The sequence below is a fragment of the Streptosporangium sp. LJ11 genome, assembly GCF_051918945.1.
Taxonomy (GTDB): domain Bacteria; phylum Actinomycetota; class Actinomycetes; order Streptosporangiales; family Streptosporangiaceae; genus Streptosporangium.
On sequence record NZ_JBPXMB010000008.1, the window covers coordinates 168,792 to 224,262 of the forward strand.

The 55,471-nt window shown below is 70.6% G+C and carries 51 protein-coding genes and 1 pseudogene (2 of these 52 only partly in view); 30 read left to right on the top strand and 22 right to left on the bottom strand.

What is annotated here, in order from left to right; genetic code table 11:
* Both ACTOQ3_RS14245 and ACTOQ3_RS14250 read left to right on the top strand, forming a co-directional pair.
* Positions 1–689, top strand: the 3' portion of a protein-coding gene (locus tag ACTOQ3_RS14245; protein WP_440083850.1) for a GAF domain-containing sensor histidine kinase. Its footprint begins 451 nt before the window's first position; only the last 689 of its 1,140 coding nucleotides appear in the window; the start codon falls outside the window, past its left edge; its stop codon occupies positions 687–689.
* Between the two features lie 91 nt (positions 690–780).
* Positions 781–1,455, top strand: a complete 675-nt coding sequence (locus ACTOQ3_RS14250) for a response regulator (RefSeq protein WP_440083851.1) — start codon at positions 781–783, stop codon at positions 1,453–1,455.
* 79 nt (positions 1,456–1,534) lie between these two features.
* On the opposite strand, the gene ACTOQ3_RS14255 is transcribed toward ACTOQ3_RS14250, so the two are convergent.
* On the bottom strand, positions 1,535–2,248 hold the full coding sequence (locus ACTOQ3_RS14255) for a hypothetical protein (protein WP_440083852.1): 714 nt from the start codon (positions 2,246–2,248) through the stop codon (positions 1,535–1,537).
* 109 nt (positions 2,249–2,357) lie between these two features.
* Between ACTOQ3_RS14255 and ACTOQ3_RS14260 the strand changes: the two genes are divergently transcribed.
* Positions 2,358–5,069, top strand: a complete 2,712-nt coding sequence (locus ACTOQ3_RS14260; protein WP_440083853.1) for a protein kinase domain-containing protein — start codon at positions 2,358–2,360, stop codon at positions 5,067–5,069.
* A gap of 24 nt (positions 5,070–5,093) precedes the next feature.
* On the opposite strand, the gene ACTOQ3_RS14265 is transcribed toward ACTOQ3_RS14260, so the two are convergent.
* Positions 5,094–5,813, bottom strand: a complete 720-nt coding sequence (locus ACTOQ3_RS14265; protein ID WP_440083854.1) for a hypothetical protein — start codon at positions 5,811–5,813, stop codon at positions 5,094–5,096.
* A gap of 66 nt (positions 5,814–5,879) precedes the next feature.
* Here ACTOQ3_RS14265 and ACTOQ3_RS14270 point away from each other — a divergent pair, with 66 nt between their 5' ends.
* From ACTOQ3_RS14270 to ACTOQ3_RS14285, 4 genes are all read left to right on the top strand, one after another.
* Positions 5,880–6,674, top strand: coding sequence for an ABC transporter ATP-binding protein (locus ACTOQ3_RS14270; protein WP_440067878.1), 795 nt, complete (start codon positions 5,880–5,882; stop codon positions 6,672–6,674).
* Between the two features lie 131 nt (positions 6,675–6,805).
* A complete protein-coding gene (locus ACTOQ3_RS14275) occupies positions 6,806–7,879 on the top strand; it encodes an SPFH domain-containing protein (protein ID WP_440083855.1) in 1,074 nt (357 codons plus the stop codon).
* Between the two features lie 80 nt (positions 7,880–7,959).
* The gene (locus tag ACTOQ3_RS14280; RefSeq protein ID WP_440083856.1) at positions 7,960–8,715 is read left to right on the top strand and encodes a sulfite exporter TauE/SafE family protein; all 756 of its coding nucleotides are present in this window, start codon (positions 7,960–7,962) and stop codon (positions 8,713–8,715) included.
* Between the two features lie 30 nt (positions 8,716–8,745).
* Positions 8,746–8,973: a hypothetical protein gene (locus ACTOQ3_RS14285; protein ID WP_440083857.1), complete on the top strand. Its 228-nt coding sequence runs from the start codon at positions 8,746–8,748 to the stop codon at positions 8,971–8,973.
* 193 nt (positions 8,974–9,166) lie between these two features.
* Here the strand turns inward: ACTOQ3_RS14285 and ACTOQ3_RS14290 are convergent, their stop codons facing one another.
* The 5 genes from ACTOQ3_RS14290 to ACTOQ3_RS14310 form a co-directional block, all read right to left on the bottom strand.
* Entirely contained in the window at positions 9,167–10,081 is a 915-nt protein-coding gene (locus tag ACTOQ3_RS14290) for a Rieske 2Fe-2S domain-containing protein (protein ID WP_440083858.1), read from the bottom strand.
* 41 nt (positions 10,082–10,122) lie between these two features.
* Entirely contained in the window at positions 10,123–10,677 is a 555-nt protein-coding gene (locus ACTOQ3_RS14295; RefSeq protein ID WP_440083987.1) for an HD domain-containing protein, read from the bottom strand.
* A gap of 101 nt (positions 10,678–10,778) precedes the next feature.
* A complete protein-coding gene (locus tag ACTOQ3_RS14300) occupies positions 10,779–12,959 on the bottom strand; it encodes a molybdopterin-dependent oxidoreductase (RefSeq protein ID WP_440083859.1) in 2,181 nt (726 codons plus the stop codon).
* 174 nt (positions 12,960–13,133) lie between these two features.
* Entirely contained in the window at positions 13,134–13,862 is a 729-nt protein-coding gene (locus ACTOQ3_RS14305; RefSeq protein WP_440083860.1) for a hypothetical protein, read from the bottom strand.
* Positions 13,846–14,106, bottom strand: a complete 261-nt coding sequence (locus ACTOQ3_RS14310) for a hypothetical protein (RefSeq protein WP_440083861.1) — start codon at positions 14,104–14,106, stop codon at positions 13,846–13,848. The genes ACTOQ3_RS14305 and ACTOQ3_RS14310 overlap by 17 nt, the downstream gene beginning before the upstream one ends.
* 469 nt (positions 14,107–14,575) lie before the next feature.
* Here ACTOQ3_RS14310 and ACTOQ3_RS14315 point away from each other — a divergent pair, with 469 nt between their 5' ends.
* From ACTOQ3_RS14315 to ACTOQ3_RS14325, 3 genes are all read left to right on the top strand, one after another.
* On the top strand, positions 14,576–15,436 hold the full coding sequence (locus ACTOQ3_RS14315) for a helix-turn-helix domain-containing protein (RefSeq protein ID WP_440083862.1): 861 nt from the start codon (positions 14,576–14,578) through the stop codon (positions 15,434–15,436).
* Between the two features lie 64 nt (positions 15,437–15,500).
* The gene (locus ACTOQ3_RS14320; protein ID WP_440083988.1) at positions 15,501–15,710 is read left to right on the top strand and encodes a DUF397 domain-containing protein; all 210 of its coding nucleotides are present in this window, start codon (positions 15,501–15,503) and stop codon (positions 15,708–15,710) included.
* Between the two features lie 271 nt (positions 15,711–15,981).
* Positions 15,982–16,164 carry a DUF397 domain-containing protein gene (locus ACTOQ3_RS14325; protein WP_440083989.1) on the top strand — a complete coding sequence of 61 codons (183 nt, stop codon included), beginning with the start codon at positions 15,982–15,984 and terminating at the stop codon, positions 16,162–16,164.
* Between the two features lie 143 nt (positions 16,165–16,307).
* On the opposite strand, the gene ACTOQ3_RS14330 is transcribed toward ACTOQ3_RS14325, so the two are convergent.
* The gene (locus ACTOQ3_RS14330; RefSeq protein WP_440083863.1) at positions 16,308–17,762 is read right to left on the bottom strand and encodes a catalase; all 1,455 of its coding nucleotides are present in this window, start codon (positions 17,760–17,762) and stop codon (positions 16,308–16,310) included.
* Between the two features lie 227 nt (positions 17,763–17,989).
* Between ACTOQ3_RS14330 and ACTOQ3_RS14335 the strand changes: the two genes are divergently transcribed.
* From ACTOQ3_RS14335 to ACTOQ3_RS14345, 3 genes are all read left to right on the top strand, one after another.
* On the top strand, positions 17,990–19,093 hold the full coding sequence (locus ACTOQ3_RS14335) for a CapA family protein (RefSeq protein ID WP_440083864.1): 1,104 nt from the start codon (positions 17,990–17,992) through the stop codon (positions 19,091–19,093).
* Between the two features lie 52 nt (positions 19,094–19,145).
* Entirely contained in the window at positions 19,146–20,912 is a 1,767-nt protein-coding gene (locus ACTOQ3_RS14340) for an SDR family oxidoreductase (RefSeq protein ID WP_440083865.1), read from the top strand.
* Positions 20,913–21,030: 118 nt separating this feature from the next.
* Entirely contained in the window at positions 21,031–21,591 is a 561-nt protein-coding gene (locus ACTOQ3_RS14345) for a TetR family transcriptional regulator (protein WP_440083990.1), read from the top strand.
* 108 nt (positions 21,592–21,699) lie between these two features.
* Here ACTOQ3_RS14345 and ACTOQ3_RS14350 read toward each other — a convergent pair whose 3' ends face one another.
* The gene (locus ACTOQ3_RS14350) at positions 21,700–22,437 is read right to left on the bottom strand and encodes a hypothetical protein (RefSeq protein ID WP_440083866.1); all 738 of its coding nucleotides are present in this window, start codon (positions 22,435–22,437) and stop codon (positions 21,700–21,702) included.
* A 202-nt stretch (positions 22,438–22,639) separates the two neighbouring features.
* Between ACTOQ3_RS14350 and ACTOQ3_RS14355 the strand changes: the two genes are divergently transcribed.
* Complete coding sequence (locus tag ACTOQ3_RS14355; RefSeq protein WP_440083867.1) at positions 22,640–23,146, top strand: hypothetical protein; 507 nt, start codon at positions 22,640–22,642, stop codon at positions 23,144–23,146.
* A gap of 178 nt (positions 23,147–23,324) precedes the next feature.
* On the opposite strand, the gene ACTOQ3_RS14360 is transcribed toward ACTOQ3_RS14355, so the two are convergent.
* The 7 genes and pseudogenes from ACTOQ3_RS14360 to ACTOQ3_RS14390 form a co-directional block, all read right to left on the bottom strand.
* On the bottom strand, positions 23,325–24,416 hold the full coding sequence (locus ACTOQ3_RS14360; RefSeq protein WP_440083868.1) for a hypothetical protein: 1,092 nt from the start codon (positions 24,414–24,416) through the stop codon (positions 23,325–23,327).
* A 201-nt stretch (positions 24,417–24,617) separates the two neighbouring features.
* The gene (gene clpB / locus ACTOQ3_RS14365) at positions 24,618–27,200 is read right to left on the bottom strand and encodes an ATP-dependent chaperone ClpB (protein WP_440083869.1); all 2,583 of its coding nucleotides are present in this window, start codon (positions 27,198–27,200) and stop codon (positions 24,618–24,620) included.
* A 230-nt stretch (positions 27,201–27,430) separates the two neighbouring features.
* Positions 27,431–27,683: pseudogene (locus tag ACTOQ3_RS14370) on the bottom strand (heat shock protein transcriptional repressor HspR); the annotation flags it as partial.
* 2 nt (positions 27,684–27,685) lie between these two features.
* Positions 27,686–28,888, bottom strand: coding sequence for a molecular chaperone DnaJ (gene dnaJ / locus ACTOQ3_RS14375; RefSeq protein ID WP_440083870.1), 1,203 nt, complete (start codon positions 28,886–28,888; stop codon positions 27,686–27,688).
* Positions 28,889–28,922: 34 nt separating this feature from the next.
* On the bottom strand, positions 28,923–29,537 hold the full coding sequence (gene grpE, locus ACTOQ3_RS14380; protein WP_440083871.1) for a nucleotide exchange factor GrpE: 615 nt from the start codon (positions 29,535–29,537) through the stop codon (positions 28,923–28,925).
* Between the two features lie 28 nt (positions 29,538–29,565).
* A complete protein-coding gene (gene dnaK / locus ACTOQ3_RS14385; protein ID WP_440083872.1) occupies positions 29,566–31,440 on the bottom strand; it encodes a molecular chaperone DnaK in 1,875 nt (624 codons plus the stop codon).
* Between the two features lie 263 nt (positions 31,441–31,703).
* A complete protein-coding gene (locus ACTOQ3_RS14390) occupies positions 31,704–32,192 on the bottom strand; it encodes a hypothetical protein (protein WP_440083873.1) in 489 nt (162 codons plus the stop codon).
* Between the two features lie 196 nt (positions 32,193–32,388).
* Between ACTOQ3_RS14390 and proC the strand changes: the two genes are divergently transcribed.
* The 8 genes from proC (at position 32,389) to ACTOQ3_RS14430 (ending at position 39,905) form a co-directional block, all read left to right on the top strand.
* A complete protein-coding gene (gene proC, locus ACTOQ3_RS14395; protein WP_440083874.1) occupies positions 32,389–33,183 on the top strand; it encodes a pyrroline-5-carboxylate reductase in 795 nt (264 codons plus the stop codon).
* Between the two features lie 176 nt (positions 33,184–33,359).
* On the top strand, positions 33,360–34,601 hold the full coding sequence (locus ACTOQ3_RS14400; RefSeq protein ID WP_440083875.1) for an MFS transporter: 1,242 nt from the start codon (positions 33,360–33,362) through the stop codon (positions 34,599–34,601).
* 260 nt (positions 34,602–34,861) lie between these two features.
* Positions 34,862–36,025 (top strand): acetoin utilization protein AcuC, encoded by a 1,164-nt coding sequence (locus tag ACTOQ3_RS14405; protein WP_440083876.1) that lies wholly within the window; start codon positions 34,862–34,864, stop codon positions 36,023–36,025.
* 48 nt (positions 36,026–36,073) lie between these two features.
* A complete protein-coding gene (locus ACTOQ3_RS14410) occupies positions 36,074–36,853 on the top strand; it encodes a phosphatase (protein ID WP_362834643.1) in 780 nt (259 codons plus the stop codon).
* Positions 36,854–37,175: 322 nt separating this feature from the next.
* Complete coding sequence (locus ACTOQ3_RS14415) at positions 37,176–37,379, top strand: helix-turn-helix domain-containing protein (protein ID WP_012887307.1); 204 nt, start codon at positions 37,176–37,178, stop codon at positions 37,377–37,379.
* A 305-nt stretch (positions 37,380–37,684) separates the two neighbouring features.
* Positions 37,685–37,783 carry a 30S ribosomal protein bS22 gene (locus ACTOQ3_RS14420; RefSeq protein WP_018654693.1) on the top strand — a complete coding sequence of 33 codons (99 nt, stop codon included), beginning with the start codon at positions 37,685–37,687 and terminating at the stop codon, positions 37,781–37,783.
* Positions 37,784–37,803: 20 nt separating this feature from the next.
* Positions 37,804–38,829 (top strand): NAD-dependent epimerase/dehydratase family protein, encoded by a 1,026-nt coding sequence (locus ACTOQ3_RS14425; RefSeq protein ID WP_440083877.1) that lies wholly within the window; start codon positions 37,804–37,806, stop codon positions 38,827–38,829.
* Positions 38,826–39,905 carry a lysophospholipid acyltransferase family protein gene (locus ACTOQ3_RS14430; protein WP_440083878.1) on the top strand — a complete coding sequence of 360 codons (1,080 nt, stop codon included), beginning with the start codon at positions 38,826–38,828 and terminating at the stop codon, positions 39,903–39,905. The genes ACTOQ3_RS14425 and ACTOQ3_RS14430 overlap by 4 nt, the downstream gene beginning before the upstream one ends.
* Before the next feature lie 60 nt (positions 39,906–39,965).
* Here ACTOQ3_RS14430 and ACTOQ3_RS14435 read toward each other — a convergent pair whose 3' ends face one another.
* The 3 genes from ACTOQ3_RS14435 to ACTOQ3_RS14445 form a co-directional block, all read right to left on the bottom strand.
* Complete coding sequence (locus ACTOQ3_RS14435) at positions 39,966–40,865, bottom strand: HAD family hydrolase (RefSeq protein WP_440083879.1); 900 nt, start codon at positions 40,863–40,865, stop codon at positions 39,966–39,968.
* A 194-nt stretch (positions 40,866–41,059) separates the two neighbouring features.
* Positions 41,060–41,743: a DUF5667 domain-containing protein gene (locus ACTOQ3_RS14440; RefSeq protein WP_440083880.1), complete on the bottom strand. Its 684-nt coding sequence runs from the start codon at positions 41,741–41,743 to the stop codon at positions 41,060–41,062.
* 167 nt (positions 41,744–41,910) lie between these two features.
* Positions 41,911–42,555 (bottom strand): sigma-70 family RNA polymerase sigma factor, encoded by a 645-nt coding sequence (locus tag ACTOQ3_RS14445; protein ID WP_362690109.1) that lies wholly within the window; start codon positions 42,553–42,555, stop codon positions 41,911–41,913.
* Positions 42,556–43,018: 463 nt separating this feature from the next.
* On the opposite strand from ACTOQ3_RS14445, the gene ACTOQ3_RS14450 reads away from it, so the two are divergent.
* Positions 43,019–44,614, top strand: a complete 1,596-nt coding sequence (locus ACTOQ3_RS14450) for an antibiotic biosynthesis monooxygenase (RefSeq protein WP_440083881.1) — start codon at positions 43,019–43,021, stop codon at positions 44,612–44,614.
* Between the two features lie 142 nt (positions 44,615–44,756).
* Here the strand turns inward: ACTOQ3_RS14450 and ACTOQ3_RS14455 are convergent, their stop codons facing one another.
* A complete protein-coding gene (locus tag ACTOQ3_RS14455) occupies positions 44,757–45,005 on the bottom strand; it encodes a glutaredoxin family protein (protein ID WP_362690115.1) in 249 nt (82 codons plus the stop codon).
* Between the two features lie 293 nt (positions 45,006–45,298).
* Here ACTOQ3_RS14455 and ACTOQ3_RS14460 point away from each other — a divergent pair, with 293 nt between their 5' ends.
* The 7 genes from ACTOQ3_RS14460 (at position 45,299) to hemL (ending at position 53,669) form a co-directional block, all read left to right on the top strand.
* Positions 45,299–46,006, top strand: coding sequence for a redox-sensing transcriptional repressor Rex (locus ACTOQ3_RS14460; protein ID WP_362690118.1), 708 nt, complete (start codon positions 45,299–45,301; stop codon positions 46,004–46,006).
* A gap of 352 nt (positions 46,007–46,358) precedes the next feature.
* The gene (locus ACTOQ3_RS14465) at positions 46,359–47,699 is read left to right on the top strand and encodes a glutamyl-tRNA reductase (RefSeq protein ID WP_440083882.1); all 1,341 of its coding nucleotides are present in this window, start codon (positions 46,359–46,361) and stop codon (positions 47,697–47,699) included.
* Positions 47,700–47,743: 44 nt separating this feature from the next.
* Positions 47,744–48,616: a hydroxymethylbilane synthase gene (hemC, locus tag ACTOQ3_RS14470; RefSeq protein ID WP_440083883.1), complete on the top strand. Its 873-nt coding sequence runs from the start codon at positions 47,744–47,746 to the stop codon at positions 48,614–48,616.
* Positions 48,613–50,193 (top strand): uroporphyrinogen-III synthase, encoded by a 1,581-nt coding sequence (locus tag ACTOQ3_RS14475; protein WP_440083884.1) that lies wholly within the window; start codon positions 48,613–48,615, stop codon positions 50,191–50,193. Before hemC ends, ACTOQ3_RS14475 begins: the two co-directional genes overlap by 4 nt.
* 285 nt (positions 50,194–50,478) lie before the next feature.
* Positions 50,479–51,465, top strand: coding sequence for a porphobilinogen synthase (gene hemB, locus ACTOQ3_RS14480; RefSeq protein ID WP_440083885.1), 987 nt, complete (start codon positions 50,479–50,481; stop codon positions 51,463–51,465).
* Positions 51,466–51,658: 193 nt separating this feature from the next.
* On the top strand, positions 51,659–52,300 hold the full coding sequence (locus ACTOQ3_RS14485) for a bifunctional DNA primase/polymerase (RefSeq protein WP_440083886.1): 642 nt from the start codon (positions 51,659–51,661) through the stop codon (positions 52,298–52,300).
* Positions 52,301–52,370: 70 nt separating this feature from the next.
* Positions 52,371–53,669 (top strand): glutamate-1-semialdehyde 2,1-aminomutase, encoded by a 1,299-nt coding sequence (gene hemL, locus ACTOQ3_RS14490; RefSeq protein ID WP_440083887.1) that lies wholly within the window; start codon positions 52,371–52,373, stop codon positions 53,667–53,669.
* A gap of 399 nt (positions 53,670–54,068) precedes the next feature.
* Here hemL and ACTOQ3_RS14495 read toward each other — a convergent pair whose 3' ends face one another.
* Positions 54,069–54,665, bottom strand: coding sequence for a Uma2 family endonuclease (locus ACTOQ3_RS14495; protein ID WP_440083888.1), 597 nt, complete (start codon positions 54,663–54,665; stop codon positions 54,069–54,071).
* Between the two features lie 42 nt (positions 54,666–54,707).
* Positions 54,708–55,471, bottom strand: the 3' portion of a protein-coding gene (locus ACTOQ3_RS14500) for an EamA family transporter (protein ID WP_440083889.1). Its footprint extends 154 nt past the window's final position; 764 of the gene's 918 nt are visible here — the last part of the coding sequence; the start codon falls outside the window, past its right edge — the gene reads right to left on this strand; the stop codon is at positions 54,708–54,710.

The following is a 55,471-nucleotide window of genomic DNA, read 5'->3' on the forward strand; positions in this document are numbered from 1 at the left end:
CCGACCAGCGGCTGCTCACCATGTTCGCCGCGCACGCCGCGATCGCCCTCACCAACGCCCGCCTGTACGAGCGGGGCCGGGAGCTCACGCTGGTCGAGGAGCGCACCCGGATGGCCAGGGAACTGCACGACGCGGTGACCCAGAAGCTGTTCTCGCTGCGCCTCACCGCGCAGGCCGCGGCGTCGCTGGTCGTCGACGATCCCGTACGGGCGCTGCGGGAGCTCGACCGGGTGGAGCGGCTGGCTGGGGAGGCGCTGGCCGAGCTGCGCGCGGTGATCGTGGAGCTCCGCCCGGCCGAGCTCGACCGGCACGGCCTGGCCGAGACGCTCCGCAAGCACGTCCGCCTGCTCGACCGGCTCCACCCGGCCGCGTTCTCGTTCGAGGAGTCCCCGGTGTGCGAGCTCGAACCGGTGATCGAGGTGGCCGTCCTCCGGGTGGCCCAGGAGGCGCTGCACAACGCCTCCAGGCACTCGGCGGCGCGTACCGTCGAGGTCCGGCTGGGCTGTGAGGGCGGGCGCGTGTTCCTGGAGGTGAGTGACGACGGGGCCGGGTTCGACGTGACCGCCGCGGCGGGCCGGGGGCTGGGCATCGCCTCGATGGGCGACAGGGCGGAATCCGTCGGCGGGAGCGTGCGGGTGAGGTCGGAGCCCGGGCGGGGCACGCTCGTCCGGATGGAGGTGCCCGGGTGATCCGTGGTGCGAGGAGAGGTGATCGCATGACCCGTGGGCCGAAGGGGTGTCCGTGCGGTCCGCCGTCCGCGGTCCGGACGGAGGTGCCCGGATGATCCGCGTCCTGATCGCCGACGACCACCCGGTCGTCCGGCAGGGCCTTCGTACCTTCCTGGCCCTGCAGGAGGACCTCGACGTGGTCGGCGAGGCCGCCGACGGCGCCGAGGCGGTCGCCCTGGTCGGGTCTCTCGCCCCTGACGTGCTGCTGCTCGACCTGAAGATGCCGGTTCTCGACGGGCTCGGCGCGCTGCTCCTGCTGGAGGAACGAGGACTGTCGCCGAGGGTGCTCGTGCTGACCTCGGTCAGCGACAGGGGCGACGTGGCCCCGGCGATGCGGGCGGGCGCGGCGGGTTTCCTCTACAAGGACGTCGAACCGGCCGCGCTCGTGCACGCGATCCGGGCGGTGCACGGTGGCCAGGTGCTGCTCGCTCCCGAGGCCGCCGAGGCGATGCTGTCGGGTCCCGGACCCGTCCCGTCCGCGCGGGAGGACGGGCGCGCGGGCGGTCGTGAGGGCGACCGAGAGGGCAGGCATGTGGCGGCGCTGACCGACCGGGAGCGCGAGGTGCTCGCGCTGATCGCGTCGGGCCGCTCCAACCGGGAGATCGCCAGGCAGCTCGCGGTGGCGGAGAAGACGGTGAAGACCCACGTCTCCAACGTGCTGATGAAGCTGGGCGTGCAGGACAGGACCCAGGCCGCCCTCTACGCGGTACGGAACGGCCTGGCCTGACGGCGCCCGGCCTGACGGCGCCGGACCGGACGGTGTCCGGTCCGGCGGTTCCCGGTACGGGCGAGAGACCTCTGCGGCGTCAGGTGTCCTTCTTCTCCTCGCGCCGGTCCGGCGGCGGCGGGGGCGGGGGCGGCGGAGGTGGTGGAGGTGGCGGGTTGTAACCTCCCCCTCCGCCCTTGGGTTTGGGCGGCGTGGGGTGGACGATCTTGGTTTTGACCGTCTTGAGGTAGTACCAGTGGGGGAAGGCCAGCCGCTTCCATTCCGAGCGGTTGAGGTCCTCGCCTCCGGTCGGGACGTTCCAGGTGTCGGCGCCGAGCCTGGCGACCGCGGTGCCCTTGGTCCGCTTCTTCGGCTTGACCCAGATGCGTACCGTCTCCGACTCGCCCTTCTCGAGAATCCACGGCGTCACGCACCAGAAGCCGTCGTCGTAGAAATCGCAGTCCGTGCCCTTGGGGCCCTTGTAGTAAACGGTGTCGTTGATGCCTTTCGGCAGGACGGTCCCGCCGACGTAGAAGTAGTCGGCCTTGCTCGGCCCCCGGTTGGTGACCTTGACCTCGTACATGAACTCGCGGCCGTTCCTGACCCGTTTCGGTGCCTTCACCGAGACCTTGAACGCCGACCAGGGCCGGTCCTGCCGCACCCCGGACGGGGCCAGAACGCCCGCGGGGGCCGCGGGCAGGACCGCTGAGGGAGCCAGGGACGGCGCGTTCACGGTGGCGGCCGAGGCGGCGGGGACGATCGCGAGCGGAGCGATGAGGCTGAGACCTAGAAGCGTGCCGAAGCTTCGGCGCATGGGCGTCTCCGCACGAGCTCGGGGTGAGCGCAGTCACCATTTGTTTCATGAATTATGGCGTAAGCGGGATGCGCCGGAATAGTGAATGATCTACCTGAACATTAGTTGTTTGCGTATCTTTGGTTACTCGGGGGACGCCAGCGACTCATGGCTGGACGACGGGGAGGCTCACGTGCCGGACACGAACCCGCTGCGCAGGGAGGACCCCGAGTCACTGGGCGACTACCGGCTGCTCGGCCGCCTCGGCGAGGGGGCGCAGGGCGTGGTCTACGCGGGCCGGGGACCCGACGGGGCGATGGTCGCGATCAAGCTGCTCCACCCCCGGTTGAGCGACACCGGCATGGACGGCGACCGCTTCCTCCGCGAGGTCTCCGCCGCCCGCCGGGTGGCGCCGTTCTGCACGGCCCAGGTGCTGGGCGCCCACGTGGACGGCGACCGCCCCTACATCGTGAGCGAGCTGGTCGAGGGCGTGTCCCTGCAGCGGGTCGTGCAGTCCGGGGGACCCCGGCGCGGCAACGTGCTCCACCGGCTCGCGGTCGGCACCGTGACCGCGCTGGCCGCCATCCACCGGGCGGGCATCGTGCACCGCGACTTCAAGCCCAGCAACGTGCTGCTCGGCCCCGACGGACCCCGCGTGATCGACTTCGGTATCGCCAGGGCCCTGGACTCGGCGATGACCGTGACGAGCGGCGTGGTCGGCACCCCCGCCTACATGTCGCCGGAACAGGTCTCGGGGCAACGCGTCGAGCCCTCGTCCGACATGTTCAGCTGGGCGCTGACGATGACCTTCGCCGCGACCGGGCGGCCCGCGTTCGGCCAGGACAGCGTGCCCGCGGTCATCTACAGGGTGATGAACGAGAGCCCGGACCTGTCCGCGCTCCCCGACACCCTGCGGCCGATCGTCGCCTCCTGCCTCAGCAAGCACGCCGCGGAGAGGCCCAGCGCCTCGGAGGTGCTGTTCGCGCTCCTGGAGACCCAGTCCGACGAGGCCTTCGCCGTACCGCCCGTGTCCCCGCCGTCCGCCGGCGAGCGGCCGGTCGCGAATGAGCGGTCGTCCGCCGGGGAGCGGCCGATCGCGGATGGGCGGACACCCGCGGATGGGCGGTCATCCGCCGAGGAACGTCCGCCCGCCGACGAGCGGTCGTCCGCCGAGGAGCGGCCACCCGCCCCCGAGACACTGTGGGTGCGGCCGTCGGGGGAGGACCCGAGGAGCGGGAGGCCCGGTGCCGCCCCCGGCCGTACCCCGGGCGGCCGGGCGGGCCCTCCCGGCGACCGTCCCGGTGGCGCTCCGCACGGCGGGCCCCCGGCCCCCGGTGCCTCCCGGAGGCGTCCGGGTGCGCCGGGCGGCCCCCCGCCCATGGTCAACCCCTTCGCCTCCCCCGCCGGGCCCGCGCGCTACCCCGGCAACCTGACGCCCGTGGGCCGGCGGCCCGCTCCCTCTCCCGCACCGCCCGAGGGGGTCTACCCCCCGCCGCCACCGCAGCGTCCGGACCTCTTCGCCGACGCGACCCCCGTGGCACCCGGCGAGCGCGGCGCGCGGCGCAGGCGCGCCGTCCTGGTGACCGCGGTGCTCTCGGGGGCCCTGACCCTGGCCGCCGCCGCGCTGGTCGCGGTACCGAACCTGCGGGGCGATGCCGCGACCCCCGACGCCCCGCCGGCCACACGAGGCGCCCTGGCCGGTGACGGTACGCGGAAGCCACCCCCGGTTCCCTCCACGCCGTCCCCGGCGACCGCCTCCCAGGCTCCCCCCGCGCGGGCCACGCAGGCTCCCACCGCCGTCACGGACGTCCTGACCCCCGCGCCCACGGCGAGCCTCACGACCGCCCCCACCTCCGGGCCGTCCCGGCCGCCCACCCCGCGGACCACGGTGGTGACCTTCGACGGCCAGGACGGCAAGACGCTCAAGGGGCACACCAAGGCCGTCCAGTCCCTCGCCGGCGTCAAGATCGGGAAGAGGCCCACGGTGGTCTCGGGCAGCCAGGACGGTTCGCTCGGGCTCTGGGACCCGGCCAAGCACAAGCGGCTCCACCGGCTCCGCGGCCACCGGGGCGAGGTCTACGCGGTCGCCACCGTCACCTTCGGCGGCAGGCCGTACGCGGTGACCGGCGGCTACGACCACTCCGTCCGCCTGTGGAGCCTGAAGTCCCGCAAGAGCACAGCCCTGGGCCACCACCCCATCGCGGTCTTCGCCGTCGCGGCCGGCACCGTGAACGGTTCGCCGCTGGCCGTCACCGGGGACGGCGACGGCACGCTCTACTTCTGGAACCTGAAGAGCCGCAGGCTGCTCAAGACCATCTCCGCGCACCGCGACGACGTCAACTGGCTCGCCTTCGGCAAGATCGGCAAACGGTCCGTCGTCGTGTCCGCCAGCGCCGACGAGACGCTGGGCATCTGGGACCTCGTCACCAGGAAGCGGTACGGCAAGGTCTACAAGGGGCACGGCGGGCAGGTCTTCTCGGTGGCCTTCGGCAAGCTGGGCGACCGCACCGTGATCGCCTCGGGCGGCAAGGACAAGAAGATCAGGATCTGGGACCCCACGTCGTCCAAGACCGTCGGCAAGCCGCTCGGGGGCCACGGCGGCAACGTCTACTCCCTGGCGTTCGGCAAGGTCGACGGCCACACCGTGCTGGTGTCGGGCAGTACGGACGGGACCGTCCGGCTCTGGGACCCGGCCGAGGGCAAGCCCCTCGGCAAGCCGGTCAAGGCCCACAAGGGCGGGGTCTACTCGGTGGGCGTCATGCCCGTCGGCGACCGTACTCTGGTCGTCTCGGCGGGCAAGGACCGTGCCGTCAAGCTCTGGAGGCTGACCTCCGCCCGATGACCCGCCCCCGAACCGTCAATGCCGTCAGACCAGCTCGGTGATGGCGTGGTGGGCGACCACCCGGGCCCGGCGCACCGCGCGGTCGAGCTCGCGCAGGGCCTCACCGCGTACGGCGATCTGGCCCGAGGTGAGCCCGCGGTCGTCGGCGACCCGGAGCACCGCGGCGAGGCGGGCGGCCAGGGCGGCGACCCGGTGCGCTCTGGCGGGGTAGCCGGGAGCCAGGCCGTCGTCCACCATCTCCAGCCGCCGGTGGCCCTGGGCCGGGCCCTCCACGCCGAGCAGGGCGTCGGTGGCCACGCGCATGGCGCGGGTCAGCTCGTGCTCGGCCTCGGCGAGGGAGGGCAGGTCGGGGGCCGCGGTACGGGCCTCCAGCACGGTCCAGCGAACCCCGGCGTACGATGACCCGCGGCGGTCGTTTACCGGGACCAGGCCGAGGCATCTGCCGGGAAGCACGGCTGTCGCCGCCTGCCCGGCCTCGATGGCCGCGGAATTGAAGGGGGGCGGTCCGGTGAGCCCGAGTGGGTCGCCCGCGATGGGGAGGGCCAGTCGCAGCGACTTCATGCCCTCGATCCGCAGGTCGGCGAGGAACCCGCGAAGGGGGAGGTCGCCGGTCTCACCGGCGACGAGTTGGGGGCCTGCCTGCCGCTCCACGCGGTCGGCGGCCTCGTCGAGGCCGACCTGTCCGGCGAGCCAGGCATTGCCCCAGCAGACCAGGGTGGCCGAGATCGGTGAATCAGGGTGCACCGATCCACGATATGCGCTTGTCCTGCAATAGGTTTTGTTCCAGCGATTCACAAGGAGGCATAGGGGATGGGCGGTCAGGTGCTTCGGCTACAGGACGTCACCGTCCGCAGGGATGGGGCGGCCCTGCTGCGGGAGATCGACTGGACCGTTCACGAGGACGAGCGGTGGGTCGTCATCGGTCCCAACGGCGCGGGAAAGACGACGTTGCTACAGGTGGTCGGGGCGATGCTGTTCCCCACCGAGGGCATCGTCGAGATCCTGGGTGAGCGGCTCGGCCAGAGTGACGTCTTCGAACTTCGGCCCCGCATCGGGCTCGCGAGCGCCGCGCTGGCGGAGAAGGTGCCGCCGGAGGAGAAGGTCATCGACCTGGTGCTCACGGCCTCGTACGCCATCCTCGGCCGCTGGACGGAGGAGTACGACTCCCACGACGTCACGCGCGCCGTCGAGCTGATCGACCAGCTCGGCTGCGCCCACCTGATCCGGCGCCGGTTCAACACGCTGTCCGAGGGGGAGCGCAAGCGGGTCCAGATCGCCCGCGCGCTCATGCCGAACCCGGAGCTGCTGCTGCTGGACGAGCCCGCCGCGGGCCTGGATCTGGGCGGGCGCGAGGACCTGGTCCGCCGCCTGGCGACGTTCGCGCACGACCCGACCGCGCCGACCATGGTGCTGGTCACCCACCACGTGGAGGAGGTGCCCAGCGGGTTCACCCACGCGCTGCTGCTGCGGCACGGTTCCGTGGTGGCCCAGGGGCCGATCGACCAGGTGATGACCGCGGAGAACCTGTCGCGCACCTTCAGCGTCCCGCTCACCCTGGATCGGGGGCGCGACGGCCGCTGGTACGCGCGGGCGCACCAGCTCTGAGGGCGCACCGGTTTCGAGACGGTCCCGAGACAGTTCCAAGACTGTTTCGGCCGTTCAAAGGCCGGTGAAGGGAAAAGCAAATATCCTGCCGGGTCAAGAGTTCCACGTCACTCGACCGCCCGGGATGGCTCATGGAATCGCTTGTCGCCGCACTCGTCGTCGTGGCCGTGGCGGCGTTCGCCGCCTATCGGACGGTTCGCGTCGTGCCGCAGGCCACGGCGGGCGTCGTGGAGCGGTTCGGGCGCTACCACAGGACGCTCGCTCCCGGGCTGAACCTCGTGGTGCCGTTCATCGACCGGATCAAGGACACGGTCGACCTTCGCGAGCAGGTCGTCGCCTTCCCGCCGCAGGCGGTCGTCACCTCAGACAACCTCGTCGTCTCCGTCGACACGGCCGTCTCCTTCCAGGTGGTGGACGCCCGCGCGGCGACCTACGAGATCGCCAACTTCCTGACCGCCGTCGAGCAGCTCACCGTGACCACCCTGCGCGACGTGGTCGGCGGGATGAGCGTGGACCGCGCGCTGGCCTCCCGCGAGGAGATCGGAGCCGAGCTGCGCGAGGCGCTCGACGCCGTCACGGGCGCGTGGGGCCTCCGTGTCGTTCGGGTCGAGCTCACGGCGATCGACCCGCCCGTCTCCGTCCAGGAGTCCATGGAGAGGCAGGCCCGCGCCGACCGCGACAGGCGGGCCGCGGTGCTCGCGGCCGAGGGGCAGAAACAGGCGGCCGTCCTCGCCGCCGAGGGCCAGCGGCAGGCCGCCGTACTGAGGGCGCGCGGCGAGGCGGAGGCCACGGTGCTCAAAGCGCGGGCCGACGCCGAGGCGAGGGCGACGCGGGCCCGGGGGGAGGCCGACGCGATCGGCATGCTCCTACGCGCCGTCCACGGGGGCGGTCCCGGCTCGGAGCCTCTCGTCCACGCGTACCTGCGGGCACTCCGCGAGATCGCCAAGGGGGACGCCGGCGAGCCGTGGACCGTCTCGCCGGACCTGAGGCGGGTCCTCGAAAGCCTGGCGGACCTTCTCCCGGCGGAGGACGAGTCCCCGGACACGCAGAGGTCTCCGGTCAAGGAGGAGCTCTCGGACAGGGACAGGTATCCGGTGAAGGGCGGGTCCCACAACGTGGACAGGTTTCCGGAGACGAAGAAATCCCCGGTCAGGGAGGGATTTCCGGTGAGGGACACGCCTGTCGAGGACACCCCTGCCACCTGATGTCGTCGATCTCCTCTTACCATCCGGTGAGTGCCGTGCACCTGTACATGGGCGCGAGCCTTACCAGTGAGGGGAAGTGCATGACACCGTGGGAGGCGGTCGCGATCTTCGTGGCCGGCATCGGGGCCGGGGGCATCAACGCCGTCGTCGGTTCCGGGTCTCTGATCACGTTCCCGACGATGGTCGCGCTGGGCATGCCGCCGGTCGTCGCCAACGTCTCCAACACCATCGGCCTGGTCCCCGGGTCGCTGACCGGCGCCCTCGGCTACCGGGTGGAGCTGAGGGGGCAGCGCCGGCGGCTGGTCAGGCTGGCGATCCCCGCGGTGACCGGCGCGGTGGCCGGCGGGGTGCTCCTCCTCTACCTCCCCGCGAAGACGTTCGACATCGTCGTGCCCATCCTGATCGGCGTGGCGTGCGTGCTGGTGGTGATCCAGCCGAGGCTCAACAGATGGCTGAGCGCCCGGCGGGAGCATGCCCGCCCGCACGGGGGCCCCTGGCTCTGGGGCGGCATCCTCGCGAGCGGCGTCTACGGCGGTTACTTCGGCGCGGCCCAGGGCGTGCTGCTCATCGGGCTGATGGGCACTTTCCTCGACGACGGCCTGCAGCGGGTCAACGCGGCCAAGAACGTGCTCGCGCTGCTGGTCAACGCGGCCGCCGCGCTGCTGTTCGTCGTGATCGCGGAGGTCGACTGGCTGGCGGCCCTGATGGTGGCGCTGGGCGCCGCGATCGGTGGTTTCCTCGGTGCGAAGGTCGGCAGGAGGCTGCCCGCCCCGGTGCTGCGCTGGTTCATCGTCTGCATCGGAGTAGTGGCGATAGTCAAACTGGTGTACGGGTGAACCTGCCCCTTACCGGGTACCTATATAGGTATGAAAGGTGACAAAGTCGAGGTTGTCATCGACGCAGGAGACAGTTCCCGTACCTACGAGGTCAGCGCCACCAGAGCGGGGCGCCGGGTTGAGGTGGCCAACGCCCGAGGCGGCGTCGTCGAGGTGAGCGAGGTCACCCGGAGCGGAACGGCCGTGCGCACCGCCCGCTTCATGTCCAGCCGTATTCTCGCCCTGGTCGAACACCCCGCCGACGGCAAGCCGACATAGGCCGGGCCGGCGGCGGGCCGGTTCTCGTCACGCCCGGGTGGGACACCCGTCACGCCTGGGCGGGGCGCAGGGTCTGCGTCGCGCCCGGACGGGACACCCGTCACGCCTGGGTGCGGGGGCGTAGAGGCCGTGCCCCGCCCGGGTCCGGACGGACGCGGCTCACCCCGCACCGGAGATCCCCCGCGGGATCCGGTCACATCTGCGCGGGACGGACCTGGAGCACGCCGTCGCGGCGGACCCGGGTCTCGAAGGACGGCTGGGGAGCGGTGGCCGGGCCGTGCACGACGGCCCCGTCGGAGAGCCTGAAGGTGCTCCCGTGCCACGGGCAGACCACGCAGGCGGTCCCCTCCTCCGAGATCAGGCGTCCCTGGTGGAGCGGGCCCGCCAGATGGGCGCACTGGTCGGCGAGCACCGTGACACCGGCGCCGACGCGCAGCACGAACAGGTCGATGTAGCCGAGACGCCGCGTCACCGGGCGCCCGTCGGGCAGGTCGCCGATCTCGCACAGGTCGTGCCAGCCCAGCGGGACCAGATGGGCGACGGACTCGGCGTGGTTGGCCCCGGCCGCCTGCCGGTAGGCCAGGTGGCCGCCGAGGTAGCCGCCCACGCTCGCGGCGCCCAGCCCGGCGAACGACAGGATCCGCCCGGTCCGGTCACGCCCGGCCAGCCGGAACACCAGCGAACCGGCGTAGAGCCCGAGGGCGGTCAGGTTGGCGATCGCGTGCACGAACCCCACCCGCTGCTGCTCGCGGTGGAGCGCGGACCAGTCGGTGACACCCGCCGCCACCGCGGGCATCGCGGTGGCGAGCCCTCCGGCGACCAGCACCCGCGACGCCCGCGGGTCGTAGCGGGTCACGTCCAGCACCGCCGTCGCCGCCCAGAGCCCCAGGCTGAGGTTGGCGAGCGGCGGATGGAGTGGTTTGCCGATCGGCACCCCGTGCAGCAGGTCGCGTAGCGGCCCGGGACCGATCCGCTGACGTACGGCCTTCGCGAGTATGCGGATCGGCCTGTCGGCCCTGGGTGAGCGCTCGATACGATCGGTGAGCTCGACCCCGGGCACCAGACGTCTGAAGGTCCGGCGCCCTGTTTTGACGGTTTCCTTCACCATCGCCCCCTTCTCAACCCATAGGGACCTACCCGAGAACGGCGTTATGCACGCGCCAAATGTCCTCGGCTGACGGAGAGGGCGATGATTTCGGTGGCGTAGGCGCCCAGTGTCGCCGACCCCTCCTCAATGATCTTCACCTTTTCCAGCACCTGCTCGGCCGTCACCTTGTACAGCGACCAGGTGCCGCCCTCGTTGTGGTGGTTCGCCATTATGGGCGCGATCCGGTCGAGGGCCTTGGCGAACCTGGCCTCCGGCGTCCTGCGTTCCTCGAACTCGTCCCAGAGCTCGCGCAACCGCTCGGCCTGGTCGCAGGGGAGCAGTCCGAAGATCCGGTCGGCGGCCTTGCGCTCGATGGCCGGCTGGGCCTCGACGGCCGAGGCGTCGTAGATGAACGTGTCTCCCGCGTCGATCTCGACGATGTCGTGGACGAGCAGCATCGCGACGACCCTGTCGAGATCGGTGCCCGGTGGTGCGTGCTCGGCCAAGACCATCGCCAGCATGCCCACGTACCAGGAGTGCTCGGCGTCGTTCTCCCGCCGCGACCCGTCCATGAGGGTGTTGCGGCGGACGATGCGTCTGAGCTTGTCGATCTCCATGGCGAAGGTGAGCTGAGCGTGCAGACGGTCCGGTGCTGGAGGGGTGGTCACGCGCGCAAGCCTAATGCGCGTCGATCCCGCTTTTCCGAGCGATCATGGGATCACGCCCGGCCGAGGGTGACGGGAACCCCGTTGAACACGGCGTTTCCCGAGGGCGCGTCCACGACGGAATCGTCCGTCAGCGTGTTCGCGTTCACCCCCGCGTGCTTGGCGGCCACCGGTTGCGAGGTGCCCGTGTGCCCCCACCCGTGAGGCAGGCTCACCACCCCCGGCATGATCGTGTCGGTCGGCTCCAGCGGCACGACCAGCTCGCCCGCGGCCGAGCGCACCACGGCGTGCTCACCCAGCCCGAGCCTGCTCACGTCGTCCGGATTGATCTGCAGGGTGCACCGGTTGGTCCCGCCGACCAGCGGTTCCACGTTGTGCAGCCAGCTGTTGTTGGAACGCAGGTGGCGCCGCCCGATCAGCACGATCTCCGCGGGCGGGACGGCGAGCCGCCCGCGCAGCCGCACGGCGTCCTCGACCAGTTGCGGCGGGGCCAGCTCCACCCGCCCCGAGGCCGTACGGACGATCTCCGCCAGCCGAGGCTCCAGCGGGCCCAGGTCGATGCCGTGCGGGTTCGCCAGCAGGGTGGCCAGGGAGAGCCCGTACGGGCCGAGCCTGAGCATGGCGTCCAGCCGCCGCTCGGCTCCGCTGCCGCCGTCCAGGGAGGCGCGCAGCTCGGCCGGGTCCGCGCCCTCCACCGGGGAGCCGGGCGTCTCGACGGCCCTGCGGAGCATCTGGTCGAGGATCAGCTCGTCGAGCGCGGCCGGATCGGCGTCCGCGCCCTGTCCCGAGGCGATCATCGCCAGCCGCGCCATGATCTCGGCCTCCGAGGGGCGTCCCGGCTCCAGCGGCAGGACGGGCGGGGAGAATCTCGCGTAGTTGCGGACCGCGAAGGCCAGCAGCGACAGGTCGTAGTGCGGCGACTGCATCACGCGCGGCGGCGGCAGGATGACGTTCGCGTGCCGGGTCGTCTCGTTCAGGTACGGGTCCACGCAGACCATGAACTCCAGGTCGCGGAAGGCCCGGTCCAGCCGGGGCCCGCCCGGCGCCGACAGCACCGGGTTGCCGGCCACCGTGACCAGTCCCCTGACCTGTCCCTCACCCGGCGTCTCGATCTCGTCGGCGAGGGTGGCCACCGGGATCTCGCCGTTCGCCTCCGGCAGCCCCCGGACGCGGCTGTGCCAGCGTCCCGTGGCGTACGGCTTTCTCCGGCGGCCGTTCTCCACGGCGGGTTTGGCGAACATGACCCCGCCGGGACGGTCGAAGTTGCCGGTCAGGACGTTGACGACGTCGACCAGCCACTGCGCGACGGTGCCGAACTCCGCGGTGCAGGTGCCGATGCGGGCGTAGACGGCGGCCGTCGGGGCCGCGGCCAGCTCGCGCGCCAGCCGTGCGATCTCCCCGGCGGGCACCCCGCACATCGGGGCGACCACCTCGGGGGCGAAGTCCTCCGCCAGCCGCCTGACCTCGTCCAACCCGTTGACCCCGACGCCGCCGATGTCGGCGCCGATCGAGGTGAGGTTCTCGGTGAGAAGGGTGTGGACGATGCCGAACAGCAGGTAGGCGTCCGTGCCGGGGCGTACGAACAGGTGCTCGTCGGCGAGGGCGGCGGTGCGGGTGCGGCGCGGGTCGACGACCACGAGCCTGCCGCCGCGCCCGCGCAGCGCCTTGAGGCGGCCGGGGAAGTCGGGGGCGGTGCAGAGCGAGCCGTTGGACTCCAGCGGATTGGCGCCGAGCATCAGCAGGTAGTCGGTGCGATCCAGGTCGGGCACCGCGATGGCCAGCGGGTCACCGAGCATCAGGCCGCAGGAGACGTGCTTGGGCATCTGGTCGGCGGTGCTCGCGGAGAAGACGTTGCGGGTGCCGAGGGCGCGGATCAGCGGCGCGCCGTACAGGGCGCCGGCCATGGAGTGGGCGTTCGGGTTGCCGAGGTAGACGGCGAGCGACTGGCGGCCGTGAGCGTCGATCACGCCCGCGAGACCCTTCGCGACCGTGCGGAACGCCTCTTCCCAGGACGCCTCGCGCCACTCGTCGCCCGTCCGGATCATCGGGACGCCCAGCCGGTCCGGGTCCTCGTCGAGGTGGCCCAGGGTCGCGCCCTTGGGGCAGATGAACCCCTTGGAGAAGGGGTCGTCCCGGTCGCCCTTGACCGAGGTGACGTGCCCGGCGTCGTCGAGGGTGAGCCGGAGACCGCAGACGGCCTCGCAGAGGGGGCAGGTCCGGTGCGCTGTTCTCATCGGCACTCCTGAGTTCGGCGAGTGGACTCATCATGGCCGCCGTCCGGGCCGCGGGGAAGCCCCGGAGCGCGAACTCCGGGCCGCGGGGAAGCCCTGGAACGTCGATTCCGGACCATGGGGGAAGCCCCGGAGTGCCTGAGACTCCGGGGCTTCCCGTTGTGCGATCCTCTGGATTCACGCGGCCTGTCGTCGCCGGTCGGGAAACCCGCCGGGCAGCTCACCGGGCAGCTCGCCGGGCGGGGGGAGCGGGGTGGCGGGCTTCCCCGCCGGGCTAGGGTCGGGCTCCTCCCGCGCGGACCGGCCGGCCCGCAGGCTCACCCAGTTCGCCCGCCCGTAGAACCGGTCGAGACCCACCGGGGGACCGGCGGCCCCGTCCCCGCGGACGATCTCGACGGTCAGCAGGTTCGCCCACCTGCCGTGCCGGCAGACCACGGCGTCGCGGGCGTAGCATGCCGCCGCGATCTCGGCGGAGAAGGCGTCGAAGTCCTCGGCGCAGGTTCCGGCCCTGGCGAGGACGAGCGCCTTCTCCCCCGCGGCGGAGGGGGTGATCCACAGGACCAGTGGCAGCCGGCCCGACCGGGTGTGTATCCCGGTCTCCGCGCACGCCCGCCGGATGCGGTGCCGGGAGACCAGGCACCACGCGTGTGCCGTCACCCAGCTCCTCCAGAAGCCGGAGGCGAGGAGGACACCGGCGGTGCCCGCCAGAACGAGAAACGGCCACCAGTCGCCCTCCCAGAGCGAGAGGATCACGGTGACCAGGAGGGACACGGCGGCGGTGAACAGGATGATCTCCGTCCGCCAGCGCCACAGCCGGACGAGGAGACCCGCCCGGCCGGGAGACCTGCCGCCGTAGCCGCCGTAGCCGCCGTAGCGGTCGTGGCGGGGGTCACGCCGCGACGTCACCGCCCACCCCCTCGTCGCGGACGGGCGCCAGGGCGAGTGCGGGAGCGGCGGTCCGCTCGGCCTTGAGAAGGTCGAACCGGGGCTCGCGGTAGTGCCTGGTCCCGAAACCGGTCCTGGTCACGGTCCAGCCGAGCCGGTAGGCCCATTCATCCTGATCCATGTAGAGCTCTCGGTCGGTCACATAGATCACATCAAGGATGAAGGTCTTGATTCCGTGGGTTCTGTTGGTACGGTGGAAGGACATAGGAGACTCCCTTCGTGGCTTTGACGCGGAGTTCTTGTGCCAACCGGGTCGGTGGCCGCCGGCCCGGTGTTTTTTGTGCCCGATCAGGGCACCCTCTTTGGTGCGTGCGACTTTGGGCCGTCGCCGGCCGTTGATTTCCGTGCCCCCCCTGCCGACCTCCCCGCGTCAACTCCGTTTCGTCAGAGACGGCGCCGTTGCCGCAGAATCGCGCGCCCGTCCCACGTCGCGCGACTCACGAAGGCCCTCGAAGACGCCTTCCGGATGATCACCGGTGGCTCCCCCGATCTTTCGAGAACCTTCCTGTTCTGATAGTCGCTCAGCATAGATTTGGCTGCAAGACTTGCCGTAAGGAAAAAAGTAATAAACTTCCACAGATGCACTGCAACCATCAGTGTAATTTGCACTATCATTCGTCGAGGTTCCTGTGAGGCCGTGACACCCGCCCGCCCGTCATGGTGAGGAGGTCGTGATGCCGCAGCGTGGCAGTCCAGCGCTCCGCCGGCGTCGGCTGGGTCTGGAGTTACGCAGGCTTCGCGAAAGCCTGGACATGACCGGCGACGAGGTGTCCAGCCGCCTGGAGTGGTCGACGGCCAAGGTGAGCCGCATCGAGACCGCCAGGACGTTGGCCAAGGAGGCCGACGTCGAGGCACTCGTCAGGCTTTACGGGGTCGACGAGCCTCTCAGGGGGATCCTGGTCGCGCTGCAGCGCGACGCCGCCCAGAAAGGGTGGTGGGAGAGATATCGCAATTCCGTTCCCGAGGAATACATCACACTGATCGGGACGGAGGCGGAGGCCACCATGGCACGAAACTGGGAACCCCAGATCGTGCCCGGCCTTCTCCAGACGGAGGATTACGTCCGGGGCGTTCACCGTGCGAGTCAGATCGCCAGCGGGCTTCCGCCGAGTTGGATTCAGGACCGGGTCGAGATACGGATGACGCGTCAGCGCACGCTGCTGCACGTGCCCGACCCGCTGGTCCATGTGAGCGTGTTCCACGAATCCGTGCTGAAGAACCAGTACGGCGACGCCCGCGTCATGCGGGACCAGCTCGTGCATCTGATCAAGGTCTCGGAGCTGGAGCACGTGGAGATGAGGATCCTTCCCCAGGACGTTCCGCCACCGGTGTCCACCGGCGCGTTTCTGCATTTGGCGTTTTCCGACTTTCCCGATGTCGTCTACGAGGAATCTCTCCCCGGTGGGCAGTTCGTCGAGGACGCGGAAACGGTCTACGCGTATGAGCGTGCCTTCGGACACCTGCTGGAACGTGCCCTTGACGAGGTGGCGTCACAGGAGCTGATCAAAAAAACAATCAAGTACTGGAACAGGTAGCGGCAGGTTGTCACCCACCGCCATTCCGTCGTTTCCGGGAATTTTTGGAAAGTTTTCGGGAAAAATGATAAACGCGAATAATCACAATGATGTGATCTGGAAGAAGAGCGCCCTGAGCGCCGCCAGTGGCAACTGTGTCGAAGTGGCCAGGCTGGCCGGGGGGCGTGTGGGGGTCCGTGACAGCAAGGACCTGTCCGGTCCCATTCTCACTTTCGCTCCCGGCGCCTGGAACTCTTTCGTCGGGGGGGTGAAGGACGGAGAGTTCGACATGTAGCAGGAAGCGGCCCTGGCACTCACCCAAGAGAACAAGAGCCGCCCCGCTGTGGTTATCGCGTTTTTCATCGCTTCTGCCCGCCGGATGGATTGACGGCCCGCCGGTCGAGCAGGGGAGAATCATCGCACACCGGGAGACCTTGCAGGATACGGTGTCCTATCTAGACGCGCTTAATGCCTTGCAACTTCTTCGTCACGCCTTCATCCTTAAGGTGCCTTATGGTCCCTCATGGGAGAAGGGGTGAGTTGTGTCTGATATTGACGTGTCTGGAGTGATCTGGAAGAAAAGTCGGCGGAGCGGGCTCAACGGTAACTGTGTCGAGGTGGCTCACCTGCCCGGCCGGGGGTTCGCGGTCAGGGACAGCAAGGACAGGGGCGGACCGGTGCTGGTCTTCGGCGGGCCCGGGTGGATCGCGTTCGTCGCGGCGGTGAAGGGCGGAGACTTCGATCTCTGAGTGACCGTTCTTCCAGGACCGGGGGCTTGCCCAACGGCGGGACAGCCCCCTTTCGTGTTTCCGGGGACAGGTGCGGAAGGCCGTAGGACAGCCGTACGGCCCGCGTCTCCGGGAGACGCGAACCGTACAAGGAGAGGCCGTGACTACTCGGCGGTGACGCCGAGGCCCCGGGCGACGCTCTGGCCGAGGTCCTTGTGCACGTTCGTCCAGTACTCGGCGACGCGCCTCTTCATCTCGGCGGTGACCTCCGGGGCGGAGGCGTGGCCGACGACGTTGCTCACCAGGTGGGAGCGGTCGGTGTCGGACAGGACGTTCTCCCACAGGGCGCGGGGCTGGACGAAGTCGTCGTCCTCGCGGTGCAGGGTGTAGGCGGAGCGGATGATCTCACCGGTCACCTGGTAGTGCTCGCCCTCGTACCGCGCCGGGTCGGCCGCGGGGCCGCCGACGCTGTTGGGGGCGTAGACGGGGTCGCCCGTGTTGCCGAAGCGCATCTGGCCGTCCTTGTTGTAGCTGTGGACGGGAGCCTTCGGCGCGTTGATCGGCAGCTGCTGGTAGTTGACGCCGATGCGGTAGCGGTGGGCGTCCGGGTAGGAGAACAGGCGGCCCTGGAGCATCTTGTCCGGGGACGGGCCGATGCCCGGCACCAGGTTGGACGGCTCGAAGCTCGACTGCTCGACCTCGGCGAAGTAGTTCGCCGGGTTGCGGTTCAGGACGAACCTGCCGATCGTGATCTCGGGGTAGTCGGAGTGCGGCCACACCTTGGTCAGGTCGAACGGGTTGAACCGGTAGTCGGCGGCGGCCTCGAACGGCATGACCTGGACGTTCACCGTCCAGGACGGGTGGTCGCCGTTCGCGATCGCGGTGTGCAGGTCGCGGATGTGGAAGTCGGCGTCCTGCGCGATGACCGCTCCGGCCTCGGCGTCGGTGAAGTTCCTGACGCCCTGGTCGGTCTTGAAGTGGTACTTGACCCAGAACTTCTCGCCGGCGGCGTTGTACCACAGGAAGGTGTGCGAGCCGAAGCCGTGCATGTGGCGCCAGGACGCGGGCGTGCCGCGGTCGGTCATCAGGAACGTCACCTGGTGGGCGCTCTCCGGCGAGAGCGTCCAGAAGTCCCACTGCATGTTGTGGTCGCGCAGGTTGGTGTCGGCGCGGCGCTTCTGACTGTGGATGAAGTCGGAGAACTTCTGCGGGTCGCGGATGAAGAAGATCGGCGTGTTGTTGCCGACGAGGTCGTAGTTGCCCTCTTCGGTGTAGAACTTCAGCGCGAAGCCGCGCGGGTCACGCTGGGTGTCGGGGCTGCCGAGCTCACCGGCGACCGAGGAGAAGCGGATGAAGAGCGGGGTCTCCCTGCCCTTGGCGAACAGGCCCGCCTTGGTGAACTGGCTGACGTCCTCGGTGATCTGGAGGACGCCGTGCGCGCCGCCGCCCTTGGCGTGGACCACCCGCTCCGGGACGCGCTCCCGGTTGAAGTGGGCCATCTTCTGGATCAGGTAGTGGTCCTGCAGCAGCAGGGGCCCGTTCGGGCCCACCGACTGCGAGTGCTCGTCGCTCGGCGCGGGGATTCCCGCGTCGGTGGTGGCGATGGGCCTGGTGCTCATAGAGAGGGTCCTCCGGGGGTTCTCTTCATCGAGTGTCTTGGAACGGCAGCCGGGCGGCGGTCACCCGCAGGCCCGCCTGCCTGAGCCGGTCCCCGTCCTCCATGACCACACCGTACGGCCTAAACCTGAATGATTCAAATTAACGACTCAGTCTAGTTTTGGGGAAACGAATCTCGTAGGGCGAGTTGTGACACAGGCGGTGGATGAGATGGCATCCTCGGATACCGATGGACACGTACACAGCTCGACGCCTCGCCCTGGCCGCCGCGATCACCGCCTCCGCCGTGCTCCTCGCGGCCTGCTCCGCAGCCGAGTCGGCCGCCCCCGAATCGTCCCCCGACGTCGTGGAGAAGCCCACCGAACCGGCCGAGGCCCCCACGCCCGAGCGCAGGCCGTACACCATCTCCTTCGGCGGGGACGTGCACTTCGAGGGCGTGTTGCGGACCCGGCTGAACGCCGATCCGAAGACCGCGCTCGGCCCGATCGCCAAGGTGCTCAAGCGCTCCGACCTGGCGATGGTGAACCTCGAGACCGCGATCACCACCGGCGGCACCCCCGCCCCCGGCAAGCAGTACACCTTCCGCGCCCCGGCGGCGGCGCTCACCGCGCTGAAGGCGTCCGGGGTGGACGTCGCCTCGCTGGCGAACAACCACGGCATGGACTACATGCAGAGCGGGCTGAAGGACTCCCTCGCCGCCATCAAACGGTCCAGGTTCCCCGTCGTGGGCGTGGGCAGGAACGAGGCCGAGGCGTACAAGCCGTGGCGGACGACCGTGAACGGCAACCGCGTCGCCATCATCGGCGCGACCCAGGTGCTGGACGCGGAGTTCGTCCAGGCGTGGACGGCCTCCGGAGACCAGGGCGGTCTCGCCTCGGCCAAGGACGAGGCGCGGCTGATCCAGGAGGTGCGCAAAGCGCGCAAGAACTCCGACACCGTGATCGTCCACCTGCACTGGGGCACCGAGCTGCAGAAATGCCCCAACGAGGCGCAGCGCGGCCTGGCGCCCAAGCTGGTCGCGGCCGGGGCGGACGTCGTCGTCGGCGGTCACGCGCACATCCTGCTCGGCGCCGGATACCTGAAGAACAGCTACGTCAGCTACGGCCTGGGCAACTTCGTCTTCTACAACTGGGGTCCGGACACCGGCAGGACCGGCGTGCTCACCCTGACGATCAACGGCCGCAAGGTGCTCAAGGACCAGTGGACCCCGGCCACCATCCAGGGCGGAGTGCCGGTCCCGCTCACCGGGACCGGGCGGCAGCAGGCCGTCGCGGGCTGGAAGGCGCTGCGCGGCTGCACCGGTCTGGCCGCCAGGCCCGGCCAGTCCGGCTAGCTCGCAGGGTCACGGGAAACGTTCCGGACACCTCGTGCGACAGGAGGCCGCGATGCGGTGGGTGGAGTCCGGTGACGTCCGGCTGGCATTGTTCGAGCAGGGGGACCCCGCGGCCCCGACCATCCTGCTCGTGCACGGCTACCCCGACACCCACCGGGTCTGGGACGAGGTGGCCACGCTGCTGGAGGACCGCTTCCACGTGGTCCGCTACGACGTCCGCGGCGCCGGGCTCTCCGGCGCCCCGCGCACCACCGAGGGCTACGGCTACGACCACCTGGCCGCCGACCTGACCGCGGTCCTCGACGCGGTGGGCAAGCCGGGGGTGCACCTCGTGGGGCACGACTGGGGGTCCATCCAGGGCTGGCAGCTGATCGGCAGGCCGGACATCGAGCGGCGGATCCTCTCCTTCACCTCCGTCGGCGGCCCGCACCTGGACCAGGCCGCGCGCTTCGTGCGGCACGGCAGGCCGCGCGAGGTCGCCGGGCAGCTCCTGCGGTCCTGGTACATCGGAGCCTTCCAGGTCCCGGTCGTCCCCGAGCTCGTGCTGCGCGCCGTGCTGCCGCGCGTGGTGAACCGGTCGGTGCGGGCGCCGGGACGCCCGGGGCACCCGGCGGAGACGCTCGTCAGGGACGGCCTGAACGGTCTCGGCCTCTACCGGGCCAACATGCTGACCGGCCGCGGCGCGTCACCCGCCGCGCCCGCGCCGCGGATACCCGTCCAGCTCGTCGAGGCCACGCGGGATCCTTTCGTCTCCTCCGCGCTGCTCGCCTCGGCGCACCGCTGGACGCCCAGGCTGTGGCACCGCCGCGTCCCCACCGGCCACTGGGTGCAGCGCAGCCGTCCCGGCGTGCTCGCCCGCATGATCGCCGAGTTCGCCGAGCACGTCGAGGGGGCGCCGCCCTCCAGGGAACTGCGCAGGGACCGTCCCGGCGAGCGCGGGCCCTACGACGGCCGGCTGGTGGTGGTCACCGGCGCGGGCGGCGGGATCGGGCGGGCCACCGCCCGCGCCTTCGCCGCGCACGGCGCCGAGGTGATCTGCGCGGACATCGACCTCGCCGCCGCGCGCCGCACCGCCGAGAGCATCGACCTCGCCGCCGCGCGCCGCGCCGCCGAGGGCACCGCCGGGAGCGGGGGCACGGCGCACGCCCACCGGGTGGACGTCGCGGACACCGCGGGGATGGAGGAGTTCGCCCGGCTGGTCAGGGACCGCTACGGCGTGCCCGACATCGTGGTCAACAACGCGGGGATCGCGGTGGCGGGCCCGTTCCTGGACCACTCGGTCGACGACTGGCGGCGGACCCTGGACGTGAACCTGTGGGGTGTCATCCACGGCTGCCGCCTGTTCGCCGCCCAGATGGCCGAGCGCGGACAGGGCGGTCACATCGTGAACGTGGCCTCGCTCGCCGCCTTCCTCCCCAGCAGGCTGCTGCCCGCGTACTCGACGTCGAAGGCGGCCGTGAAGATGCTCGGCGACTGCCTGCGCGCCGAGCTCGCCGGGCAGGGGATCGGGGTCTCCACGATCTGCCCCGGGTTCGTCTCCACCGCGATCGCGCGGAACGCCACCTACGTCGGCGATCTCGCCGAGGTCGCCGGCGAACCGGCGGGGAGGGCGCTGGCCGCGCGCGGGTACCCGCCCGAGCGGGTGGCCGCGCACATCCTGCGCGCCGTCCACCGCGATCTGCCCGTCGTCACGGTGAACGCGGAAGGCAGGATCGGCTACGCGCTCTCGCGGATCTCCCCGGCGCTCACCCGCCGCCTGGCCGGGCTCGTCCGGCTCACCGCGGGCGGAGAAATCTCGCGATTGACGAATAAGCACTGACCCCGGTCTGTCAGAGGGGCAAGATGGGGTGGTGTCCACCATCTCCTGCGAGGAGCCGGGTGAGGCTCCACTACGGCGTCAACCCACCCAACGACGAAGCGCGCGACGCGTCGAGCGGATGCTCGACGCGTGTGCCGACCTGCTGGACGAGATCGGCTACGACGCGCTCTCCACCACGAGGATCGCCGAGCGCGCGGGGGTCGCGATCGGTTCGGTCTACCAGTTCTTCCCCGACAAACGGGCCCTCACCCAGGCGGTGACCCGGCGCCACGTGGAGGGGTTCGTCTCCCGGATCGGCAGGCGCTTCCTGTCCGAGGACTACGCGGGCTGGTGGGACGCGGTCGACGCGATCATCGACGAGTACGTGGAGATGCACAGGACCGTGCCGGGTTTCCGATCCCTGCACTTCGGCGACGTCGTCGACCTCAACCTGCTCGACTCCGGGTCCGAGAACAACACGGTGATCGCCGGGCGGCTGCGCGGCCTTCTCCTGCAGGAGTACGGGCTGGCCGACAGCGAGGAGTTCGACCTGGCCGTCCTCGTCGCGGTGGAGGCGGGGGACGCCGTGCTCAAGCTGGCCTTCCGGCGAGATCCGAACGGTGCCCCGGAGATCGTGGCCGAGGCCAAGCGCCTGATCCGCGGCTATCTGAACCGTCAGTTCGCCCGCGTCTCCGTCTGAGAGTCGCCGGCGCACCCGGGCGGAGCGAGCCCTCGGGGGCCTGAGCCGTCGGTTCGCCCGTGTCCTGGTCGAGAGTCGCCGGCGCACCCGGGTGGAGGGTCCGGGCCGTCAGTTCGCCCGCGTCCCGGTCCGAGGAGCTCCGGCCGGGAGATCCTCGCCGGGGGACGCGCCGGTGCCCTCCGGGACGCTCTCGGCGCCGACCGCGTCCGGCACGGTGAACACGTGCTCCTCCCGCGCCTCCCCTTCCCGATACGGCCTGCCCCTGCGTTCGAGCTGGGACCACCGCTCCACGGGGACGGCCTCACCGGTCGTCCCCGCCCCGGGGCGCCCCTGCGCCGTCAGCCTCTGCGCCCGGGGCTCCCGCACGTCCTGCCACCACGCTCCCGGCCCTCCCGTGTCCGGCCGCCGCGTGTCCGGTCCTCGGGCGCGCTGTCCCCGCGCGTCCCGTTCCCGGGCTTCCTGTCCCTGGACGAGGTGTCTCTCGACATGTCTCCGCGCGCGCAGTCGCCCCTCGTGTGACCGTTCCGTGCCCGCCACCGGCACGGGCACGACCGCCGTGGGTCCGGACGACCGCGTTCCCGGCTCGTCGCGGGGCCTCGCGGAAGGGTCACAGGGCTCGCGGCCGGACGAGATGATCGGCTGGAGAGGCCGGTCCCGGGGGGCTCGTTCCATCTTCCTGATCCGGGCGGCGAGCCTCTCGGCACGGATCCGGTTCTCCAGGGTGAGCAACTCCCGGTGGGCCTGCCCGATCGCCTCCATCTTGACCGACAGGTATCCGGCGGACCCGGGAACGACCACCGAGAAGGCCAGGAGGAGCATCAGCGTGAACGATGTCTGCTTGGACATGCCCATCGCGGCTCCTCCCCGTGACACGCTCCTCTAGCAGGACTCGTCGCTCATATGCCCGTTTTGCTGGGGAAAAACGCGTAGCGTAGCCGTACGTTTGCCCAAGGTAAGGTGGCCAATACCTGCCGTTGGCCGTACGCGGTCGAGCGTCGCTCGGTACTCTCGCGATGTGGCGCATGTGACACGTGAGCAACTTGATCGATTGCTTGAGCAGGCACTTCTGGCCGACGATCACGAAGACCTGGCCCGGCGACTCGAAGCCCTGGTCGAGGCGTACGCGTCCGGCGACATATCACGGGCGGCGATCCTCGTGCTCGCCGCCGAGGAGTGGCGGCAGGCCGGGCAGCCCGCCCGGGCCTTCGACTGCTTCCAGCGGGCGGTGGACGACGGCGGTGAGGTGAGCGTCGACCCCCGGGCCGGGATCGCCGACACCCTCTTCGAGCTCGAACGGCCGGACGAGGCGAGGGAGGTGATCGCGGCGATCCGCGCCGCGGGTGACGTCACCGCGGCCACCGCCCTCACGGTCGCCGAGACCCTCGTCGCCTACGGCGACCTGGCGGAGGCCCATGAGTGGGCCACCGAGGGGGCGCACCGGGCGGTGGAGGGCAGCGGCGAGCACATCGCCCTGCTCAGAACCCGCTATCGGATCCGCGTCGACCTCGGGTTTCCCGAGGACGAGCTCGACGCCCTCCTGGACGCCTCGCACTGACGGCGCCCTCGCCGGCCCGCACACGCGGAAGGGGAGGGCCGTGCCCCGTGAGGCACGGCCCTCCCCTGCGATGGTTCCACGGTGGATCCGTGCCGGTCCGCGGACCGGTGGCCGATCCACCGCTTCCTGCGCGTCCCGCTCCACTTACTCCACGTCGAGGTTCACTCCGTACGGAGGATCACTCCACGTCGAGGTCGGGGAGCGTCCCCTCCAGCGCGGGAAGGGCGGGAACCGCCGCGGTACCGCTCGTGGCGCCCTCCGCAGCGGTAGCGCCCGTGGTGCCTTCCGTCGTGGTGCCGCCGACGGCGGGGGCATCCGGCAGTGCGGGGGTCTCCGGGCGTGCGGCGGCCGGCGACTCCTGCGTGGGCAGGTTCGCGGTGGGCATGTCCGCGGCAGGCATTTCCGCCGCGGGCATCTCCGCCGCGGGCAGGTCGACGTTGGGCAGGTCGACGTTGGGCAGGTCGGCCGGCGGCAGGTTCTCGGTGGCGGCGTCCGCCGGGGCGGGAACGGGCAGCGGGGGCGCGGGCTCCTCGACCGGCGCGACCGCCGCCTCGGCGAGCTCACCCGGGGCCGGGGGCGCCGGGGCCCGCAGCCAGCTGATGCCGTCGTTGGGAGCGCTGGGAGCGCTCGGCATGCCGGGCAGGTCCGGCGCCTCGGCCATGACGCTCACCCACGAGGTCGTCCACTCGTGGCCGGGAAGGCTCGACTGCCCGAAGGGCAGCGCGTGGGAGCCGGTGGCCGCGGCGACGCCCCCGGCGTCGGCGAAGCTGACCACGGCGGAGGGCTGGGAGAGCTGGGGCAGGCCGGTGACGCGGGCGAGCCGGTCCGCGGTCACGGACGTCTCACCGATGTTCGCGGTCACCGGTGCCCCGGCACCGTCGACGGCCACCGGCGCCTGAGCGTCGGTCGTCGTTGCCGGCGTCTCCGTGGTCGGCGCCTGAGCGTCGGTCGTCGTTGCCGGCGTCTCTGTCGTCGGCGCCTCCGCGCCGCCCGCTGTCTCGGTGGTGTCCGCGGTCATCGGCATCTCGCCGGTGTCAGCGGCCGGCGGTGCCACGGTGCCGGTCGTGGCCGGCGGCGCCACGGTACCGGTCGCGGCCTGTGCCCCCTCGGGGGTCGTGGCGGTACCGGTGGCGCCGGTCTCCTCGCACGCGGGCTCCACCGGTCCGGGAGCCCCCTGCACGGTCGCCGTGCCCTGCTCCGGGCAGGGCGCGACCTCCGCCGACGCCGGAGAGACCATCGTCAGGCCGGCGCCGACCGTGAGCACCGCCATCGCGAGGATCCCTCGGATGTTCCGTGATGAGTTCGACATGCGCATCCCCCTGTTGCGTTCGGTAATCCGACGAAAACCGAACGTAACAGGGGGGTCTCGCCCAGGTGCGGGCTTAGCTCAATGGTGGTCAAGCCATTACCGGGCCTTACCGGGCCCCGCCCGCCCGCCATCGGGCCGTTACCGGGCCCGGCCCGGTCGCCGTCAGGTCCTTACCGGGCCGATGGCCAGGGAGTCGCTCGCCTCGTCGAGGTCGACCAGCACCTCGTCGCCGTCCTGGACCTCGCCGGAGAGCACCTCCTTGGCCAGCTTGTCGCCGATCGCGGACTGGACGAGGCGGCGGAGCGGACGCGCGCCGTACAGCGGGTCGTAGCCCGTCAGCGCCAGCCAGTCGCGCGCCGCCGGGGTCACGGTCAGCGTGAGCCGCCGGTCCGTCAGACGCCTGGCCAGGTGGACCACCTGCAGGTCCACGATCCTGGACAGCTCCTCGGTGCCGAGCGCGTCGAACTGGATGACGTCGTCGAGCCGGTTCAGGAACTCCGGCTTGAACGCGTTCCTGACCGCGGCCATCACGGCGGTCCGCTGGGCCTCCTTCGCCATGCCCGGGTCCACCAGGAACTGCGAGCCGATGTTGGAGGTGAGGATCAGGATCACGTTGCGGAAGTCGACCGTCCGGCCCTGCCCGTCGGTGAGCCGCCCGTCGTCGAGCACCTGGAGCAGGATGTCGAAGACCTCCGGGTGGGCCTTCTCGACCTCGTCCAGCAGCACCACGCCGTAGGGCCTGCGCCGCACGGCCTCGGTGAGCTGGCCGCCCTCCTCGTAGCCGATGTAGCCGGGAGGGGCGCCCACCAGGCGCGCGACGCTGTGCTTCTCGCCGTACTCGCTCATGTCGATGCGGACCATCGCCCGCTCGTCGTCGAACAGGAAGTCCGCCAGCGCCTTGGCCAGCTCCGTCTTGCCGACGCCCGTCGGGCCGAGGAAGAGGAAGCTGCCGGTCGGCCGGTCCGGGTCGGAGATGCCCGCCCGAGCCCGCCGTACGGCGTCGGAGACCGCCTCGACCGCCTGCCGCTGGCCGATCAGCCGCCTGCCGAGCTCCTCCTCCATGCGGAGCAGCTTGCTGGTCTCGCCCTCGAGCAGCCGGCCCGCGGGGATGCCGGTCCACGAGGAGATCACCTGGGCGATGTCGTCGGAGCCGACCTCCTCCTTGACCATGGGGTCCTCGGGCTGGGCGGCCTTGCTGGCCTCGGCGAGCTCGGCCTCCAGCTTGGGCACCTCGGCGTACATCAGCCGCGAGGCGGCCTCGAAGTCGCCGTCGCGCTGCGCGCGCTCGGCGGCGCCGCGCATCTCGTCGATCTGCTTCTTCAGGTCGCCGACCCGGTTGAGCCCTGCCTTCTCCCGCTCCCAGCGGCCGACCAGGGCGTTGAGGTCCTCCTGGCGGTCGGCGAGCTCCTTACGGAGCCGCTCCAGCCGCTGCAGGCTGCCCTCGTCGGTCTCCTTGGCGAGCGCCAGCTCCTCCATCTTCATCCGGTCGACGTTCCGCTGGAGCTGGTCGATCTCCACCGGGCGGGAGTCGATCTCCATGCGGAGCCGGGAGGCCGCCTCGTCGACGAGGTCGATCGCCTTGTCGGGCAGGAAGCGGGAGGTGATGTAGCGGTCGGAGAGCGCGGCGGCGGCCACGAGCGCGCCGTCGGAGATCTGGACCTGGTGGTGCGCCTCGTAGCGGCCCTTGAGGCCGCGCAGGATGGCGATGGTGTCCTCGACGGTGGGCTCGCCCACGTAGACCTGCTGGAACCGCCGCTCCAGCGCGGGGTCCTTCTCGATGCGCTCGCGGTACTCGTCCAGCGTGGTCGCGCCGATCATCCGCAGCTCGCCGCGGGCCAGCATGGGCTTGAGCATGTTGCCCGCGTCCATCGCGCCCTCGGCGGCACCCGCGCCGACCATGGTGTGCAGCTCGTCGATGAAGGTGACGACCTGGCCGTCACTCTCCTTGATCTCCCCGAGCACCGCCTTGAGGCGCTCCTCGAACTCGCCGCGGTACTTGGCGCCGGCGACCATCGCGCTGAGGTCGAGCGCGATCAGGCGCTTGTCGCGCAGGCTGGAGGGCACGTCGCCCGCGACGATCCGCTGGGCCAGCCCCTCCACCACCGCGGTCTTGCCGACGCCGGGCTCGCCGATGAGCACCGGGTTGTTCTTGGTACGGCGGCTGAGCACCTGGATGACGCGCCGGATCTCCGAGTCGCGGCCGATCACCGGGTCGAGCTTGCCCGCCCTGGCCCGCTCGGTCAGGTCGATCCCGTACTTCTCCAGCGCCTGGTAGGTGTCCTCCGGCGTCTCGCTGGTCACCCTGGCGTGGCCGCGTACCTTCTCGAAGGCGTCGAGCAGCGCGTTCGGGCTCGCGCCGTTCGCCTTGAGCAGCTCGGCGACGGGACCGCCGTCGGTGGCGAGACCGACCAGCAGGTGCTCGGTGGAGACGTAGTCGTCCTCGAGCCCGCGGGCCCGCTGGGCCGCGGTGTTCATCGCGGTGAGGAGCTGCCGGGAGCTCGACGGGGCGCTGACGGTGGAGCCCTGCGCCTTCGGCAGGGCCGCGAGCTGCTTCTCCGCCTCGACGCGCAGCCGCTTCCAGTCGGCGCCCACCGCCTCGAGCAGGGGTACGGCGGTGCCGCCGGTCTGGCTGAGCAGCGCGGTGAACAGATGGGCCGGGGCGACCTCGGGGTTACCCTCGGCGGCCGCCCGCCTGATGGCGGAGGAGACCGCCGCCTGGCTCTTCTGGGTGAGCTTGTAGTCCATGCTTGTCAGGCCTCACTCGAAAGTGCTGTGTCCGATGGCGACGCCGGCCCGGCGGGTCCTCACGGGGCGACCGTGACGCGGCGCGTTCTCACGGGCCCGGTCACGGACGCGTCCTTGAAGGCGTGGGACGGAGTCTCAGGCGGGGGGCAGCTGGTACTGGATGAGCGCGCGGATCATGTTCATCTCCGCGCGCAGGCGGTGGTTCTCGTCGCGCAGGCGCAGGGCCTCCGTCTCGAGGGTCAGGATTCGCTTGATGCCCGCGAGGTTGATGCCCTCCTCCTGGGAGAGCCGCTGCACCTCGCGGAGCATCACGATGTCGCGGGTGGAGTACAGGCGTCCGCGTCCCGCCGTACGGCCCGGACTGACCAGGCCGAGACGGTCGTACTGGCGCAGGGTCTGCGGGTGCAGACCTGACAGCTGGGCGGCCACCGAGATCACATAGACGGGTGTGTCGTCCGACAGATCGAAGTAGTTGGCTTCCATGGCTACTCGCTTCTGGCCTGTTCGATCAGGTCCGCCCGCGGGTCACCACCCGAGGTGGCGTCGCGGAACTCCTCGAGGGCGCCCCTTGCCTTGTCCTCCAGTTGCTGTGGCACCAGGACCTCGATCGTGGCGAGCAGGTCGCCCTTGGTGCCGTCCTTGCGGGCCACGCCCCTGCCGCGCACCCGGAAGGTGCGGCCGTTCGGGGTGCCCTCGGGGATGCGCAGCGTGACCGGCAGCCCCTTCAGGATCGGCACCTTGATCTCGGCGCCCAGCGCGGCCTCGGTGAAGGTCACCGGGACGGTGACCGTCAGGTTCTCGCCCGTCCTGCCGAACACGGGGTGCGGCTTGACGTGGATCTGGACGTAGAGGTCACCGGCGGGACCGCCGTTCTCGCCGGGCGCGCCCTTGGCCTTGATCTTGATGCGCTGGTTGTCGCCGACCCCCGCGGGGATGCGGGCCTGGATCGTACGGGTGCTCTTGCCCCGCCCGCTCCCGTCGCACACCGGGCACGGGTCGTCGACCAGCAGGCCGCGGCCCTTGCAGTCGCGGCACGGCTCGGAGAAGGCGAAGTTGCCGAGGTTGCGGCTGGCCGCCCCGGTGCCCTCGCAGGTCGGGCAGACCCGCGGGGTGGTCCCGGCCTTGGCGCCGGTGCCTCCGCATCCGGTGCACGCGGAGGAACTGGTCAGGCGGAGCGACACCGTGGTGCCCTCCACCGCCTCGGAGAAGGAGAGCGTGACCTCGGACTCGATGTCCTGGCCGCGCCGCGCCCTGCTCGCCGTCCCCCCGGGGCGGCTCGCGCCGCCCCGGTTGAAGAGCCCGCCGAAGATGTCGCCGATGCGCTCTCCGGCGCCGCCCTGCTGCTGTTGCTGGCCGGTCCCCCCGAACAGGTCTCCCAGGTCGAACGGGAAACCGCCCCCGCGCGGAGCGCCCCCCGCCCCCGGGAAGCCGCCGACGCCCGATCCGAACAGCGTCCGCGCCTCGTCGTACTCCCTGCGGCGCTTGGTGTCGGAAAGGATGTCGTACGCCTCCGAGACCTCCTTGAACTTGGCGGTGCTCTCGGAGGTCGTCGAGCTTCCGGGGTTGGCGTCCGGGTGATACTGCCTGGCCAGCTTCCGGTACGCCTTCTTGATCTCATCGGCCGTAGCGGTCTTGGGCACACCAAGGACGGCGTAGTAGTCCTTCTCCAGGTAGTCCTTGGTGCTCATCTACGTTCCTTCTCAGAGATCAGATGTGGGGGTGTCAGTTGTCGTCCGCGGCTGGATCTTCTGGCTCCGCGACCGCGACGCGCGCGGGGCGGAGCACTCGCTCGCCGATCCGGTAACCGGGCTGCAGGATCTCCACGCAGGTCGGCTCGGTGACGTCGGGGGAGTAGCTGTGCATCAGGGCCTCGTGCACCATCGGGTCGAACGGCTCGCCCTTGGTGCCGAAGGTGCTCAGCCCCAGCTTCCCGGTGGCCGCCTCCAGCGATTCGCTCACCTTGGCGAAGCCGCCGGTCAGCTCCCCGTGGTCACGGGCCCGGCCGATGTCGTCGAGGACCGGCAGCAGCTCGGCCAGCACGCCGGCCACCGCCTGCTCCTTGACCGCCACGCGGTCCCGCTCGATCCGCTTGCGATAGTTGGAATACTCGGCCTGAAGGCGCTGCAGGTCCGCGGTGCGCTCGGCGAGCTGGGTGGCCAGCTCGATCGAGGCCAGGTCGGACGCCAGGGAGGACGGCTGGTCGGCCGCCTGCTCCCTGTCGTTCTGGCCCGTGGTCTCGGCCGGGCTCGCCTCGCGTACCTGCCCCGTCTCCGGGTCTATCTTCCGGTTGTCGCGGATCACCGGCTCCTCCTCGGAACCGTTCTCGCGCGTGCTCACGCTGGTGCTCCCCTCGGCTTTCCGACCGTCACTTGGCGCCGTTGTCGCGCTTCGGCTCGTCGTCCACGATCTCGGCCTCGACCACGTCGTCGTCGGCCTTCTGCCCGCCGTCGGCGGCGTCCGCGTCGGGAGCGCCGGCCGGGGTCTCCGACCCCTGCGCCTGGGCGTAGATGGCGGAACCCATCTTCTGGCTGACCGTGGCGAGCTTCTCCGCGGAGGCGCGGATCACGGACGAGTCGGTGCCCTCCAGAGCCTTCTTGAGCTCGGAGACGGCCTCGTTGACCTCGTTCTTGATGTCGTCCGGGACCTTCTCGGCGTTCTCGCCGAGGAACTTCTCGGTCTGGTAGACGAGCGAGTCGGCGTTGTTGCGCGTCTCGGCCTCTTCGCGGCGCTTCTTGTCCTCCTCGGCGTAGGACTCGGCCTCGCGCATCATGCGCTCGATGTCGTCCTTCGGCAGCGCGGAGCCGCCGGTGATCGTCATCGTCTGCTCCTTGCCGGTGCCGAGGTCCTTGGCGGAGACGTTGACGATGCCGTTGGCGTCGATGTCGAAGGTGACCTCGATCTGCGGGATGCCGCGCGGCGCCGGGGCGATGCCGGTCAGCTCGAAGGTGGCCAGCTTCTTGTTGTACGCGGCGATCTCGCGCTCGCCCTGGTAGACCTGGATCTGCACCGACGGCTGGTTGTCCTCGGCCGTGGTGAAGACCTCGGAGCGCTTGGTCGGGATCGTGGTGTTGCGCTCGATGATCTTGGTGAAGATCCCGCCCTTGGTCTCGATGCCCAGGCTCAGCGGGGTCACGTCGAGCAGCAGGACGTCCTTGACCTCGCCCTTGAGCACGCCGGCCTGCAGGGCGGCGCCGATGGCCACGACCTCGTCCGGGTTGACGCCCTTGTTGGGCTCCTGGCCGCCGGTCAGCTCCTTGACGAGCTCGGCCACGGCGGGCATGCGGGTCGAGCCGCCGACGAGCACCACGTGGGCGATGTCGGAGACCTTGATCCCGGCGTCCTTGACGACCTGGTTGAACGGGCCCTTGCACCGCTCGAGGAGGTCGGCGGTGATCCGCTGGAACTCGGCGCGGGTGAGCTTCTCCTCCAGGTGGAGGGGACCCTCGGCCGAGGCGGTGATGTAGGGGAGGTTGATGGAGGTCTCCGACTGGCTGGAGAGCTCGATCTTGGCCTTCTCCGCGGCCTCGCGCAGGCGCTGCAGCGCCATCTTGTCCTTGGTCAGGTCGACGCCGTGCGCGTTCTTGAACCGGTTGGCCAGCTCGTCCACGACGCGCTGGTCCCAGTCGTCGCCACCGAGGTGGTTGTCGCCGCTGGTGGCCTTGACCTCGACGAAGCCGTGGCCGTCCTCCTGGCCGACGTCGAGCAGGGACACGTCGAAGGTGCCGCCGCCGAGGTCGAAGACGAGGATGGTCTCGTCCTTCTCCTTGTCGAGGCCGTACGCCAGCGCGGCGGCGGTGGGCTCGTTGATGATGCGCAGCACGTTCAGGCCGGCGATGGTGCCGGCTTCCTGGGTGGCCTGGCGCTGGGCGTCGTTGAAGTAGGCGGGAACGGTGATCACCGCGTCGGTGATCTTCTCGCCCAGGTAGGCTTCGGCGTCCTGCTTCAGCTTCTGCAGCACGAAGGCGCTGATCTGCTGCGGGTTGGACTTCTTGCCGTCGATCTCGACGGACCAGTTGGTGCCCATCTCGCGCTTGACCGAGCGAATCGTCCGGTCGACGTTGGTGACGGCCTGCCGCTTGGCGACCTCTCCGACGAGAACCTCGCCGTTCTTCGCGAACGCGACCACGGACGGCGTGGTCCGCGAACCCTGAGCGTTGGCGATGACGGTGGGCTCACCGCCCTCAAGAATCGAGACGACGGAGTTGGTCGTCCCCAGGTCGATACCTACCGCACGTGCCATGAGTACGTCCTTGTAGTCAAAGTTGAGTCGATGAGACTCATAGTGGAACCTCGTGTGACGTTTGTCAAACGACTTGAGTCTATTGGGCTCAACCTTCGGCCGCGCGGAGGCATTCCCGTTTTCCGGGGAAACAGGGTGGTGTTCGTCACCCCATCTGACGAGGGAACACGCGTGATCGTTCCCGGGCGGTGACCGGGCGGTCCCGGTCACCGCTCACGAGGGGGCGTGCTCCGGCACGGTCCCTCCCGCGCCGGATCGCCGCGTCAGCGGGCGCCGTCCACCACCTTGCGGGCGCCGAGGGGCTTCTTGAGCTTGACGGTCGTCACCTTCTGGATGGCGATCTCGATGCAGGCGACGTTCTGGACCTTGCTGCTCGGGCCCTCCCAGAGGGTGACGGTCACCCGCTTGGAGGTCTCGCGCACGGTGACCCGGTCGAGCACGTTGCACGGCTCCACCCCGGACCACCAGGTGATCCGCAGGCTCCGGCCGTCCTTCGACGGCTTGGCCTTCAGCCACCTGACCTTGCGGGGGTTGTCGGTGTGGCCCTCGGGCCTCGTCGGTTTGGGGGCACCGCTCGTGGGCTCCTCCCGGGGGGCCACGCCGTGGCTCGCCGGCGCGGAGGGGCCGCCGGGAATGGAGGTGGCCTGACTCACCGGGCGCGTGGGGGAGACGGCGGTGACCGTGGCGCTGGGGTCGGTGCCGCAGCCCGGCGCCAGCAGGAGGCTTCCGGCCAGGATAGAGGTCGCGATCATACGCATACCCCTAAGACGGATCGGGGTCCGGAGAGGTTCAGAACACTCCGACATCGCGCTGCCGGACCTCCCTTCCCTTCTCGGCGGTGGACGTCCACGGTCGTGCGTCGCCGGCGACCGTCACAAGGGATGATTCCCACGATGGCGGGGCCGATAGGCTGCGGGAAGGTCCGATCCACGATTTCGAGGTGCTCACATGATCGCGATTCTTGGCACCGGCAAGATGGGCGAGGCCCTGCTGTCCGGGCTGCTCAGGGCCGGATTCAAGCCGGGCGACGTGATCGCGACGGCGCGGCGCGCCGAGCGGCGCCAGGCCCTCGCGGAGCGGTACGGCGTGCGGGTGGCCTCCAACGCCGAGGCGGCCAAGGACGCCGACACGATCATCCTCGCGGTCAAGCCGCAGGACATGGGGTTCCTGCTCGCAGAGATCGCGGGGCACATCCCGGCCGACCGCCTGGTCGTCTCGGCGGCGGCGGGCATCACGACCTCGTTCGTCGAGTCGCGGCTCGGCGCCGACATCCCCGTGGTCCGGGTCATGTCCAACACGCCGGTGCTGGTCGACGAGGCGATGAGCGTGATCTCCGCGGGCGCGCACGCCTCCGAGGAGCATCTCAGGCGGGCCGAGGACCTGTTCAGCCCGGTCGGCAAGGTGCTGCGCATCCCCGAGTCGCAGCAGGACGCGGCCACGGCCCTGTCGGGCAGCGGTCCCGCCTACTTCTTCTATTTGGTCGAGGCGATGGTCGACGCCGGCATCCTGCTCGGCATGCCCCGCGCCGCCGCCCTCGACATGGTCACCCAGTCGATCGTCGGGGCGGCGATCATGCTCCGTGACTCGGGGGAGCACCCGGTGATCCTCCGCGAGGCGGTCACCTCGCCGGGCGGCACCACCATCGCGGCCATCGCCGAGTTGGAGCGGCACAGCGTCCGCGCCGCCTTCCTGGCCGCCATCGAGGCCGCCAGGGACCGGGGCCGCCAGCTCGCCGAGGGCTGAGCCGCAGGCTGAGCGAGGGCCGAGCCGGAAGCTGGGCGAGGGTCGAGCCGGAAGCTGGGCGAGGGTCGAGCCGGAAGCTGAGCCAGGAACTGAGCCGGAGGCCGAGCCACCCCTCTATTAGGAAACTTTCCTACATACGGCATCATTTTCCCGGAACTTCGGGGAATGAGGCGATCGTGAAGCAGGCGATATCGGCTGACGGGCGGAGGCGGGAACAGGACGAACCCGCTGTCTGGACGCGGAGCTTCCTGCTCTTCTTCACCGCCAGGTCCGTCTCCATGCTCGGGGCCGCGATGGTCCCGTTCGCGACGGCGGTGGGCGTGGGCGGGCTCGGCTACGGCTCCACCGGGGTGGGGCTGGCGCTGGCCGCGTGGATGGCGCCCTTCGCGGTGCTCATCCTGTTCGGCGGGGTCTTCGCCGACAGGTTCACGCCGCGCCGCATGATGATCGGCGCCGACACGGTCAGGGTGGTGAGCCAGGGGGCCGCCGCGGCGCTGTTCGTCCTCGGCAGGCCGGACCTCTGGCAGATCCTCGTCATCTCCGCGATCAACGGCGTCGCCGCCGCGATGTACCAGCCCGGCGTCTCCAGCACGGTCCCGCGCGTGGCGCGGGACGTGCAGAAGGCCAACGCCACCCTGCGCGTCTCCGAGTCGATCATGCTGCTGGCCGGTCCCGGCGTCGCCGGCGCCATCGTCGGCCTCTCCGGGGTCGGCGTCGTCTTCGCGATCGACGCCGCGGGGTTCACCGTCAGCGCGGTGTGCCTGCTCCTCCTGCGCCTGCCGGTGGTCGCGGGGCCGGTCGCCGAGCGCTCGATGTGGCGCAACCTGCGCGAGGGGTGGCAGGAGTTCCGGTCCAGGACCTGGATGTGGTCGGTGATCCTGGTCTGGGCGGTCTTCGGGGTCACCCTGTTCGGCCCGATGATCCCGCTGGGCTCGGTGCTGATCAGCGAGCGGCTCGGCGAGACCGCCTACGGCCTGGTCATGTCCGCCTCCGGCGCGGGCACCATCGTCGGCGGCCTGGTCGCCATGCGGGTCCGCCCGGGACGGCCGCTGATGGCCGGCGCGATCGGCCTGTTCGGCTTCGCCCTGGAGCCGCTCTCCATCGCCGTGGCGTCGCCGGCCGCGGTCCTCATGGCCGCGCACGTGATCGGCGGCGCCGGGTGGGCGTTCTGGTCGGTCATGTGGGCCACGAGCATCCAGACCCAGGTCCCGGCGGAGGCGCTCAACCGGGTCACCGCGTACGAGGTCGCCGGCTCGACCCTGTTCGTCCCGGTCGGCCAGGTGCTCGCCGGTCCGGTGGCCGGGGTGGTGGGGGCGCCGCAGTTGCTGGCCGGGTCCTCGATCGTGGCGGTCGCCGGGTGCGCCGCCCTCCTGCTGGTCCCCGCCGTCAGGGGACTGCGCCGGGTCTCCTCCGTCTGAATCGTCTGATCCGTCTGGTCTCCCTGCGGGGTAGGACCGTCGCCGGGATGTCCGGCCTCCAGCGGGTGTCCGGATCTCCTGCGCAGCCCATCAAACATGCTCGTTGATAGCAATAAATCTGGATATTTCACTCAAATGAAAACGGGTGCGTTCTCCGAGACGGCCGCGTAAACGCCGTTCCGTACACGTGCGGTAACGTCGAGCCGGGAGCAGGAAGATCGGCCGTGACGCGCGGCGTCGCGACCAGACAGGGAGTGCGCATGAGCCGGTCCGTGCGGGTTGTCTGGGACGATGCGCTCACCTCGTACGACTTCGGCCCCGGGCACCCGCTCGCGCCCGTGCGGGTCGAGCTGACCATGGCGCTGGCCAGGGAGCTCGGCGTGCTGGACCAGGTGGAGATGAGCGGCTGCGCGCCCGCCACCGACGACGAGCTGGCGCTCGTCCACGAGCGCGACTACATCGAGGCCGTCAAACGGGTCTCCGCCACCGGGCGGCCCGACCTCGCCTACGGGCTCGGCACCACGGACAACCCCGCCTTCCCCGGGGTGCACGAGGCGTCCGCGCTGATCACCGGCGCCAGCCTGGCCGCCGCCCGCGCGGTGTGGAGCGGCGAGGCCGAGCACGCGGTCAACGTCGCCGGAGGTCTGCACCACGCGATGGCCGCCGGGGCGAGCGGGTTCTGCGTCTACAACGACCCGGGCGCGGCGATCGCGTGGCTGCTGGCCCAGGGGGCGTCCAGGGTCGCCTACGTGGACGTGGACGTGCACCACGGCGACGGCGTACAGGCGCTCTTCTACAACGACCCCAGGGTTCTCACCGTCAGCCTGCACGAGAGCCCCCGCACCCTCTTCCCCGGCACGGGGTTCCCCGAGGAGCGCGGCACGGAGGGCACCGCGGTCAATGTGGCCCTGCCCGCCGGATGTGGCGACAGCGGCTGGCTCAGGGCCTTCCACGCGGTGGTCCCGCCGCTGCTGCGGGAGTTCGCCCCCGACGTCCTGGTCACCCAGCACGGCTGCGACAGTCACGCCCTCGATCCGCTGGCCAACCTCATGCTCAGCCTGGACGGCCAGCGGGCCGCGTACGCGGCGCTGCACGAGCTGGCCCACGAGACCGCGGGCGGGCGGTGGGTCGTGACCGGCGGCGGGGGCTACGAGCTGGTGCAGGTGGTGCCCCGGGCGTGGACCCACCTGATCGCGGAGGTGGCGGGCCACCCGCTCGATCCCGCGACCGCCACTCCGGAGGCATGGCGTACGTTCGTCAAGGAACGGACCAACCAGACGGCGCCGCTCACGCTGACCGATGGCCGAGACCCGGAATTTCGCGATTTCTCCGCTGGTTATGACCCAGCAGACCCGATCGACCGGGCCATCATGGCGACAAGGAATGCCGTCTTCCCCTTCCACGGGCTCGATCCCCTCCCGTGACACACGGTCCGCACACATGGTCGGTCGGCAAACTGGACTGAGGAACCGATGACGCGCGCTGAGCTTCGTGAGCACCTGGTCCGTACCCGGATCGCCGGTGACGTGGCGACCAGCCGGGAGAACAATCTGGACCACTACCGGTCGCTGTCCAACCGTGACCCGCACTACATGTTCGGGTTGACGATGGAGGGCGCCTGGTCCTACCGGGACGTGCTGGAGCTGATGGCCAAGTCCGCCGGGGTCGTGGCCGACCCCCGTCATCGGGAGGGGCAGGACACCATCGACCCCGACCGCACGATCGAGGCGGTCGAGAAGATGGGTGACACGATCGCCGGGGTGCTCCGGGGGGAGAACCCTCGGATCCTGATCGCCACCGGGCACCCCACCGGCCTGCTCACCATCCACATGGCCCTGGGCCGGATGCTCAGGGCGCGCGGCGTGACCCTGATGGCCCCGGCCGAGGGCTGGTCGTACTGGGGCAGCGGGTTCGGCCGCAGGCGCAAGATCCGCTATCTGGACGACGTCGCGATGCTCGACGACAAGGGCGCCTTCGTGCACACCCACGACCCCGCCCCGATGCGCGCCATGATCGCCGAACTGGGCGCGGACCGTCCCGATCTGGTGATCGCCGACCACGGCTGGGCCGGGGCGGCGGGCGAGGCGGGCATCCTCACGGTCGGATTCGCCGACAGCAACGACCCCGCCCTCTTCGTCGGAGAGGCCGAGGGCAAGATCGCGGTCACCGTTCCGCTCGATGACAACGTGCTACCGAGGTATTACGAACCGCTGACGAACCACCTGGTCGAAAGGGTCGTACGGGCCCTCTGAGACGGGGGATGCGCAAATTAGGTCATCCCTATACAGGCATTTCGCGCCTGCATTCCACGCACCTCGCCGACCGTTTGCCAACTTTTTGGTGATTGTGGGCGACTCTAATGGGAGACAGTTGGTCCGTTCCAAGATCAATGCGAGGGGCACGGTCCGGCTGCTGGCCAGCGATTTCAGCTGTTTCGCTGACGCGAGACTCCGAGGGCTGAGAAAATAGGGGGTTTGCGTGACAGGGGTCCCGACTTACGCTGACAGCAGTACACGTGCGTGAGCAATGGCACCAGTGGGGATAACCCGGATACACGTGCGGAAGAGGCGTCCGATGGGTGCAGGCGAAAGACCTCTCAGCGAGGTGAAGTTCCTGACGGTGGCAGAAGTGGCCACTGTCATGAGGGTGTCCAAGATGACTGTGTACCGACTCGTGCATTCGGGCGAGCTGCCGGCCATCCGGGTCGGTCGATCCTTCCGGGTGCCGGAGCAGGCGGTTCACGATTATCTGAGGGATGCCTACATCGAGGCAGGTTGAGGCAGGGTGGGCTCGACGCGTCGAGCCGAGCGACCGGGGGGAACGATCCGGTCGTGAGGTGAGCCAGACGCGCCGGGCGCTCACGGTCCTGCTCCTTCCGGTCTGGCCGGGGTGTGATTTCCGGTATGACCGTTGGAGAGCCGGTCCCTGTCTCGTCGGGGTAGCGACGTGGTCGCCACGTCGTGAGTTCATGCGCCCGGGGTCCCCCTAGGGGCGATCTACCGTGGATCGCCGGTAGTCTGTTGTGCCGGTGTGCTCTCGCGCACCGGTTCGACAATCTCGGCTACCAGCTACCTGGGGGTCCCGTGGGCTCTGTGATCAAGAAGCGCCGTAAGCGCATGGCGAAGAAGAAGCACCGCAAGCTTCTCAAGAAGACCCGCATCCAGCGGCGTAACAAGAAGTAGCGCGGATCTGCGAGGCGCCGATGACCCACACCGTGCTTGTCACCGGGGTCTCGCGCCACATCGGCGCCCGAGTGGCGAGCGTTCTCGCGGATGACCCGGACATCGACCGGGTCATCGGAGTGGATACGGTGCCGCCGCCCTCGCTCTCACGTGATGGCGGCGTACCTCTCGGCCGGACGGAGTTCGTCCGCGTCGACCTGCGCAGCCCCGACATCGCCCAGGTGATCGCGGCCGCCGACATCGACACCGTCGTTCACATGAGTCTGGTGAGCGCTCCTCCCAGGAGCGGCGGCCGCGCGCTCATGAAGGAGCACAACGTCATCGGCACCATGCAGTTGCTCGGTGCCTGTCAGCGGTCCGCGACGGTCCGCCGCGTCGTCGTGCGCTCGACCACCGCCGTCTACGGTTCCTCCCCGCACGACCCCGCGGTCTTCACCGAGGACGCCGAGCCGGGAGAGCCGCCGAGCCGTGGCTATGCCAAGGACGCCTCCGAGGTGGAGGGCTACGTCCGGGGCTTCGCCAGGCGGCGCCGCGACGTGGCCGTGTCGACGCTCAGGTTCGCCAACTTCATGGGACCCGGCGTCGACTCGCCGCTGACGCGTTACTTCACCCAGCCCGTCCTGCCGACCGTGCTCGGGTTCGACCCGCGGCTGCAGTTCGTCCACGAGGACGACGCGGTCGAGGTGCTGCGGCGGATGGCGATGGAGGACCACCCCGGCACGTTCAACGTGGCCGGAGACGGCGTGCTGCTCCTGTCGCAGTGCGCGCGCAGGGCGGGCCTGCTCCCGATGCCCGTCCCCTCTCCCGTCTTCCGCTTCATGGGCGACCTCGCCTGGAGCGCGGGACTGGTCGGGTTCTCCCCCGAGCAACTCCGCCTGATGTGTCACGGACGCGTGGTCGACACCACCGCGCTGTCCACGGCGCTCGACTGGAGACCGAAGTTCTCCACGGCGGCCGCCTTCGAGGATTTCCTGCGTGCGCGTGACCTGGCCGGAGGCCTGCCCGCCGCCCTGATGGACATGGTGTCCCGGCCGGTGACGGGATGAGCGACGCGGTGGCCGGGAGCGAGGACGCCGAGGTGATTCCCATCACCAGGGCCCGCGCCTCCCGCGAGCACCTCCCCGGCCCGTCCGCCGGACCCTCCTCCGAAGCGCCCGGCGACCCCTTCCCGGAAGCCCCGTCCGATGAGCCCTTCTCGGAAGCGTCCGGCGAGCCCGTCCCCGAAGCCGGGTGGCCTCTCTCCGGGCCGCCGGCCGGCGAGGAAGACGACGATCACCGGCTGGCCGAGCTGCTCGCCTTCCTGCGCCGCCGGGTGGCCGGCGACTACGAGGTCGACGAGTTCGGGTTCGACGCGGAGCTCACCGACAGGGTGCTGCTGGAGCTGATCCGCCCGCTGTACCGCCACTGGTTCCGCACCGAGACCGTGGGCATGCACAACGTGCCCGGCGACTCCGGAGCCCTGATCGTGGCCAACCACTCCGGCACCCTCCCGCTCGACGGGCTCATGCTGCAGGTGGCCCTGTACGACGACCATCCCGGACGTCGCGCGCTCCGCCTTCTGGGGGCCGACCTGGTCTACCGGCTCCCGGTGCTCGGCCACCTGTCCCGCAAGACCGGCCACACCCTCGCCTGCCGCGAGGACGCCGACCGGCTGCTCCGCAAGGGCGAGGTCGTCGGCGTCTTTCCCGAGGGTTTCAAGGGAGTCGGCAAGCCGTTCTCCGATCGCTACCGGCTGCAGCGCTTCGGCCGGGGCGGCTTCGTCGCCTCCGCCATCCGCGCGGGCGTGCCGATCGTTCCCTGCGCCATCGTGGGCGCGGAGGAGATCTACCCCAAGATCGGTGACCTGCGGATCCTGGCCAGGGTGCTCGGCCTTCCCTACCTGCCGGTCACGCCGCTGTTCCCCTGGCTCGGGCCCCTCGGCCTGGTCCCGCTCCCGTCCAAATGGATGATCGGCTTCGGCGAGCCGATCCGCACCGACGAGCTCGACCCCGCCGACGCCGACGACCCCATGCTGGTCTTCAACCTCACCGACCAGGTCAGGGAGGTCGTCCAGCAGCAGCTCGACGAGCTTCGGCTCAGGCGCGGCCACGCCTTCCCGCCCTTTCTCCGACGCCTTTTCTGAGACACCTCTCCCTGAGCTTCGAGGCCCTACCGAGAGAAGAGCCGGCACGCGAGCGGAGGGTCAGCGGCCGGAGCGGTAGTGGCGGCGCAGGGCGACGGCGGCGGCGATGCCGCCCGCGACGGCTCCGGCACCCGCCGCGATGGGCAGGCCGATCATGGTCGCCTTGCGCCCCGTACGGAAGTCCTTGATGTCCCAGCTGTTCTGCCGGGCGAACTCGCGCAGCTCGGCGTCCGGGTTGATCGCGGTGGCGTGGCCGACGAGGGAGAGCAGGGGCAGGTCGTTGGCCGAGTCGCTGTAGGCGGAGCAGCGCGACAGGTCGAGCCCCTCCCTGCGGGCCAGGGCCTTGACGGCCTCCGCCTTGGCGGGGCCGTGGAGCAGGTCGCCGACCAGGCGGCCGGTGTAGACGCCGTTCTCGGTCTCGGCGACGGTGCCGAGCGCGCCGGTCAGGCCGAGGCGCTGGGCGATCACCCGGGCCAGTTCCACCGGGGTCGCGGTGACCAGCCAGACCCTCTGGCCCGCGTCGAGGTGTGCCTGCGCGATGGCGCGAGTGCCCGCCCAGATGCGGTCCGCCATCACCTCGTCGTAGATCTCCTCACCGAGCCGGACGATCTCCTCGACCTTGCTCCCCGCGACGAACGCCAGCGCGGTCTCCCTGGCCTCGTCGATGTGCGCGGGGTTCTCGTCGCCGCGGATCCGGAAGACCACCTGGCCGATCGCGAACCTGAACAGATCCTTGCTGGTGAACAGGCCCCGGGAGGCGAGGCCACGGGCGAAGTGGTAGATGGAGGCGCCGCGCATCATGGTGTTGTCGACGTCGAAGAAGGCGGCGGCCACCGGGTCGGGCTCGGCCATCGGCATCGCCACGGCGGCCGCGGCGGCGACCTCGCCCGCCGCTACCTCCCCGACCGTCGCCCGTCTGGCCGCGTCCGCTTCGTCCCGCCGTCGTAGTAGCCGCCTCATAGCACCTCAGCTTAACCGGGGCAGAGGGTGAGATCGGTAGCGTCGGTATGAGCCGGATATGACGTCTTGGCGACGTACGACGTCGCGCGGGTCCGGCGGGGCCGGGTTCCGATGTCGTGGTCCGGGACGGGAGAGCGGCCCGGTTCCCGTGCGCGGCGGTCCACGACGGTGGGACCGGTCCCGTACCGGAACGGCTACTCGGGCGGGGCCAGGCCCTCGATGTAGTTGAGGTAGACGTGGGCCTTGCGCTGGTTCTCCGCGCCCATCTTGGGGATCATCCCGGCGATCTGGGTGCGCTGTTTCTGGACGAAGCGCTTGAGCTCCTTGGCGCTCGCGGAGTCGCGGCGCCGCATCTGCCGCAGGGAGGTCACCGCGGAGCGCGTGGTGTCCTCCATGGCCTGGAGGGTCTCCCCGATCACCTCCTCGCGTTCGCCCTCGCCCTCGCCCTCGTCCGAGCCCAGGAGCTCCTTGACCTCGCGGGCACGGGTCTCGGCGTAGCCGAAGGAGCGGTCGGCCCGCTCGGCGTCGTCGCTGCTCAGGTGGAACAGCGTCCGCTCGGCGGCGCGCTTGAGCGGGTAGAGGGTGTCACCGGGCATCGACCGGTAGGTCCACATACCGGATACCGCCATCGAGGCCACCAGGGCGATGCTCAGCAACCGCGGGAACAGCCCCGTACGGGACCTTCGCCGGGAGTGGCGGGGGCTCACCGGCCGCTGCTCGGGGACGTCCTCTCCGGGAGGGGACTGGGTGAGCCGCTCGCGGAGCCTGGCGTTGAACTCGGGTCCGGGGGTGGCCGCCATGCGGGCGCCGAGTCGTGACACGCGGTCCTGAATGCGCGCCTGCGACCTCCGCGAGAATCCGGGCAGCCACTTCCCCATGAACGCTCCCTGCCGCCCCCAGCTCATGATCCATCGGTGTCACTTGCCTAACGACGACCTGGCACGGCAGGTTACGCGCTGCGCCACATCGGCATGGGAACATTGTTTCGGGCGTGGCGGCCGCTGCCGGGAGGCGAAGGACCGAGGACAGCCGACGCCGGCCGGTCTCAGCTGAGGTCCGAGGGCAGCGCGCGGGCCAGGGCGCGGATCGCGCGGAACTGGAGTGCCTTGATGGCGCCGCTCTTCTTGCCCATGATGAGCGCGGTCTCCGCCAGTGACATGCCGTGCAGGAAGCGCAGCACCACGCACTCCTGCTGCTCGGGGCCGAGGCCGCGGACGGCGGTGAGCACCCGATCGCTGATCATCGCGGTGACGACGGCGTTCTCCGGGATGTGCGGGCCGTCGAGCGGGGTGTCGATCACCTCGGCGGTCGTGACCTCAAGGCGGTACCTGCCGGACTTGAAGTGATCGGTGATCAGGTTCCTCGCGATGGTCACGAGCCAGGCCCCGAAATCACGCCCTTGCCACGTGAAGTCCGTGATCCGGCGGAGCGCGCGGAGAAAGGTCTCGCTCGTGAGATCCTCGGCCAGTGGGTGTGAGCCGACCCGGAAGTAGACGTAGCGGTACACCAGGGTGAGGTAACGATCGTAGAGCGTGCCAAAAGCATCCGAATCTCCGGTTTTGGCGCGCAAAACGAGCCTCCGGAGTTCTTCGGAGGCATCCTCACGCACGGTGAGGTCACTACTGCGGACGGGCTGGGCTACCCCGGCTGTCGTGGGGAGGTGCCCGGCGAGCGGCCACGTTTCAGGCATCCGGTATCCCTGAGGGGAGGGGGTACGGCGTGCTCGATCACTCTAGAAATGAAGTGGAAATTCCACAATCCACTTTGAAGCGTCGTGACTGGGGGTAATCGCCGGATACGGTGTGGGGTCGGTTGTTTCAGACCGGCGCCGGGAGCCGGCCGAGGGTTCGGCTACCGGTTGGGGGGTAATGTCCGGCAGCATTGGAGACACCATGGAAGTCCTCGTCGCTGTCATCGCCTTCGCCGGTGCATTGCTCGCAGCCATCGCCACCGGTGCTCTCGTCAGTCGCCTCCGCAGTGAGCCCAAGGGCTGGCTGATCGCCTGGAGCATCACGACGGCGTCTCTCTCCGTCTCACTCGGAGTAATCGCCACCGGTTATCTGATCGGATTTGGGACAGGCACGTTTCGTATTTATCAACTGACCGGATCCATGCTGGCGCCCCTGTGGCTGGCTGTCGGGGTCATTCAGTTGATGGCTCGCAAGGGCACGGCCAGGTTCTCCTCCTGGCTCCTGGGGATCGCCTTCACCGTCATCGCCACGGTGATTCTGGCGGTCGACCCGGTCCTGCAGGAGAAGGACTTCACCAAGGCCCTCCCGCTGGGCGGTCGCCACTGGAACCTGCCCCCGGCCTACCTGCTCGGGGCCGTCCATGTGATCGTCGCGGTCGTGCTGCTGGGCGGGCTGCTGCTGGCGGTCCTCCGCTGGCGCGGCGGTGACGACTACGACGCCGACAACATGCACGCGCTCCTGGTGCTCGGCCCCACCGGCCTCGCCCTCGTCGGAGCCGTGAGCTTCGCGGTGTCCGGGATGTTCACCGCGCTCCTGCTCTTCGTCACCGCCGCCGCGGTCTGGTACGTCATGCTCCGCCCGCTCGCGCCCTACGAGGACGACGACGAGGACGCGGACGACGCGGACGACGAGTGGGAGGACCGCCCCCCGCGGCCGCGCCGCCCCGAGTACGAGCCCCGCGACGTGCAGGTCGCCGGCCGTCGCGTGACCCCGGAGAGCCCCCCCGCCCGCGCCCTGGCCGAGGAGGCGCCCCGCCGCTCAGGCCTCGGTGACCTCGTGGCCGAGTACCGGGCGGGTGAGCAGGACGTCGACTACGCTGCGCGCATGCGGCAGCAGCAACCCTCCTCACCCGACGACAGGTTCGGTGGCCCCGCCACGGGGATGTTCATGGCGGGTGAGTACGGCATGCCGCCCGCCGACCAGCCGTCCGGCGGTGACCCCGGCAGGCGCGGCGGTGATCCCGGCAGGCAGCCGCCGCCGGTCACCGGCCAGTTCGGCATGCCGGGCGTGCCCGGCCCGGCGACCGGTGAGTACAACATCCCGGCTCACGAGTTCGGCAGGCACGGCGCCCCCGGTTCCGGCAGGCCGTCAGGCCCGGGCACCGGCGAGTTCGGCAGGCCCGCAGGCACGGGTGAGTTCGGCAGGCCCGGGGGGACCGGTGAGTTCGGCAGGCCCGCGGGGCCGGGCACCGGCGAGTTCGGCATGCCGGGCGTGCCCGGTCCCGGCAGGTCGGGAAGCCTCCAGCCGATGCCCGCCGACCAGGCCTTCGGCGGCGCGCCCTCCCCGGGCTCCGAGCAGGGGCGCGGAGGCTCCCGAGGCTACGACCGGGGGGGCTCGCAGGGCTACGACCAGGCGTTCGGCGTCACCCCCTCGACCGGTGCCATGTATCCGGGCGGGCCGGGCACGCCGGGTGGGGCCGGTGACCTGCCGGGTGGCTCGAACCGGCCCTCGCCGAGCATCTTCGGTCTGCTGACGGTCTTCACCCTGCTCGACGGCACCGGCGAGAGATTCGACCGGCTCGCGGAGGAGACCGTCGAGGCGGTGCGCCGCTCCGAGCCGGACACGCTCGTCTACACCTGCCACTCGGTGAAGTCGGCGCCTCTCCAGCGCATCGTCTACGAGCTCTACCGGGACGAGGTCGCCTACGGCGACCACCAGCGCCAGCCCCACACGCAGCGCTTCGTCACCGAGCGCCAGACGATGGTGCTCGCCACCAATGTGATCGAACTCACCGTGAACGCCGCGAAGGTGATGCCGCTCCCGACCGCCTTCAGATAGCGAGCGCGGCGCGGGTGGCCTGTTTCAGGTGGTCACCCGCGGCGCCAACGGGCGGGGAGCGTCCTTCGGACATCGAGGGCATCAGGGCATCAGGGCATCGCGGGCGTCGATGGCGTCGGGGCGGCGAGGACGCCGACGGTGGCTAGGCGTCGAGGGCGGCGCGCAGGCGGTTCTCGTCGACGCGCCAGAAGTCGTGCTGCACCCCGTCGACGAGGGTGACCGGGATCATCTCCCAGTAGCGGGCCTGGTCCTCCTCGGAGGCCGTGATGTCGCGCTCCTCCCACGGGACGCCGAGGTCCGCGGCGACCCGCTCGATCACCGCCCGCGCGTCGTCGCACAGGTGGCAACCGGGTTTGCCGAGCAGGGTGATGCGATGGTCTCGCGGTGACATGACCGCCACGGTAGCCGAACCGCGGCGACGCGCCGGTCCTCGCGGCGAGGGGCGAAGATCGACTCCGGCGGCCGGAAAGGCCCGGTGGCGACGGGGCTCGCGCCCGCCGTACGCGCAGGTCCAGGGCCTGGTGAGGGGGCGGACGACGGACCGGAGGGGGGCGCGGCCAAGATTGTGAACACTCACTTTGTGCATCGGTTCACAAAAGGACTAACCTGAATGACAGTGGTTTCACCTCGTCATCCGTCGCGTCCGGGCCGCGCCGGCCGCCTGTCCCCCTGGAGTTCCGGCACGTGATCCGCCGTCTGTCCCAAGCCCGCGAACGCGGCATTCCCGAGGCGACCGTCGCCCGGCTGCCGCTCTATCTGCGAGCGCTGAACGGCATGGCCGAGCGTGGCCTGGCGACCGTGAGCTCGGAGGATCTCGCCGTCGCGGCGGGCGTCAACTCGGCCAAGCTCCGCAAGGACCTCTCCCACCTGGGGTCGTACGGCACCCGGGGGGTCGGCTACGACGTCGAATATCTCATCTACCAGATCTCCCGTGAGCTGGGTCTCACCCAGGACTGGGCCGTCGCCATCGTCGGAGTGGGTAACCTCGGGCGTGCGCTCGCCAACTACGGCGGGTTCGTCTCCCGCGGTTTCAGGGTCGCGGCGCTGCTCGACGCGGACCCCGAAGTGGTGGGCGACCACATCGCGGGATTGAATGTGGAGCACATCGACGAGCTGGAAGCCGTGATAAGGCGGCGGGGAGTGTCGATCGTGGTGCTCGCGACACCGGCCGTGGCGGCCCAGCAGGTGGCCGACCGGGTCGTCGCCGTAGGGGTCACCAGCATCCTGAACTTCGCCCCCGTCGTCCTTTCCGTGCCGGAAGGCGTCGATATCCGTAAGGTCGACCTGTCGATTGAATTGCAGATCTTGGCGTTCCACGAGCAACGCAAGGCGGATCGGATGAGTGGGGGGCCCGCGATGGCCGAGGAGTGGCCCGAGGCGGTGGACTTGTGAACAGGCACGGTGCACGAGCCGGCGGGCACGCTGACGGGCACGGCATCTCCCGGCCTTCCCGGACGACCATGACGCTTTCCCGGACGACCGTGACGTCCCGGAAGATCACGACGAGCATGACGATCACCATGACGATGGCGTGTATGAGGAGGAATACGGAGACGGCGAGCACGAGTACGGCGAGCATGAGCAGGGTGACCAGTAGTGCGGCGAGCGCCGCGGCCCAGGCCCCGGGCGGCCACCTCTCCTCTCGCGGTTCCGGAGCCTCTCGTGGCTCCCTGGCCTCCCGGGACTCGGGAGCCTCTCGAAATCGCGGCTCCTTCCGGGGCGACCGGAAGGCGGGAGAGGGCCGATGAGCGTTCTCGTCGTCGGCCTGAGCCACCGGACGGCACCGGTGGCCCTGCTGGAACGGGTCTCCGTCTCCGGTGACTCGCTGGTGAAGCTGCTCCAGGACATCCAGCAGGACGTCCACGTCGCCGAGAGCATGGTCGTCTCGACGTGCAACCGGGTCGAGATCTACGCCGAGGTCGACCGGTTCCACGCCGCGGTGACCTCGCTCTCCCGGCTGCTCAGCGCCCACTCCGGCGTTTCCATGGAGCAGCTGGCCTCCCACCTCTACGTGCACTACGAGGACCGTGCCGTCGAGCACCTGTTCTCGGTCGGTTCCGGCCTCGACTCGATGGTCGTGGGAGAGGGGCAGATCCTCGGCCAGGTGCGTTCGGCGCTCAGGCTCGCCCAGGAGGAGGGCACCCTCGGCCCGACGCTCAACGAGCTCGTCCAGCAGTCACTGCGGGTGGGCAAGCGCTCGCACACCGAGACCGGCATCGACCGGGCGGGTGCCTCCCTCGTCGGCGTGGGGCTCACCCTCGCCGAGCGCGCCCTCGGCCCCCTCCAGGGGAAGCGGGCCCTGGTGGTGGGCGCGGGCTCGATGAGCGCCCTGTCGGCCGCGACCCTGCAGCGGGCGGGCGTCACCGACATCGTGGTGGTCAACCGGACCCACGAGCGCGCCGTGCGGCTGGCGCAGACGGTCGGCGGCAGGGCCGCCGGATTCGGCGACCTGGCGGTCGAGCTGGCGGAGGCCGACCTGGTCATCTCCTGCACCGGCGCCACCGACGTGGTCATCACGGCCGACATGGTGACCCCCCGTGAGACGTTCCTGCTGGACCTGGCCCTGCCGCACGACATCGACCCCGCCGTGCGGCGGCTGCCCGGTGTGACGCTGGTCGACCTGGAGTCCATGCAGGAGGGCGAGGCCGACGCCGGCACCGACGACGGCGGTCGCGCCGAGGCGGTCACCGCCGTGCGCGGCATCGTCGCCGAGGAGGTCACCGCCTACCTGTCGGCCGAGCGCGCCGCGCGCGTCACGCCGACCGTGGTGGCACTGCGGAGCAAGGCGGCCCAGGTGGTCGAGGCGGAGCTCGGACGGCTCGTCGCGCGGGTCCCCGATCTTGAGGGACGCGTCAGGGACGAGGTCAGCCAGACCGTCAGGCGCGTGGTCGACAAGCTGCTCCACGAGCCCACCGTGCGCGTCAAGCAGCTGGCGGAGTCCCCCGCGGGCGATCATTACGCCGAAGCGCTGCGCGAGCTGTTCAATCTTGACCCGAAGGTGCCCGAAGCGGTGAGGCGCATCGAGACGATCGACGCCGAGCCGGGTAGGAACACCGAGCCGAGCAAGAAGGAGGCAGGCCTGTGAACGGTGTTTCTTCTTCGCTCCGGCTGGGGACCAGGCGGAGCGTCATGGCGACGACGCAGTCGGGCCTGGTCGCCGCTCGCCTCACCGAGCTGACCGGCGTGGCCGTCGAACTGGTCGGCGTCACCACCTTCGGCGACGTGACCAAGGCCGACCTCACGCAGCTCGGCGGTACGGGGGTCTTCGTCAGCGCGCTGCGCGACAAGCTGATCGAGGGCGCGATCGACTTCGCGGTGCACTCGCTGAAGGACCTGCCCACCACGCCCGACCCGCGCGTGGTCATCGCGGCGATCCCGCCGCGCGACGACCCCAGGGACGCCCTGGTGAGCGTCGCCAAGCTGGCCGACCTGCCGCCCGGCGCGAAGATCGGCACCGGTTCCCCGCGCCGGATCGCCCAGCTCCGGATGATCCGTCCTGATCTCGACTACGTGCCGATCCGCGGCAACGCCGACACCCGCATCGGCAAGGTGGCCTCCGGCCAGTTGCAGGGCGTCGTGCTCGCCGCCGCCGGGCTCGGCAGGCTGGGCCGCGACGCCGAGATCTCCCAGATCTTCGAGGTCGAGGAGATGCTGCCCGCCCCGGGCCAGGGGGCGCTGGCCGTGGAGTGCCGCTCCGACCGCTCCGACCTGGTCGAGCTGCTGAGCGTGCTCGACGACGCCCGCACCCGGGCCGCGGTCACCGCCGAGCGCGCGGTGCTCAACGCCCTGGAGGCGGGGTGCGCCGCCCCGGTGGGCGCGTACTCGGCCGAGAACGGGCCCGATCTGATCCTTACCGCCGCTGTCGTCGCCGTCGACGGCAGGCGCGCGGTGCGCAAGTCCACCGCCGGAAGCTCTTCCGCGCCCATGGATCTCGGCCGCGACCTCGCGGCCGAGATGATCGCGGAAGGGGCCGGCACGTTGATAGGGGAGCGAGCACATTGAGCTCCGGAAGTACCACCTTCGAGCGCCCGTCCGGGTTCGTCGCCTTCGTCGGCGCGGGTCCCGGTGATGAGGGCCTGCTCACGCTGCGTGGCGCCGACCTGCTTTCCAAGGCGGACGTCGTCATCCTCGACCGGGAGGCGTACGGCCCGCTGCTGCGCCACTGCCGCGAGGACGTCGAGATCGTCGACGTGGCCGAGGACGGCGCCGTCTCGCTGAAGGTCGTCAAGACCGCCAAGGGCGGCAGCGGCGTCGTGCGGTTGTGCGCGGGCGACCCGATGTTCTTCTCCTCGATCACCGAGGAGGTCGCGGCCTGTGCCAAGGCGGAGGTGGACTTCGAGATCGTGCCCGGCGTGCCGCCGGCGACGGCGGTGCTCACCTACGCAGGCATCCCCGCCGCGGTGTCGGTGCCCGAGTTCCGGGTCGTGGACGCGACCCAGATCGACGACTGGTCCGCGTACGCCACCGGGACGGGCACCCTGGTGATCTACAACGGCGTCGCCGAGGCCGTCCCGATCGGCAAGGCGCTGATCGCGGCGGGCCGTCCCGACTCGACGCCCGTGGCGGTCAGCAGCGCGGGCACCACCACCGAGCAGCACACCGTGGTGACCACGCTGGGCCGGCTCGCGCCCGATCTCAAGCACGCGGGGATGACCGAGCCCGCGCTGATCGTGGTCGGCGAGGCCGTCGGCATGCGCGACCGGCTGTCGTGGTTCGAGACCAAGCCGCTGTTCGGCTGGCGGGTGCTCGTGCCCAGGACCAAGGAGCAGTCGGCCAGCCTGGTCGAGCAGCTGCGCTCGTACGGCGCGGTGCCCGAGGAGGTCCCCACGATCTCCGTCGAGCCGCCGCGCACCCCGCAGCAGATGGACCGCGCGATCAAGGGCCTGGTCACCGGACGCTACGAGTGGGTCGCCTTCACCAGCGCGAACGCGGTCAAGGCCGTGCGCGAGAAGTTCGAGGAGTACGGCCTGGACGCCCGCGCGTTCGCCGGGCTCAAGGTCGCGGCCGTGGGCGACAGCACCGCGCGGGCGCTGGTGAGCTTCGGCGTCAAGCCCGACCTGATGCCGTCCGGCGAGCAGTCGTCGGAGGGCCTGCTGGCCGAGTGGCCCCCGTACGACTCGATGCTCGACCCGATCAACCGGGTGCTGCTGCCGCGCGCCGACATCGCGACCGAGACGCTCGTGGCCGGGCTGACCGAGCTGGGCTGGGAGTGCGACGACGTGACCGCCTACCGGACCGTCCGCGCCGCGCCGCCGCCCGCCCCGACCCGCGAGGCCATCAAGGGCGGCGGGTTCGACGCGGTGCTGTTCACCTCGTCGAGCACCGTCCGCAATCTGGTGGGCATCGCGGGCAAGCCGCACAACGTCACGGTCATCGCCGTGATCGGCCCGCAGACCGCCAAGACCGCCGAGGAGTTCGGGCTCCGCGTCGACGTGATGGCCGACAAGCCCTCGGCTTCCGCCCTCGCGGCGGCGCTGGCGGAGTATGGTGCCAAGCAGCGGCAGGCCGCCGTCGTGGCGGGGGACACCCCTCGCAGGCCCTCGCAGACCCGGCGGGGAGCCCGGCGCCGCGCCAAGTAACCTTGAGAGTGGCGCCCGCCCGCGCACGATGGGCGGGCAGGCCGCGTTCGACGCCCCCGGCGAGCGCCGCGGGGCGTGATCGCCGCCGCGAGGATCGGTGTCGCGGCCGGCACCGCTTCACGCTGGTCGGCACCGTGTCACGTCGATCGGCGTCGCGGTCGGCACCGTGTCACGTCGATCGATGCCGCGGCCGGCACCGCGCCGCGTCGAGCGGCGAGCCAGGAACACACACCGAGCTCCTCCGGCCCGCAGTTCCCCTACCGGCCGGGGAGAGGGGGAGACAGCATGACGGCCCAGTTCCCTGTCGCGCGCCCGCGCAGGCTCCGCCGTACGGCACCGATGCGCAGGATGGTGGCCGGAACCCGGCTGCACCCGGCGGAGCTGGTGCTGCCGATGTTCGTGAAGGAGGGCATCTCCGAGCCGAACCCGATCGGCTCGATGCCCGGAGTGTTCCAGCACACCCGCGACTCGCTGCGCAAGGCCGCCCACGAGGCCGCCGAGGCCGGGGTCGGCGGGCTGATCCTGTTCGGCGTCCCCGCGGTGAAGGACGGCCGGGGGTCGGCCGCCGACGACCCGGAGGGAATCGTCCAGCGCGCCGTCGCCGACCTGGTCGCCGACGTGGGCGACACGCTGGTGGTGATGACCGACACCTGCCTGGACGAGTTCACCGACCACGGGCACTGCGGCATCCTCACCCCGGACGGGGAGGTCGACAACGACGCCACCCTGGAGCGCTACGCGGCCTCGGCGGTGGCCCAGGCACGGGCCGGGTCGCAGGTCATCGCGCCGAGCGGCATGATGGACGGCCAGGTCGCGGCGATCAGGGCGGCCCTGGACGGCGACGGCTTCGAGCAGATCCCGATCCTGGCGTACTCGGTCAAGTACGCCTCGGCGTTCTACGGTCCGTTCCGCGAGGCGGCCGAGTGCGCTCCCCAGTTCGGCGACCGCAACGCCTACCAGCAGGACGCGGCGGGACCGGTCGGCGAGGCGCTGCGCGAGGTGCGGCTGGACCTCGACGAGGGCGCCGACGCCGTCATGGTCAAGCCCGCGCTGGCCTACCTCGACATCCTGCGCCAGATGCGTGACGCCGTGGACGTCCCGGTGGCGGCGTACCAGGTCAGCGGTGAGTACGCCATGGTCGAGGCCGCGGCGGCGAACGGCTGGATCGACCGGGACCGGGCGATCATGGAGTCGCTGGTCGCGATCCGCAGGGCGGGGGCCGACATGATCCTCACCTACTGGGCGACCGAGGTGGCCGCGAAACTGAGATGAGACCGACGGCACGTGCCGAGAACTGGAGGTTCGTCGCTTGGTGGAGAAGCGCGTGCGTTAGAGTGCGATAACCGGTGCGGATGTGTCCCAGGTGGCGTAGACCCTGGGTATTTGACGTTCTTCACTGACCAGAGTGTGGACAGGTCGATCGCATCCGGATGACACGCGGGATGCGCGGACGACGGAGGACACAATGGTCGGGGTACCGATGGTTCGTCGAAGTAGACGGCATGCTCATCCGAAGCAGATGATCAATTCTGTGCTGGAGTACGCCGCTCTGGGCTGGGCGAGCTGTCCCGGCGCGAGGCCGCTGAAGGGCGGTTCGCGTTCCTGTTCGTGCGACCGGGTCGGCTGTCCCGACCCGGGAGCCCACCCGCTCTCGCGGGCCTGGCAGATGCAGGCCACCACCGACCCCACCCTGCTCACCAACTGGTGGCGGTACGAGCCCGAGGCGAACGTGGTCCTTCCCACGGGGCGGGTGTTCGACGTCTTCGACGTACCGCTCGCCGCGGGGCGCACCACCCTCGCGAACATGGACTCCGCGGGAGCCACCTCGGGCCCGGTCGCCGTCAACGGCGACCGGGCCCTGTTCTTTGTGGCCACCAGGAACGCCTCCGACGACGAGGACGAGTGGTGGACCTGCGCCCTCGACTTCGGCCCGTCCACCATCGACGAGATGCCCGGCCTGCGCTGGCACTGCCGCGACAGCTACGTCCTCGCCCCGCCCTCGCTGCTGCCGACCGGCGGGTCCGGCTCGTGGCTGCGCCCGCCCGACGGGCGCCCGCTGCCCGATCCGCTGCGCGTCCTCGACTGGCTCGCCGACACCTGCGAGTGAGCCGTCCCCTGCCGGGTGCGGCCGTACGGGACGGGCGGAGGCTCGTCCCGCGGTGACTACCCTGTAGGGCGTGAGCCGTACTGATAACTCCGAGGCCCTGTTCGCCCGCGCACGCGAGATCGTCCCCGGGGGCGTCAACTCCCCGGTCCGAGCCTTCGGCGCCGTCGGCGGGACGCCGCGCTTCATGACCTCGGGGCAGGGCCCCTACATCACCGACGTCGACGGCAACCGCTACGTCGACCTGGTCTGCTCGTGGGGGCCGATGATCCTCGGCCACCGGCACCCCGCCGTCATCGAGGCCCTGCAGGAGGCGCTGCGCGACGGCACCTCGTTCGGTACGGCGACCCCCGGTGAGGTCGAGCTCGCCGAGGAGATCGTCGCCCGGGTGGAGCCGGTGGAGAAGGTCCGCCTGGTCAGCTCCGGTACCGAGGCCACCATGTCCGCCGTGCGGCTGGCTCGCGGGTTCACCGGCCGATCCAAGATCGTGAAGTTCGCGGGCTGCTACCACGGCCACGTCGACGCCCTCCTCGCCTCGGCCGGTTCCGGTGTGGTGACCTTCGGCCTGCCCGACACCCCCGGCGTGACCGGCGCCTCGGCCGCCGACACCGTGGTGCTGCCGTACAACTCGGTCGAGGCGGTCACGGAGGCGTTCCGGACCTTCGGCGCCGACATCGCGTGCGTGATCACCGAGGCGTGCCCGGCCAACATGGGCGTCGTCCCGCCGCTCGACGGGTTCAACGCCACGCTGCGCGAGCTGTGCACCGCGCACGGCGCGCTGCTGATCGTCGACGAGGTGCTCACCGGTTTCCGGGTGTCGGAGTCCGGCTGGTACGGGCTCGACCCGGTCGACGCCGACCTCATGACCTTCGGGAAGGTCATGGGCGGCGGACTGCCCGCCGCCGCGTTCGGCGGGCGCGCCGACGTGATGGCCCACCTCGCGCCGGAGGGGCCGGTCTACCAGGCGGGCACCCTGTCGGGGAATCCGCTGGCCTGCGCGGCCGGTCTGGCCACCCTGCGCGCCTGCGACGAGGGGGTCTACGACCGGGTCGACGCCGCGGCGCTGGTCATCGGCCGCGCCGCCGCCGACGCCCTGTCCGCGGCCGGGGTGCCCCACCGCCTGCAGCGTGCCGGGAGCCTGTTCTCGATCTTCTTCACCGATGAGCGGGTCACCGACTTCGCCACCGCCCAGAAGCAGGACACCGCCGCCTACCGGGCGTTCTTCCACGCCATGCTCGACCAGGGCGTCTACCTGCCGCCGTCGGCGTACGAGGCGTGGTTCCTGTCCTCCGCCCACGACGACGAGGCCCTCTCCCGCATCGCCGAGGCTCTTCCGGTCGCCGCGAAGGCCGCCGCTTCTGTTTCTGGTTAGCGGTGCGAGTGTTCGTTTAAAGAGGCTTGGATGGGCTCGGGCTCCGGTGGGTGGGTGCTCCGGGCGGCCGTCGTCGGTGGCGGCTCCGGTGCGTCAGGCCTCCGGCCTGGCGGGCGCGCTGGTCACGGATTCTTATAAGCCGCCCGGAACACCCACCCACCTCCGCACACGACCCGTCTCGCCGTACGCCGTGCAGACCGTGGTCGCTTTCTTCCGGGCCGCCCATCGGGCCCTTTGACGCTGAAGCGATCCGTACGGGGCCGTTTTCGGGGTTGTTCGCCGTAGCTGAAGCGCCGGTGCGGAAAGGAGCGCAGGGGGCGCTCGCCGGGGCTCGCTCGTCGTGGGTGCTCACGGGATGTACGGGGAACGCGCCGTGACGGCATGGGCTGATCCGGGCGCCTACCTGGGCAGGTCGCCGAGGTCGATGGTGATCGGGAAGGGCACCGGGACGGTCAGCCGGTCGTGGTGGATGCCGGTGAGGGCGTACGCGTGGGTGGCGGGATCGAGTTCGTAGACGTAGACCACGGGGGAGCCGCCGCTGTTCTCCACCCGCCAGAAGTGCGCGATGCCCGCCTCGGCGTAGCGGGAGGGCTTGGTCTTGCGGTCGCGGTCCTCGGACTCGGAAGAGACCACCTCGACGGCGAGGTGCACCTCGCCGGGGGTGTAGAACGTCCGGGCGTCGTCATCGGCGGCCTTCGCGTCGACGACGACGACGTCAGGGCAGGGGCGCATCCGGTGGCCGAGCTTGACGTCCATCTGGATCACGGCCGCGACGTGCTCAGGAGCCTGGGCGTTCAGGACGACGCGAAGGCCGAACAGCACGCGCTCGTGGAAGCGTTTCTGGGGGGACACGAAGACGAGAGCTCCATCGATGAGTTCGACGTGCTTGAAGAAGTCGGGTTCGCCGTTCGGTCCCTCCGCCGGGAGGTTGTCGAGATCGTCGGCGGTCCATCCCCACGGGGGCGGGGCGGGCCAGTAGTCGAGTGCGGCGCTCACGTCGGTCACCGTAACATCGTCTCCGTCACTCGATGTGTTCACTCATATCATCTCCGTTGCCCTCGTTCTATTCTCTCCCGTTTCGGCCTGAACGGAAGGAGTGGACACCGAGGAGGGAAGAGACCGGGCGCGGGTGCTCGCGTAGAGGACTCCGGAGATGATCAGGGCGGCGGCGGCGAGTTTGGCGGGGGAGATCGGCTCCCCGGTGAACAGGGCGGCCGAGGACATGCCGAAGACCGGGACGAGCAGGGCGGACGGGGCGACCACCGAGGCGTCGTAGCGCTGGAGCAGGAAGCCCCAGATGCCGAAGCCGCCGAGGGTGGCGACCAGTGACACGTAGAGCACCGACAGGCCGCCCTCCACCGAGAACTCCAGCCGGGGAACCCCTTCGACCAGCAGGGACAGGGCCGTCATGGGGATGGCCGCGACCCCGCAGACCCAGACCATGAAGCGGAACGAGTCGGGCGGCGCGGCGTTCCTGACCGCGATGTTGCCCGCGCTCCAGAAGAACGCCGCGCCGACGATCAGCAGGAACGCGCCGATGGGGCCGCCGGTGCCCAGGTCGGCGGCGATCAGTGCCAGACCGGCGAACGCGACCGCCATGCCGGTGATCCGCCGCCGGGTGAGCCGTTCCCCCAGCAGGGCGACCGCCAGGACGGCGGTGAAGACGGCCTGGACCTGGACGACGAGGGAGGTCAGCCCGGCGGGCATGCCCGCCCGCATGCCCGTCAGCAGCAGGGCGTACTGGCCGATGCCGAGGGTCGCCCCGGCCACGAACACCTTGCGCCAGGGCACCCCGGGGCCGT

What these genes read in the sequence shown, in the direction of transcription:
- ACTOQ3_RS14250 (WP_440083851.1), top strand. Translation starts at nt 781, where the DNA reads ATGATCCGCGTCCTGATCGCCGACGACCACCCGGTCGTCCGGCAGGGC.
- ACTOQ3_RS14255 (WP_440083852.1), bottom strand. Translation starts at nt 2,248, where the DNA reads ATGCGCCGAAGCTTCGGCACGCTTCTAGGTCTCAGCCTCATCGCTCCG.
- ACTOQ3_RS14270 (WP_440067878.1), top strand. Translation starts at nt 5,880, where the DNA reads ATGGGCGGTCAGGTGCTTCGGCTACAGGACGTCACCGTCCGCAGGGAT.
- ACTOQ3_RS14275 (WP_440083855.1), top strand. Translation starts at nt 6,806, where the DNA reads ATGGAATCGCTTGTCGCCGCACTCGTCGTCGTGGCCGTGGCGGCGTTC.
- ACTOQ3_RS14280 (WP_440083856.1), top strand. Translation starts at nt 7,960, where the DNA reads ATGACACCGTGGGAGGCGGTCGCGATCTTCGTGGCCGGCATCGGGGCC.
- ACTOQ3_RS14285 (WP_440083857.1), top strand. Translation starts at nt 8,746, where the DNA reads ATGAAAGGTGACAAAGTCGAGGTTGTCATCGACGCAGGAGACAGTTCC.
- ACTOQ3_RS14290 (WP_440083858.1), bottom strand. Translation starts at nt 10,081, where the DNA reads ATGGTGAAGGAAACCGTCAAAACAGGGCGCCGGACCTTCAGACGTCTG.
- ACTOQ3_RS14295 (WP_440083987.1), bottom strand. Translation starts at nt 10,677, where the DNA reads ATGGAGATCGACAAGCTCAGACGCATCGTCCGCCGCAACACCCTCATG.
- ACTOQ3_RS14300 (WP_440083859.1), bottom strand. Translation starts at nt 12,959, where the DNA reads ATGAGAACAGCGCACCGGACCTGCCCCCTCTGCGAGGCCGTCTGCGGT.
- ACTOQ3_RS14310 (WP_440083861.1), bottom strand. Translation starts at nt 14,106, where the DNA reads ATGTCCTTCCACCGTACCAACAGAACCCACGGAATCAAGACCTTCATC.
- ACTOQ3_RS14315 (WP_440083862.1), top strand. Translation starts at nt 14,576, where the DNA reads ATGCCGCAGCGTGGCAGTCCAGCGCTCCGCCGGCGTCGGCTGGGTCTG.
- ACTOQ3_RS14320 (WP_440083988.1), top strand. Translation starts at nt 15,501, where the DNA reads ATGATAAACGCGAATAATCACAATGATGTGATCTGGAAGAAGAGCGCC.
- ACTOQ3_RS14330 (WP_440083863.1), bottom strand. Translation starts at nt 17,762, where the DNA reads ATGAGCACCAGGCCCATCGCCACCACCGACGCGGGAATCCCCGCGCCG.
- ACTOQ3_RS14335 (WP_440083864.1), top strand. Translation starts at nt 17,990, where the DNA reads ATGGACACGTACACAGCTCGACGCCTCGCCCTGGCCGCCGCGATCACC.
- ACTOQ3_RS14340 (WP_440083865.1), top strand. Translation starts at nt 19,146, where the DNA reads ATGCGGTGGGTGGAGTCCGGTGACGTCCGGCTGGCATTGTTCGAGCAG.
- ACTOQ3_RS14345 (WP_440083990.1), top strand. Translation starts at nt 21,031, where the DNA reads ATGCTCGACGCGTGTGCCGACCTGCTGGACGAGATCGGCTACGACGCG.
- ACTOQ3_RS14350 (WP_440083866.1), bottom strand. Translation starts at nt 22,437, where the DNA reads ATGTCCAAGCAGACATCGTTCACGCTGATGCTCCTCCTGGCCTTCTCG.
- ACTOQ3_RS14360 (WP_440083868.1), bottom strand. Translation starts at nt 24,416, where the DNA reads ATGGCGGTGCTCACGGTCGGCGCCGGCCTGACGATGGTCTCTCCGGCG.
- clpB (WP_440083869.1), bottom strand. Translation starts at nt 27,200, where the DNA reads ATGGACTACAAGCTCACCCAGAAGAGCCAGGCGGCGGTCTCCTCCGCC.
- dnaJ (WP_440083870.1), bottom strand. Translation starts at nt 28,888, where the DNA reads ATGAGCACCAAGGACTACCTGGAGAAGGACTACTACGCCGTCCTTGGT.
- dnaK (WP_440083872.1), bottom strand. Translation starts at nt 31,440, where the DNA reads ATGGCACGTGCGGTAGGTATCGACCTGGGGACGACCAACTCCGTCGTC.
- ACTOQ3_RS14390 (WP_440083873.1), bottom strand. Translation starts at nt 32,192, where the DNA reads ATGATCGCGACCTCTATCCTGGCCGGAAGCCTCCTGCTGGCGCCGGGC.
- proC (WP_440083874.1), top strand. Translation starts at nt 32,389, where the DNA reads ATGATCGCGATTCTTGGCACCGGCAAGATGGGCGAGGCCCTGCTGTCC.
- ACTOQ3_RS14405 (WP_440083876.1), top strand. Translation starts at nt 34,862, where the DNA reads ATGAGCCGGTCCGTGCGGGTTGTCTGGGACGATGCGCTCACCTCGTAC.
- ACTOQ3_RS14410 (WP_362834643.1), top strand. Translation starts at nt 36,074, where the DNA reads ATGACGCGCGCTGAGCTTCGTGAGCACCTGGTCCGTACCCGGATCGCC.
- ACTOQ3_RS14415 (WP_012887307.1), top strand. Translation starts at nt 37,176, where the DNA reads ATGGGTGCAGGCGAAAGACCTCTCAGCGAGGTGAAGTTCCTGACGGTG.
- ACTOQ3_RS14425 (WP_440083877.1), top strand. Translation starts at nt 37,804, where the DNA reads ATGACCCACACCGTGCTTGTCACCGGGGTCTCGCGCCACATCGGCGCC.
- ACTOQ3_RS14430 (WP_440083878.1), top strand. Translation starts at nt 38,826, where the DNA reads ATGAGCGACGCGGTGGCCGGGAGCGAGGACGCCGAGGTGATTCCCATC.
- ACTOQ3_RS14435 (WP_440083879.1), bottom strand. Translation starts at nt 40,865, where the DNA reads ATGAGGCGGCTACTACGACGGCGGGACGAAGCGGACGCGGCCAGACGG.
- ACTOQ3_RS14440 (WP_440083880.1), bottom strand. Translation starts at nt 41,743, where the DNA reads ATGGGGAAGTGGCTGCCCGGATTCTCGCGGAGGTCGCAGGCGCGCATT.
- ACTOQ3_RS14445 (WP_362690109.1), bottom strand. Translation starts at nt 42,555, where the DNA reads ATGCCTGAAACGTGGCCGCTCGCCGGGCACCTCCCCACGACAGCCGGG.
- ACTOQ3_RS14450 (WP_440083881.1), top strand. Translation starts at nt 43,019, where the DNA reads ATGGCTCGCAAGGGCACGGCCAGGTTCTCCTCCTGGCTCCTGGGGATC.
- ACTOQ3_RS14455 (WP_362690115.1), bottom strand. Translation starts at nt 45,005, where the DNA reads ATGTCACCGCGAGACCATCGCATCACCCTGCTCGGCAAACCCGGTTGC.
- ACTOQ3_RS14465 (WP_440083882.1), top strand. Translation starts at nt 46,359, where the DNA reads ATGAGCGTTCTCGTCGTCGGCCTGAGCCACCGGACGGCACCGGTGGCC.
- hemC (WP_440083883.1), top strand. Translation starts at nt 47,744, where the DNA reads ATGGCGACGACGCAGTCGGGCCTGGTCGCCGCTCGCCTCACCGAGCTG.
- hemB (WP_440083885.1), top strand. Translation starts at nt 50,479, where the DNA reads ATGACGGCCCAGTTCCCTGTCGCGCGCCCGCGCAGGCTCCGCCGTACG.
- ACTOQ3_RS14485 (WP_440083886.1), top strand. Translation starts at nt 51,659, where the DNA reads ATGGTCGGGGTACCGATGGTTCGTCGAAGTAGACGGCATGCTCATCCG.